General features: G+C 66.3%; 52 protein-coding genes and 1 tRNA gene (1 of these 53 cut by a window edge). 24 read left to right on the plus strand and 29 right to left on the minus strand.

Annotated elements, in window-relative coordinates:
* The first annotated feature begins 634 nt into the window (after positions 1-634).
* Together VQ042_RS13835 and VQ042_RS13840 are read left to right on the plus strand one after the other, a co-directional pair.
* Positions 635-1,396: an SDR family NAD(P)-dependent oxidoreductase gene (locus VQ042_RS13835; RefSeq protein ID WP_331820208.1), complete on the plus strand. Its 762-nt coding sequence runs from the start codon at positions 635-637 to the stop codon at positions 1,394-1,396.
* Between the two features lie 174 nt (positions 1,397-1,570).
* The gene (locus VQ042_RS13840) at positions 1,571-2,437 is read left to right on the plus strand and encodes a DMT family transporter (protein ID WP_331820209.1); all 867 of its coding nucleotides are present in this window, start codon (positions 1,571-1,573) and stop codon (positions 2,435-2,437) included.
* 28 nt (positions 2,438-2,465) lie between these two features.
* On the opposite strand, the gene VQ042_RS13845 is transcribed toward VQ042_RS13840, so the two are convergent.
* Both VQ042_RS13845 and VQ042_RS13850 read right to left on the minus strand, forming a co-directional pair.
* The gene (locus VQ042_RS13845) at positions 2,466-3,038 is read right to left on the minus strand and encodes a TadE/TadG family type IV pilus assembly protein (RefSeq protein ID WP_331820211.1); all 573 of its coding nucleotides are present in this window, start codon (positions 3,036-3,038) and stop codon (positions 2,466-2,468) included.
* Positions 3,039-3,045: 7 nt separating this feature from the next.
* Entirely contained in the window at positions 3,046-3,615 is a 570-nt protein-coding gene (locus VQ042_RS13850; RefSeq protein ID WP_331820213.1) for a TadE/TadG family type IV pilus assembly protein, read from the minus strand.
* Positions 3,616-3,813: 198 nt separating this feature from the next.
* Here VQ042_RS13850 and VQ042_RS13855 point away from each other — a divergent pair, with 198 nt between their 5' ends.
* Positions 3,814-4,623: a 3'(2'),5'-bisphosphate nucleotidase CysQ family protein gene (locus VQ042_RS13855; protein ID WP_331820215.1), complete on the plus strand. Its 810-nt coding sequence runs from the start codon at positions 3,814-3,816 to the stop codon at positions 4,621-4,623.
* Positions 4,624-4,668: 45 nt separating this feature from the next.
* Here the strand turns inward: VQ042_RS13855 and VQ042_RS13860 are convergent, their stop codons facing one another.
* Both VQ042_RS13860 and VQ042_RS13865 read right to left on the minus strand, forming a co-directional pair.
* The gene (locus VQ042_RS13860; protein WP_331820217.1) at positions 4,669-6,198 is read right to left on the minus strand and encodes an undecaprenyl-phosphate glucose phosphotransferase; all 1,530 of its coding nucleotides are present in this window, start codon (positions 6,196-6,198) and stop codon (positions 4,669-4,671) included.
* A 302-nt stretch (positions 6,199-6,500) separates the two neighbouring features.
* A complete protein-coding gene (locus tag VQ042_RS13865) occupies positions 6,501-7,058 on the minus strand; it encodes a polysaccharide biosynthesis/export family protein (protein ID WP_331820219.1) in 558 nt (185 codons plus the stop codon).
* A gap of 414 nt (positions 7,059-7,472) precedes the next feature.
* Here VQ042_RS13865 and VQ042_RS13870 point away from each other — a divergent pair, with 414 nt between their 5' ends.
* Positions 7,473-8,102, plus strand: coding sequence for a hypothetical protein (locus VQ042_RS13870; RefSeq protein WP_331820221.1), 630 nt, complete (start codon positions 7,473-7,475; stop codon positions 8,100-8,102).
* 9 nt (positions 8,103-8,111) lie between these two features.
* Here VQ042_RS13870 and VQ042_RS13875 read toward each other — a convergent pair whose 3' ends face one another.
* The gene (locus tag VQ042_RS13875) at positions 8,112-8,336 is read right to left on the minus strand and encodes a DUF2842 domain-containing protein (RefSeq protein WP_331820222.1); all 225 of its coding nucleotides are present in this window, start codon (positions 8,334-8,336) and stop codon (positions 8,112-8,114) included.
* Positions 8,337-8,513: 177 nt separating this feature from the next.
* Between VQ042_RS13875 and VQ042_RS13880 the strand changes: the two genes are divergently transcribed.
* A complete protein-coding gene (locus VQ042_RS13880) occupies positions 8,514-9,602 on the plus strand; it encodes a COX15/CtaA family protein (RefSeq protein WP_442880087.1) in 1,089 nt (362 codons plus the stop codon).
* 104 nt (positions 9,603-9,706) lie between these two features.
* Entirely contained in the window at positions 9,707-11,077 is a 1,371-nt protein-coding gene (locus VQ042_RS13885; protein WP_331820226.1) for an HD-GYP domain-containing protein, read from the plus strand.
* Positions 11,078-11,102: 25 nt separating this feature from the next.
* On the opposite strand, the gene argC is transcribed toward VQ042_RS13885, so the two are convergent.
* From argC to VQ042_RS13915, 6 genes are all read right to left on the minus strand, one after another.
* Positions 11,103-12,158 (minus strand): N-acetyl-gamma-glutamyl-phosphate reductase, encoded by a 1,056-nt coding sequence (argC, locus tag VQ042_RS13890; protein ID WP_331820228.1) that lies wholly within the window; start codon positions 12,156-12,158, stop codon positions 11,103-11,105.
* Between the two features lie 122 nt (positions 12,159-12,280).
* Complete coding sequence (locus tag VQ042_RS13895; protein ID WP_331820230.1) at positions 12,281-13,423, minus strand: DegT/DnrJ/EryC1/StrS family aminotransferase; 1,143 nt, start codon at positions 13,421-13,423, stop codon at positions 12,281-12,283.
* 183 nt (positions 13,424-13,606) lie between these two features.
* Positions 13,607-14,569 (minus strand): agmatinase, encoded by a 963-nt coding sequence (gene speB, locus VQ042_RS13900; RefSeq protein WP_331820232.1) that lies wholly within the window; start codon positions 14,567-14,569, stop codon positions 13,607-13,609.
* Positions 14,570-14,741: 172 nt separating this feature from the next.
* The gene (rpsI, locus tag VQ042_RS13905; RefSeq protein ID WP_331820235.1) at positions 14,742-15,218 is read right to left on the minus strand and encodes a 30S ribosomal protein S9; all 477 of its coding nucleotides are present in this window, start codon (positions 15,216-15,218) and stop codon (positions 14,742-14,744) included.
* Positions 15,218-15,682, minus strand: a complete 465-nt coding sequence (gene rplM, locus VQ042_RS13910; RefSeq protein ID WP_331820237.1) for a 50S ribosomal protein L13 — start codon at positions 15,680-15,682, stop codon at positions 15,218-15,220. Before rplM ends, rpsI begins: the two co-directional genes overlap by 1 nt.
* Before the next feature lie 211 nt (positions 15,683-15,893).
* On the minus strand, positions 15,894-16,307 hold the full coding sequence (locus VQ042_RS13915; RefSeq protein ID WP_331820239.1) for a PaaI family thioesterase: 414 nt from the start codon (positions 16,305-16,307) through the stop codon (positions 15,894-15,896).
* Positions 16,308-16,521: 214 nt separating this feature from the next.
* Here VQ042_RS13915 and VQ042_RS13920 point away from each other — a divergent pair, with 214 nt between their 5' ends.
* Together VQ042_RS13920 and VQ042_RS13925 are read left to right on the plus strand one after the other, a co-directional pair.
* Entirely contained in the window at positions 16,522-17,340 is an 819-nt protein-coding gene (locus VQ042_RS13920) for an enoyl-CoA hydratase (RefSeq protein WP_331820241.1), read from the plus strand.
* Positions 17,337-17,867 (plus strand): CoA-binding protein, encoded by a 531-nt coding sequence (locus VQ042_RS13925; protein ID WP_331820243.1) that lies wholly within the window; start codon positions 17,337-17,339, stop codon positions 17,865-17,867. The genes VQ042_RS13920 and VQ042_RS13925 overlap by 4 nt, the downstream gene beginning before the upstream one ends.
* Before the next feature lie 32 nt (positions 17,868-17,899).
* Here VQ042_RS13925 and VQ042_RS13930 read toward each other — a convergent pair whose 3' ends face one another.
* Together VQ042_RS13930 and VQ042_RS13935 are read right to left on the minus strand one after the other, a co-directional pair.
* A complete protein-coding gene (locus VQ042_RS13930; protein ID WP_331820245.1) occupies positions 17,900-19,648 on the minus strand; it encodes a sensor domain-containing diguanylate cyclase in 1,749 nt (582 codons plus the stop codon).
* Between the two features lie 330 nt (positions 19,649-19,978).
* Positions 19,979-21,085 carry a Gfo/Idh/MocA family protein gene (locus VQ042_RS13935; protein ID WP_331820247.1) on the minus strand — a complete coding sequence of 369 codons (1,107 nt, stop codon included), beginning with the start codon at positions 21,083-21,085 and terminating at the stop codon, positions 19,979-19,981.
* Positions 21,086-21,283: 198 nt separating this feature from the next.
* On the opposite strand from VQ042_RS13935, the gene VQ042_RS13940 reads away from it, so the two are divergent.
* Both VQ042_RS13940 and VQ042_RS13945 read left to right on the plus strand, forming a co-directional pair.
* Positions 21,284-22,561, plus strand: coding sequence for an O-acetylhomoserine aminocarboxypropyltransferase (locus VQ042_RS13940; protein ID WP_331820250.1), 1,278 nt, complete (start codon positions 21,284-21,286; stop codon positions 22,559-22,561).
* Positions 22,562-22,696: 135 nt separating this feature from the next.
* Positions 22,697-23,044 carry a cupin domain-containing protein gene (locus VQ042_RS13945; protein WP_331820252.1) on the plus strand — a complete coding sequence of 116 codons (348 nt, stop codon included), beginning with the start codon at positions 22,697-22,699 and terminating at the stop codon, positions 23,042-23,044.
* 138 nt (positions 23,045-23,182) lie between these two features.
* Here VQ042_RS13945 and VQ042_RS13950 read toward each other — a convergent pair whose 3' ends face one another.
* Entirely contained in the window at positions 23,183-23,905 is a 723-nt protein-coding gene (locus tag VQ042_RS13950) for a hypothetical protein (protein ID WP_331820254.1), read from the minus strand.
* Positions 23,906-24,161: 256 nt separating this feature from the next.
* Positions 24,162-25,169 carry an SOUL family heme-binding protein gene (locus tag VQ042_RS13955; RefSeq protein ID WP_331820256.1) on the minus strand — a complete coding sequence of 336 codons (1,008 nt, stop codon included), beginning with the start codon at positions 25,167-25,169 and terminating at the stop codon, positions 24,162-24,164.
* Positions 25,170-25,610: 441 nt separating this feature from the next.
* On the opposite strand from VQ042_RS13955, the gene VQ042_RS13960 reads away from it, so the two are divergent.
* Entirely contained in the window at positions 25,611-26,087 is a 477-nt protein-coding gene (locus VQ042_RS13960; RefSeq protein WP_331820258.1) for an SRPBCC family protein, read from the plus strand.
* A gap of 123 nt (positions 26,088-26,210) precedes the next feature.
* On the opposite strand, the gene VQ042_RS13965 is transcribed toward VQ042_RS13960, so the two are convergent.
* Positions 26,211-27,107, minus strand: coding sequence for a LysR family transcriptional regulator (locus VQ042_RS13965; RefSeq protein ID WP_024351295.1), 897 nt, complete (start codon positions 27,105-27,107; stop codon positions 26,211-26,213).
* Between the two features lie 57 nt (positions 27,108-27,164).
* Entirely contained in the window at positions 27,165-28,136 is a 972-nt protein-coding gene (gene trxB, locus VQ042_RS13970) for a thioredoxin-disulfide reductase (RefSeq protein WP_331820265.1), read from the minus strand.
* A gap of 271 nt (positions 28,137-28,407) precedes the next feature.
* Here trxB and VQ042_RS13975 point away from each other — a divergent pair, with 271 nt between their 5' ends.
* Complete coding sequence (locus tag VQ042_RS13975; protein WP_331820267.1) at positions 28,408-29,793, plus strand: TrkH family potassium uptake protein; 1,386 nt, start codon at positions 28,408-28,410, stop codon at positions 29,791-29,793.
* A gap of 13 nt (positions 29,794-29,806) precedes the next feature.
* A complete protein-coding gene (locus VQ042_RS13980) occupies positions 29,807-30,622 on the plus strand; it encodes a glycosyltransferase family 25 protein (RefSeq protein WP_331820269.1) in 816 nt (271 codons plus the stop codon).
* Here VQ042_RS13980 and VQ042_RS13985 read toward each other — a convergent pair whose 3' ends face one another.
* From VQ042_RS13985 to carA, 5 genes are all read right to left on the minus strand, one after another.
* The gene (locus VQ042_RS13985) at positions 30,623-31,669 is read right to left on the minus strand and encodes a glycosyltransferase family 4 protein (RefSeq protein ID WP_331820271.1); all 1,047 of its coding nucleotides are present in this window, start codon (positions 31,667-31,669) and stop codon (positions 30,623-30,625) included.
* 202 nt (positions 31,670-31,871) lie between these two features.
* A complete protein-coding gene (greA, locus tag VQ042_RS13990; RefSeq protein ID WP_331820273.1) occupies positions 31,872-32,345 on the minus strand; it encodes a transcription elongation factor GreA in 474 nt (157 codons plus the stop codon).
* A 189-nt stretch (positions 32,346-32,534) separates the two neighbouring features.
* On the minus strand, positions 32,535-35,960 hold the full coding sequence (gene carB / locus VQ042_RS13995) for a carbamoyl-phosphate synthase large subunit (RefSeq protein WP_331820276.1): 3,426 nt from the start codon (positions 35,958-35,960) through the stop codon (positions 32,535-32,537).
* 217 nt (positions 35,961-36,177) lie between these two features.
* A complete protein-coding gene (locus VQ042_RS14000) occupies positions 36,178-36,438 on the minus strand; it encodes a helix-turn-helix domain-containing protein (protein WP_331820278.1) in 261 nt (86 codons plus the stop codon).
* 226 nt (positions 36,439-36,664) lie between these two features.
* Positions 36,665-37,852: a glutamine-hydrolyzing carbamoyl-phosphate synthase small subunit gene (gene carA, locus VQ042_RS14005; protein ID WP_331820280.1), complete on the minus strand. Its 1,188-nt coding sequence runs from the start codon at positions 37,850-37,852 to the stop codon at positions 36,665-36,667.
* Positions 37,853-38,259: 407 nt separating this feature from the next.
* Between carA and VQ042_RS14010 the strand changes: the two genes are divergently transcribed.
* Positions 38,260-38,709, plus strand: a complete 450-nt coding sequence (locus VQ042_RS14010; RefSeq protein WP_331820315.1) for a GatB/YqeY domain-containing protein — start codon at positions 38,260-38,262, stop codon at positions 38,707-38,709.
* Positions 38,710-38,738: 29 nt separating this feature from the next.
* On the opposite strand, the gene VQ042_RS14015 is transcribed toward VQ042_RS14010, so the two are convergent.
* Positions 38,739-39,458 (minus strand): LrgB family protein, encoded by a 720-nt coding sequence (locus VQ042_RS14015; protein WP_331820282.1) that lies wholly within the window; start codon positions 39,456-39,458, stop codon positions 38,739-38,741.
* Positions 39,451-39,807 carry a CidA/LrgA family protein gene (locus VQ042_RS14020; RefSeq protein ID WP_331820284.1) on the minus strand — a complete coding sequence of 119 codons (357 nt, stop codon included), beginning with the start codon at positions 39,805-39,807 and terminating at the stop codon, positions 39,451-39,453. Before VQ042_RS14020 ends, VQ042_RS14015 begins: the two co-directional genes overlap by 8 nt.
* Positions 39,808-39,965: 158 nt before the next feature.
* On the opposite strand from VQ042_RS14020, the gene dnaG reads away from it, so the two are divergent.
* From dnaG to VQ042_RS14055, 7 genes are all read left to right on the plus strand, one after another.
* The gene (gene dnaG / locus VQ042_RS14025) at positions 39,966-41,933 is read left to right on the plus strand and encodes a DNA primase (protein ID WP_331820286.1); all 1,968 of its coding nucleotides are present in this window, start codon (positions 39,966-39,968) and stop codon (positions 41,931-41,933) included.
* 306 nt (positions 41,934-42,239) lie between these two features.
* Positions 42,240-44,240 (plus strand): RNA polymerase sigma factor RpoD, encoded by a 2,001-nt coding sequence (gene rpoD / locus VQ042_RS14030; RefSeq protein ID WP_331820288.1) that lies wholly within the window; start codon positions 42,240-42,242, stop codon positions 44,238-44,240.
* Between the two features lie 361 nt (positions 44,241-44,601).
* A complete protein-coding gene (locus VQ042_RS14035; RefSeq protein ID WP_331820291.1) occupies positions 44,602-44,895 on the plus strand; it encodes an HlyU family transcriptional regulator in 294 nt (97 codons plus the stop codon).
* Between the two features lie 93 nt (positions 44,896-44,988).
* Positions 44,989-45,858: an SDR family oxidoreductase gene (locus VQ042_RS14040; protein WP_331820293.1), complete on the plus strand. Its 870-nt coding sequence runs from the start codon at positions 44,989-44,991 to the stop codon at positions 45,856-45,858.
* Between the two features lie 32 nt (positions 45,859-45,890).
* Complete coding sequence (locus VQ042_RS14045; protein WP_331820295.1) at positions 45,891-46,298, plus strand: ketosteroid isomerase-related protein; 408 nt, start codon at positions 45,891-45,893, stop codon at positions 46,296-46,298.
* Entirely contained in the window at positions 46,295-46,918 is a 624-nt protein-coding gene (locus VQ042_RS14050) for a GNAT family N-acetyltransferase (RefSeq protein WP_331820297.1), read from the plus strand. Before VQ042_RS14045 ends, VQ042_RS14050 begins: the two co-directional genes overlap by 4 nt.
* 187 nt (positions 46,919-47,105) lie before the next feature.
* On the plus strand, positions 47,106-47,456 hold the full coding sequence (locus VQ042_RS14055) for a hypothetical protein (RefSeq protein ID WP_331820299.1): 351 nt from the start codon (positions 47,106-47,108) through the stop codon (positions 47,454-47,456).
* Positions 47,457-47,565: 109 nt separating this feature from the next.
* On the opposite strand, the gene VQ042_RS14060 is transcribed toward VQ042_RS14055, so the two are convergent.
* On the minus strand, positions 47,566-48,318 hold the full coding sequence (locus tag VQ042_RS14060; RefSeq protein ID WP_331820301.1) for an SIMPL domain-containing protein: 753 nt from the start codon (positions 48,316-48,318) through the stop codon (positions 47,566-47,568).
* Positions 48,319-48,548: 230 nt separating this feature from the next.
* On the opposite strand from VQ042_RS14060, the gene VQ042_RS14065 reads away from it, so the two are divergent.
* Both VQ042_RS14065 and VQ042_RS14070 read left to right on the plus strand, forming a co-directional pair.
* Positions 48,549-48,625 (plus strand) — tRNA-Ile (locus VQ042_RS14065).
* 85 nt (positions 48,626-48,710) lie between these two features.
* On the plus strand, positions 48,711-50,465 hold the full coding sequence (locus tag VQ042_RS14070) for a DUF6538 domain-containing protein (protein WP_331820303.1): 1,755 nt from the start codon (positions 48,711-48,713) through the stop codon (positions 50,463-50,465).
* Between the two features lie 92 nt (positions 50,466-50,557).
* Here the strand turns inward: VQ042_RS14070 and VQ042_RS14075 are convergent, their stop codons facing one another.
* From VQ042_RS14075 to VQ042_RS14090, 4 genes are all read right to left on the minus strand, one after another.
* Positions 50,558-52,483, minus strand: a complete 1,926-nt coding sequence (locus VQ042_RS14075; RefSeq protein WP_331820305.1) for an AAA family ATPase — start codon at positions 52,481-52,483, stop codon at positions 50,558-50,560.
* Between the two features lie 474 nt (positions 52,484-52,957).
* Entirely contained in the window at positions 52,958-53,218 is a 261-nt protein-coding gene (locus VQ042_RS14080) for a hypothetical protein (protein WP_331820307.1), read from the minus strand.
* A gap of 176 nt (positions 53,219-53,394) precedes the next feature.
* Positions 53,395-54,450: a hypothetical protein gene (locus tag VQ042_RS14085; RefSeq protein ID WP_331820309.1), complete on the minus strand. Its 1,056-nt coding sequence runs from the start codon at positions 54,448-54,450 to the stop codon at positions 53,395-53,397.
* 128 nt (positions 54,451-54,578) lie between these two features.
* Positions 54,579-55,208, minus strand: a complete 630-nt coding sequence (locus tag VQ042_RS14090) for a hypothetical protein (RefSeq protein WP_331820311.1) — start codon at positions 55,206-55,208, stop codon at positions 54,579-54,581.
* A gap of 1,181 nt (positions 55,209-56,389) precedes the next feature.
* Between VQ042_RS14090 and VQ042_RS14095 the strand changes: the two genes are divergently transcribed.
* Positions 56,390-56,530, plus strand: the 5' portion of a protein-coding gene (locus VQ042_RS14095; protein ID WP_331820313.1) for a hypothetical protein. 429 nt of this gene lie beyond the right edge of the window; the window shows 141 of its 570 coding nt (coding positions 1-141); it begins with the start codon at positions 56,390-56,392; the stop codon falls past the right edge of the window.

Consider the following 56,530-nt stretch of genomic DNA (forward strand, 5'->3'; position numbering starts at 1 on the left):
CAGAGACCCCGGGAAGGACTCACAGCGCCTCAGGCGAATGACCGCAGCATGGGACGACGAGTTCCTTGCAAGCCTCGTCAGACCCTGAGCTCATTCACCCGATTCCCCTGGGTATGCAACAGGTCTAAAGTCTAGCGAGCACTGCATCATTCGTGTGCGGCTACGGGATCGGGGTTTTTTCGGGCTCGCGCGCGGTCCGGAAATCTGGCGATATCGTCGCGATGCTTGCTGTCCGGCAGGCTTCAGGACCATGTCTGGAGTTATGAACACGCGGATGGAAGATCGCCCGCCGGGGCCGCCCTGTTGGCCGGGCATTTGACCGAAGTCATTGCCTGTCGCTCGATCCCGCCCCTAAGAAGGGGAAAAGGGAAAGAGACCATGGCACGCACGCGCCGCCCCGGCCAGCGGGGGGATGGCCGACTTTCATCAGGCGAAATACGACGTCTTCCGCATCCTGCAGCGCAGCGAGCGGCAGGTGCGGGCGCTGATGCAGCCGACGGGTGGGCGCGGCGTCTGAGCCGAGGCTCGCCCGTCCATCCCCGGCATGCTACCAGCCGCTGATATCCCATCAAACAGAGCGTTTCTTGTCCGGCCTTCAAGACGCATGACGCTCCGGAATGCGAAGGAACTACCCATGCGCTTTGCCAGCTATCCCAGTCTCGAAAATGCCAGCGTCGTCGTCACCGGCGGCGCGTCCGGCATCGGCGCCGACATGGTCCGTGCCTTCGCCGAACAGGGCGCGAGGGTCGGCTTCGTCGATATCGACCGCGAGACCGGTGCGGCCCTGGCGGGCGAAATGTCCGGGGCCGGACGGCAGGTGCGCTTCGAGGGTTGCGACCTGCGCGACATTGATGATCTCAAGCGCGCCTTCGCGGCGCTCGCCGAAGCAAACGGACCCGCGGCCATCCTCGTCAACAATGCCGCGCGCGACGATCGCCACGGCTGGGAGGACGTGACGCCGGACTATTTCGACGAGCGCATCGCCACAAATCTGCGTCACATGTTCTTCGCCATCCAGGCCGCCGCGCCCGGCATGATCGCGGCCGGCAAGGGCTCGATCATCAACATGGGGTCGAATTCCTGGTGGGAGGCGTCCGGTAACATGCCCGCCTACACCACCGCCAAGGCGGCCGTGCACGGCATGACCCGCTCCTTCGCGCGCGACCTCGGCGAGCACCGCATCCGGGTCAACACGGTGGTCCCGGGCTGGATCATGACCGAACGCCAGAAGCAGCTCTGGGCCAATCCCGAGGCGCTGGACCGGCACAAGGCGCGCCAGTGCCTGCCGGACCTGATCGAGCCGGTCTATGTCGCCCGGATGGTGCTGTTCCTGGCCTCCGACGACGCAGCCATGTGCACCGCCAACAACTACATGGTCGAAGCCGGATCGATCTGATCACGCGCCCGCTGGAGCCCGGCCCGCGTGCCGCCTGATGGTGCGCGGGATGCGGGCAGCATCGCGCCAGTGCGCCGAAGTCGAAAAATGCGCGGGTCCGGCCATCGCCGGGCTCGCTTTCGCGGCCGGGGCGGGGCAGAAGCGGTCCATGCATGATGTGAGCCGCGACCTTTCATGACCAAGCCCAGCGGCGTTCTGGCCGGGATCCTGCTGACGATCCTCTCCGGCTTCCTGCTGGCGACCATGGACACCTTCGGCAAGCATCTCACCGGGGAACTGCCGGTCATCGAGATCGTCTGGGCGCGGTATTTCTTCCACACCGTTCTGATGACGGCCTGGCTGGCCAGGACCCGCGGCCGCAGCTTCCTGCACAGCCGGCGGCCGGGCCTGCAGCTGGCGCGGGGCGCGGCGCTGCTCTGCGCGACGACGCTGATGTACATCTCCTTCGCGCATGTGCCGCTGGCCGACGCGACGGCGGTGCAGTTCTTCGCCCCGGTGCTCGTCACAGTCCTGTCGGTGATCTTCCTGGGCGAGCGGATCGGCGTGCCGCGGATCGCGGCCGTGCTCGCCGGCTTCGTCGGCGTGCTCCTGATCGTGCGGCCGGGATTTGCCGATACCAGCCCGTATCTGCTGCTGCCGCTGCTCTCGGCGGTGATCCTGTCGGGCTATTTCCTGATGACGCGGGCGCTGTCGAGCCCCGAGGAAAACGCGGCGACGCTGTTCAACACGACCGCCGTCGGCGCCGTGCTCCTGACGCTCGTCGTTCCCTTCGTCTGGGAGACGCCGACATGGACCAGCTTTACGATGATGGTGACGATCGGCACGCTCGGGGCGCTCGGCCATTTCTGTATCGTGCAGGGCTTTTCCTACGCCTCGGCCTCAGCGCTGTCGCCGTTTCTCTACGCCCAGGTGTTCTTCGCCAGCATCTACAGCGTGACGCTGCTCGGCGATCCGCTCAGCCTGAACTTCATCCTCGGAGCCGCGATCCTGATCGCCAGCGGCCTGACCATCTGGTGGCGTGAGAACCGCGCCCGGCGCTGAACGCCGACAGCATCAGGGTCGTCCGGCGTCAGGAATTGTCCCAGACGATGCTTTTGCTGATGCGCGGCCGGAAGGTGTATTCCTTGGTCATCTTCGTGCCGCCGAAGAACCCACCATAATCCATGACCGGATTGTAGGGGTAGCTGACGGTGACCACCACGAGATAGGTCGCGGCGTCGAAGACGAGCTCGGGCGGCACGGTGTAGGGGTCGCCGGGATTCAGCGCCGGGCCGGTATTGGCGCGCGACCAGTCGACCGTGCCCTTGCCCGTGGCGTCGACGCTGACCGTGGTGACGATCATGGTCAGCCCTTCGGTGGGGAAGGGGACCATGATCGCCGCCGAGATGTCGTAGATGTTCTGGAGCCCGATGCTGGTCATCGTGCGGTTGCGGGCGACGAGATTGCCGACCGTCTCGGCCGTCGATTCCACCTTGCGGCTCGCCTCCAGCGCCTTGGATGCCTCGAAGCCGCCGAGATAGATCAGCAGCAGCCCCGGCAGGATGATGGCGAATTCCAGCGCGGCGACGCCACGGCGGTTCGCCCAGAAGGCGGAAAGACGTTCGCGTGTGCGGCGAAACGGGACGGCGAGCTGTGCGATCATCGGTCCCTCAGCTGCAATTGGCGTTGCTGTTCAGGCGATCCCCGAAGGGCTCGTTCATGAAGGCGGCGATGGAGAACATGACGCTGTTGCCGTCGGTATCGGCGGCCAGCTTGTGCAGGAAGGACGCCGTCCAGGGCCATTCGTAATAGGCGCGCAGCACGGTGATGGCGTTGGCCGCGCCAGGATCGAAGCAGAAACTGCTGTCGTCCACCCGCTTCAGCTTCATCGGCACGTCCGTCGGAATGTCGGCGAAGGCCGGGATGGTGCGCAGGTCGAGCTTCAGCTTGTCGCAGGTCAGAAGGAAATCGACCTTGCCGCAGATCTTCTCGCGGAACACCGCTTCCTTGATGTCGGCCTGCTGGATCTGGCCGGTGAAGACCTCGCGGGCGACGTCATCGACGGCGGTGTCGAGGAGGATGCCGGCGGCGGAGATCACGAAGGTCTCCACGATCGCGAAGATCAGCATGAAGAGCGGCGCCGCGACCATCGCGAATTCGACCGCGGTGGCGCCGGACCGGTCGCGCCCGAAGGACCTGCGCTGGTTGTTCTGCGTCTTGATGACGGATCGAAGCGGCACGGTGATCTGGTGTCCCCGAAATGGTTCGCGAGACACGATCATCGGGCACGGGAGTTACTTTTCTCTCAGGAAAGTCACGTCAAACTGCGCGATCGGCGGTCAGGGTTAGCAAAACGTGACTTTCGGGGAGACCGGAAAGCGCTTGCGGCCGGGCCGGCAACCGGATTAGCCCGAAGCGGCAACTGACGGGAGTGAGCGATGAGCGAGGACAAGATCGACACGGCGCTGATGGTGGAGGCCGTGCGGGCCGGCATGGCGGCCATCCTCGCGCAGTCCGGACGCGGCGTCGACTTCAAGTCGGACCGATCCCCGGTCACCGAGGCCGACAAGGTTGCCGAACGGGCGATCGTCGCGGTGATCGCGCGGGACTGTGCGCTGCCGATCGTGGCGGAGGAAGCCTTTTCGGCCGGAGAAGTCCCCGCGGTCGGCCGGCGTTTCCTCCTGGTCGATCCGCTCGACGGCACCAAGAGCTACATCGCCGGCACGCCGGACTACACGGTCAATGTCGCCGTGATCGAGGAGGGGGTGCCGGTCTTCGGCTGCGTCGGCATTCCCGAGAGCGGGACGATCTACCATGGCGGGGCAGGTACGCCCGCCGTGGTGGAGCGCGACGGCCGCACCGTAGCGCTGGCCTGCCGCAGGGCCGGGCCGGCACTCGATGTCGTTGCCAGCCGCAACCACCTCGACGACGCGACCCGCGCCTATATCGACCGCCTCGACGTGGCGGCGCGCAAGTCCATCGGGTCGTCGCTGAAATTCTGCCTGCTGGCCGAGGCGCAGGCCGATCTTTATCCGCGCTTCGGCCGCACCATGCAGTGGGACACGGCGGCCGGCGATGCGGTGCTGCGCGCGGCCGGCGGCATGACCGTGACGCTGGACGGCACGCCGCTGGCCTATGGCCGCACCCAGGCGCCGGACGAGGATGTCTTCGGCAATCCGTATTTCATCGCGGTCGGCGATCGGGAGTTGCTGCGCCGGCCGGGGATCGTGCCGCAGCCGGTGCCTTGAATATCGGCCCGACCATGGGACTCGCCATCCGGACCGCACGACGTCCTAATAGGCCGATTTCGTCCGCATGAGGCTGAAGGGCGTCATGGCGAGGATGTAGAGGTCGAGCAGCAGCGACCAGTTCTCGATGTAATAGAGGTCGTGCTCGAACCGCTTCTTCAGCTTGTTGGGCTCGTCGATCTCGCCGCGCCAGCCCTTGATCTGCGCCCAACCGGTGATTCCCGGCTTGACCTTGTGGCGGCCGAAATAGCCGTCGACGATCGCCACGAAGGTCTCGTTGCCGCTGGAGATGGCGTGGACGGCATGCGGCCGCGGCCCGACCAGTGACAGGTCACCGCGCAGGACGTTGAACAGCTGCGGCAGTTCGTCGAGTGAGGTCTTGCGGATGAAGCGCCCGACGCGGGTCACCCGCTTGTCATACCGGGTGACGATCTGGCGGGCCAGCGGATCGGACATCTCGGCATAGAGCGAGCGGAACTTGAACACCTCGACGATGTGGTTGTTGAAGCCGTGCCGTTTCTGGCGAAAGATCACGGGACCCTTGGAATCCAGCTTCACGGCGAGGGCGGTCAGAAGGAAGACCGGCGAAAGCAGGATGATCGCGAGGCTGGCGAAGATCACGTCGAAGACCCGCTTGGCGATCCAGTCCCAGTCCGCCAGCGGCCGGTCGAACACGTCGATCAGCGGCACGTCGCCGACAAAGGAATAGGTCCGCGGGCGAAACCGCAGTTCAGCCGAGTGGGCCGACAGGCGGATGTCCAGCGGCAGCACCCACAGGCGCTTGAGCAGGGACAGGACTCGCTGTTCGGCCGACAGCGGCAGGGTGACGATGAGCATGTCGATGCGGGTACGGCGGGCGAACTCGATCAGTTCCCGGATGTTGCCGAGCTTGGGATAGCCGGCGACGATGGGCGGCGAGCGGCGGTCGTCGCGGTCGTCGAAGATGCCGCAGATGCGGATGTCGCTGTCGGGCTGGCCTTCCAGCTTGCGGATCAGGCTTTCCGCACCGCGACCGCCGCCGACGATGATGGCGCGGCGCTCCATGCGGCCGTTCCGCAGCCAGCGTCGGATCTTGGCGCGCAGGGCCAGGCGTCCGATGGCCAGGAGCAGCGCGCCGCCGACGAACCAGCTGCCCATCCAGACGCGGGAATAGGCGGCGTCGTTGTAGAGGAAGAACAGGCCAACCGTGAGAAGGCAGAGCGTCAGGCTCCAGGCCACGACGATGCGCCAGAGTTCGGCGGCCCGCCCCTTGAGCACCGAGAGCTCGTAGCCGTCGGCGAGATTGATCGCGACGACGCCGAGGGCCGAGCCGACCAGCGTCAGGACGAGATAGGATTCCCACAGATTGGTCGTGATGCCGACATAGCTCACGAAGACCGTGAGACCCACCAGCGTCAGCAGCACGAACTCCACGCTGCGCCAGATGCCGGAGAGCATGCGAGGCGTGATGAAGTCGCCCTTGTACTGTGCCGCAGCCCTGGCCGCGAAGGCGTTGAGCTCGACCGGTCCCTCGGGCTCGGGGAATTGGACGATCGTTTCGTCGTTGAACGGCAGACCGTAATCGATCTTCGCCATGTCGGGTTGGCTCCCATTCCGCCAGCGGTTCGGGCCGCGACCGCGGCGGGTCGACGGCCCACGCGATCCCGTTGTGGGGTCGCGGATGGTCTCTTCGGGCGGACAGGATGGGCGCAAAGGGCTAAGATATGCTTGAGCCAGGGCAGGCAATTGGCGGCGAGGGGCGGGGACGCAATACCTGATCCCGCTTCTCGCGTCGAAGCCGGCGGACCGGCTTCGCATGTGTGACCCGCTGCCGGCGACGGCGGGCAGCCTGGCTGGACAACCGCGCGCCTACGTCGCGACGGCGCAGCCGGTCCGTGTCAGAACCAGCGCTCCCGGACATAGACCGTGTCGCCGGGAAGAATGGGGTCGGAGACGAGCACCCGGCCGGACACGATGCGCTTTCCGACCTGGCGGGTGATGTCGACGGTGCCCTGCTCGGCACGCGGGCTGAAGCCGCCGGCGACCGCGATCGCCTTCTGCACCGTCATGCCGGGGAAATAGGCGTACTGGCCGCCCGTTGCGACCTCGCCCATGATGAAGAAAGGCCGGTAGGTCTCGACCTGTGCGGTGACGTCCGGATCGTTGAGATAACCATTTCGCAGCCGGTCGGCGATCTCGCCCTCGATCTGGGTGGTGGTGCGACCGCGGGCCGGGATCGATCCGACCAGCGGGAAGGCGACGTAGCCGGCCTTGTCCACGGGATAGGCGCCGGTCAGGCCGGCCTGTTCGAAGACGGTGACGCGCAGGACGTCGCCGCTGTCCATCCGGTAGGGCTGGTTCAGCATGGCATGGAAGGCTGGCGACACGGGCTTGTACGCCGCACACCCGGGCAGGCTGATCGCTATCGCTATGATGAAGGCCAGTCTCGGCTTCATGGCTTGAATTCCCGTGGCAGTCCGGCGGACTTGGCATGGCGCCGTCATGACCTTGTTGTTAGACCGTTAGGGTTAATCGACCGTAAAAAGCCCGACTGGCGGAAGGCGTCCGGCGGGATGGGGTGCTGAGCCGTCCCTTAACGGCACGGTTACCGGGCAATGGCAGGTTGCTTGCAAAGCTCACGCATCCGGAGTGCGCATGTCGTCCTGCCTCGAACCGATCCCGTCCCGGCTGCGCCGCGCGGCGACTGCCCTGCACCGGCTGCCGGCCCATGCCCCCGGGAGAGCAGGGCGATGATGGCGGGAAGCCTCCACGCGCTGGGTTCGTCCTTGAGCGGTCTCTTCGCCGGAGGGCGAGGGCGCCCGGCCCGCCGGTTCCCTGAGAGGGACGTCCCTTCCCCCAGAGCGAGTGCCATGGACATGGCGGACGACAGCCCTGCAGACACCGCGGACGACGAAGGCGGCCAGCTCGAACAGGTGGTGACGGCGCGCGAACTGGTCATGGCTCTGCACCGCAGTGCCATCGCCCGGCTGGTGATGCTGTCGGCCGATGCCGACACGGGCTGCTTCGGTGGGGTGGAACTGGCCCGCGCCATCGCCCGGACCGGCCTGTCCTGCATCCTTATCGATCTTTCCGGCGACGAACGGATCGCGGCAGAAACAGGCATTGCGCCGGACAGTCCCGGTCTGCGCGAATTCTCGGACAGCCGGGTGCCGTTCGCCGACATCATCCACCGCGACAGTCGCGGCGACTGCCATGTCGTGCCCTCGAACGGCGCCGCGCCGTCGCCGGACTCGCCCGACATCGCACTGCTGCTGGCGGCCTGCGCCGAGGCCTATGACTGCACGATCGTCCAGCTCGGCGCGGGCTCGCGGGCCGAGCTGGCGTCGCTGCTCGACGAGGAGACCGCGATCGTGGTGGCGGGGCTGGCTAGCAGCCGCAGCGGCTACGAGACGATCGGCAGGGAACTGCGCGCGCTGGGCGTCGACGACCTGATCTTCATGCAATGCGCCGCGGGCCGGCGCGGGTCGCGCGGGGCCTGAGCCGTCGGGTCAGCCGCCCGGCGGGCCGTTGCGCGGGAGGCGTTCCATCCAGGCGATGATGAACATTGCCGGCACGATCCAGAGGATGCCGGTGAAGAAGAAATAGGCCAGGTGCATCCAGCCGCTGGCGGTCGGCAGGTACACCGTCGCCACGGCCGTCGCGACGACGGCGTAGACGATGACCAGAACGACCAGGACGATCGCACCGATGAGCTTTCTGGTTCGGACCGACATGGCGCGCCTTTCGCGGTTGGTGCGGCGGTGGCCGGCGGGTGAGGGCCGTGCCGTCACCCATAAACCGGTCCTTGCCGTCCCCGACGTCTAGTTCGGCTGCGCCGGCAATGCCAGCCTCGCCCCTGCGACTTTCGCGCGCTTGATTGCGTGCGACTTTCGGTGCACATGGCACGCGACATGACGACGATCTTCCAGTCCGCCGCCGGCCATGAGGCCCGATCCCCGCGTCTTCGCGATCGCGCCGCGATCCGCTGGTGGCTCTACGTCACGGCTTTGCTGATCTTCGCGCTGGTCATCGTCGGCGGCGCCACGCGGCTGACGGACTCGGGCCTGTCGATCACCGAATGGAAGCCCATCCACGGCATCGTCCCGCCGCTCTCGGCCGCCGAGTGGCAGGAGGAATTCCAGCTCTACCAGCGCATTCCCCAGTATCAGCAGCTCAATCTCGGGATGAGCCTCGACGAGTTCAAGACGATCTTCTGGTGGGAATGGGCGCATCGCTTTCTGGCCCGCGCCATCGGCTTCGTCTTCGCGATGCCGCTCGCCGTCTTCTGGCTGAGCGGACGGATCGAGCCGTTCCTGAAGCCCCGGCTTGTCGCCATCCTGGCCCTCGGCGGACTGCAGGGCGCCGTCGGCTGGTGGATGGTCGCCTCGGGCCTGACCGAGCGCACCGACGTCAGCCAGTACCGGCTGGCGACCCATCTGACGATTGCCTGCGTGATCTTCGCCGCCATCTTGTGGGTGGCCCGAGGACTGGCGTCCGAACGCCACGACATGCCGCCCTCGGGCGGCTCGGCGGGCGTTGCGGGGCTGATCGCGCTGCTGTCGCTGGCGCAGATCTATCTGGGCGGGCTGGTCGCCGGCCTGAATGCCGGCCTGACCTTCAACACCTGGCCGCTGATGGACGGGATGCTGGTTCCGGATGGCCTGCTCGTCATGGAGCCGGCCTGGGTGAACTTCTTCGAGAACGTCATGACGGTGCAGTTCACGCACCGGATCGGCGCCTATGTGCTGTTCGCCGTGGTCGCGATCCATGCCTTCGCATCGATGCTGCAGGCGCCTGGAAGCGTGCACACCAGGCGCGCGCTGCTGCTCTTCGCCGCGGTCCTCGTGCAGGCCATGATCGGCATCACCACGCTGCTCCTGGCTGTGCCCATCACCTGGGCGCTCGCCCATCAGGCCGGCGGCATCCTCGTCCTGGGGCTTGCGGTCATCCATGCGCGGGCGCTGACAGGCGAATATCGCGCGCCGGCGCCGGCGGCCTGACACGCCACCACGATTGCGTCATCGCCGGTTTTGGCGCTCGCTGAGCTATCATTCGTTAACCCGCGCCTGCGAGTGTTCCGCACGGGAAGCGGGCCGAGGCGGACATGCAGGCAATGACGGGACGTGATGCGCGGCAGGGCGTGACGAAGGCCGAACTCGTCAGCGCCCTCAGCTATGCGCTCGATCTCACCGAAGGCCAGCCCGAGGGCCATGCTCTTCGCTGCTGCTGGATCGGCATGATGGTCGGCCGCGAGATCGGCCTGCCGGAACGGGCTCTGGCCGACCTCTATTACACCCTGCTTCTCAAGGACATCGGCTGCAGCAGCAATGCCGCGCGGATCTGCCAGCTCTTCCTGACCGACGACATCGCCTTCAAGCGCGACATCAAGATCGTCAGCGACAGCCTTCCGCAGGTTCTGCATTTCATGCTCAAGCACACCGGCCTGAAGGCCGGCCTCGCCGAACGCTTCCGGGCGATGGTGGGGGCGATGGCGCGCGGCGATTCCATCTCCCGCGAACTGATCGAGACCCGCTGTCACCGCGGCGCCGACATCGTCCGGCAGATGCGCTTTCCCGAGGCGGTGGCCACCGGCATCCTCGACCTCGATGAGCACTGGAACGGCAAGGGCCAGCCCCGCGGCCTGAAGGGCGAGGTGATCTGCATCTACAGCCGCATCGCGCTGGTGGCGCAAGTGGTCGACGTGTTCCACACCAGCGCCGATTCCGGCTTTGCGATCCGCGAGGTGACCCAGCGCAGCGGCAGCTGGTTCGATCCGGCGCTGATCGCGGCCTTCGAGCGCGTGGCCGCCGATCCCGCCTTCTGGGCGACGCTGAATTCGCCCGATCTGGCCGCAACAGTGATCCGTCTGGCGCCGAACAACAATGCCGAGATCGCTGACGAGGACTTCCTGGACAGCCTGGCCGAGGCCTTCGCCCAGGTTGTCGATTCCAAGAGCCCCTATACGGGCGGTCACAGCGAACGCGTCGCGCTGTTCACCGACATGATCGCCGAGCGGCTGGGGCTGGCCGACGACCACCGCCGCGTCCTCAAGCGCGTGGCCCTGCTCCACGACATCGGCAAGCTCAGCGTCTCGAACCAGATCCTCGACAAGCCCGGCAAGCTGGACGCCGAGGAATGGGCGGTGATCAAGGCCCATCCGGGCTTCAGCGAGGCGATCCTGTCGCGCATCGACATCTTCGCCGACATGGCGCGGATCGCCGGGGCCCATCATGAACGGCTGGACGGGCGCGGCTATCCGAACGGGTTGTCGGGCGACGCGATCTGCTTCGACACGCGGATCATCACGGCGGCCGACATCTTCGACGCGCTGACCGCCGAGCGGCCCTACCGCGCGGCGATGCCCGTCTCCAAGGCACTGGCGATCATGCGCGACGATGTCGGCACGGCGATCGACCCGGCCTGCTTTGCGGCGCTGGAGGCGGCGATCGAGAGCCTCGACCGGGCCGCCGCCTGAGGCGACGCGGCCGCCCTGTTCCGTCTCAGGGGAACAGCGGCAGCTGGGCGATGCCGGTGGTTTCCTCGATCCCGTAGGCGACATTGAAGTTCTGGATCGCCTGGCCGGCCGATCCCTTCACCAGATTGTCGAGGGTGGAGATCACGATGGCGCGGCCGGGAATGCGATCGGGCACGACATTGATCACCACATAGTTCGAGCCGCGGACCATCTGGGTCTGGGGCAGGACGTCCGCATCCGGGATGGTGATGAACGGGTCATCGCGATAGGTTGCGATCAGATGCTCGCGCAGATCGGCCGCGCTCGTCCCGGCGGCCAGCCGCACATAGCTGGTGCACAATTCGCCGCGGCTCATGGGGATCAGATGCGGGGTGAAGTTCACCCGCAGATCCGCGATGCCGGCCGCCCGGCCGATCTCCTGCTCGATCTCGGCCGAATGCCGGTGCTTGCCCACCGCATAGGGCGACAGCCCTTCGCCGGCCTCGCAGAACAGCGTGTTCTCCTTCAGGCCGCGCCCGGCGCCGGACACGCCCGACTTGGCGTCGATGACGATGTCGGTGGCGTCGATCAAGGATGCGCTGGTCAGCGGCACCAGCGACAGGAGCGCGGCGGTCGGATAGCAGCCCGGGCAGGCGATCAGCCGGGCGTCGCGGATGGCCTCGCGGTTGAGCTCGGTCAGGCCGTAGACGGCCTCGCCCTGCAGTTCGGTCGCGACATGGTCGAGCCCGTACCATTCCTTGTAGGCGGCCGGGTCGCGCAGCCGAAAATCGGCCGACATGTCGATTATCTTCGTCCTGGGATAGGTCTCGAAGATCTCCCTGGTGATCGCCTGGGTCGTGCCGTGCGGCAACCCGCAGAACACTGCGTCGACCTCGCTCCAGGGCGCTTCCTCGATCGTCACCAGATCCGGCAGGTCGATATGGGACAGGTGGCGGAAGACCTGCCGCATCGGCTTGCCGGCATGGCTGTTCGCCGTCAGGACGGCGATCTCCATGTTCGGATGGCGGGCGGCGAGGCGGACGAGATCCGCGCCCGTATAGCCCGAGGCTCCGAGCACACCAATCCTGATCCTGTCGGCCATTGCCGTCTCCTCGCACTCGCATGGATCTGGGGCCCCGTGCCGCTCCGGCGCGGGCCCGTCGTGCTGCCGGGGTTTATCGCAATCTGGCGCGACGTCCAGACCAGGACGCCGAGGAACGCCTGCTAGGCGTCGAGCGCCGCCGCCACCGCCGCGACGATGCGGTCCTGCGTGGGCTCGTCCAGATAGGCGTGCATCGGCAGGCTGATCACGTCGCGCGACAGGGCGTCCGAGACCGGCAGTTCGCCGCCGGCCACGGGGAAGTGGCCATAGGCGGTCTGCTTGTGCAGGGGCCTGGGATAATAGATCGCCGTCGGCACTCCGGCCTCCCGCAGGCTGGCGGCGAAAACGCCCCGGTCGGTGCCCTCGGGCAGGCGGATGGTGTACTGCGCCCAGGTCGAGACCGCGTCGCGCAGGAGCTTCTGCGGCGTCACGATGCCGGCGAGCTTTTCGGAATAGCGGGCGGCGATGCGGTGGCGCGCGGCGATCTCGTCGGGGAAGATCGCCAGCTTCTCCATCAGGATGGCGGCCTGCAGCGTGTCCATGCGGGCGTTCATGCCGATCCGCACATTGTCGTACTTGTCTTCGATGTTCTGGCCATGGACCCGCAGCGACGCCATGATCTCGTGGAGCTCGGCGTCGTCGGTCTGAACCGCGCCGCCATCGCCGTAGCAGCCCAGCGGCTTGGCCGGGAAGAAGCTGGTCGACACGACATGCGACCAGCGGCTCGACATCTCGCCGTCGATCGTGCCGCCATAACCCTGGGCGGCGTCGGAAATCAGCTTCAGCCCGTGCGCGTCGGCGATGCGGCGCAGCGCCGGATAGTCGGCCGGCTGGCCGAACAGGTCGACTGCGATGATCGCCCGCGGCGTCAGCCCGTCGCTTGTCGCGACCTCGGCGATCGCCGCTTCGAGGCGGGCGGGGTCAATGTTGAAGGTCTCGGCGTCGACCTCGACGAAATATGGCGTCGCGCCCAGCCAGGCGACCACTTCCGCGGTCGCGGCGAAGGTGAAGCTCGGGCAGAAGACCACGTCGCCCGGCTTGATGCCCCAGGCCATCAGCGGCAGCGCGAGCGCGTCCGTGCCCGAGGCACAGGACAGCGTGTGCGTCGTCCTGCCGAATGCGCCGAGGGCCGCCTCGAACTCGCGGATTTCCGGTCCCAGGATGAAAGCGCCGTGGTCCAGAACGGTCGCGATACGGCGATCGACCTTGTCGCGGATCCGGTCACGCTGGGTGGCGAGGTCGATAAAGGGGATGGTCTGAGTCATGGGGCTCGTCTGGGATCGGATGAAATGGCCGCATCGGGCGATGACGTGGTGATCGAAAAGCCGTCGCCAGGCCACTCAAGATTGATGTCAGTCGCTTACGGAGCGTCGTTTCAGCGGCTTAGCCGCGATTGCTGATTCAAGGTGACAATGCGTTGAATCACTGTCTGAAGTCCTAGGCGCGCGTCATCCGCCGTGTTTCTGCGCCAGCAGCCCGAGGACGTACATGGCGATGGTCGCGCCGGCGACGGCAGTCATGTCGGCGTGGTCGTAGGGCGGCGAGACTTCGACCACATCGGCACCGACCAGCCTGAGGTCCGCCAGACGTCGCAGCACCGCCAGCATCTTGGCGCTGGACGGGCCGCCGGCGACCGGCGTGCCGGTGCCCGGCGCGAAGGCGACGTCGAGACAGTCGATGTCGAAGCTGAGATAGGTGGCCGCGCCGGCCGTGCGCGTCAGGATCGCCTCGGCGATGGCCGCACTGGTCATGTCCTCGACCGCCTCGCCGTCGATGATGGCCGCGCCGCAATCTTCAGGCGCATGGGTGCGGATGCCGACCTGGATCGAGGTGGCCGGATCGATGAGGCCGGCATCGACCGCTGCCTTGACGAAGGAGCCGTGATCGACGCGGGGATTGCCGTCGCCCCCGGTGGCGACCGGCCAGGTATCCTGATGGGCGTCGAACTGGACCAGCGACAGCTTGCCGTGGCGCACGACATGGGCCTGGAGCAGCGGGAAGGTGATCGAATGGTCGCCGCCCAGGGTCAGGAGGAAGCCGGTCTTGGCCAGGATGTCGGCCGCCTCGGCGCGAATGGTCGCATGGGCGGTTTCCGGCAGCCGGTAGTCGAGCAGGCAGTCGCCATAATCGACGACGCGCATGGTCTCGAAGAGATCCCGGGCGAAGGGAAACTGCGGGTCGTTGTCGAAGATGGCCGAGGCGCGGCGCAGGGCCTGCGGGCCGAAGCGCGTGCCCGGACGGTTGGATACTGAGGCGTCGAAGGGCACGCCCCAAACGGTCACGTCGGTGCCGTCCACCGCCTTGGTCAGGCGCCGCCGCATGAAGGAGAGGACGCCGGCATAGGTCGGGTCGCCCGCAGCGCCGGTGGCGCTGCGGGCGGTGAAGGCATGGTCGATGGACGTGCTGGGCATGATCACTTCCGCGAGGAGCATCGAGATTGCGGCAGGCGATTGGCGGCCGAGGAGGGCGCCGCTCCGATGCGCCAGGCCGGCCTGTGGTGCCCACATAAGCAAAAAGCCGCCGGGCGACCACCCGGCGGCTTCGATCTTTGCGCGGGGGCGGCGGCCGAGGCCGCCGCGCCGATCAGCGCTTGGAGAACTGGAAGGACCGGCGGGCCTTGGCCTTGCCGTACTTCTTGCGCTCGACCGTACGCGAGTCGCGCGTCAGGAAGCCGCCCTTCTTGAGAACCGCGCGCAGGCCGGGCTCGTAATAGGTCAGCGCCTTGGAGATGCCGTGGCGAACCGCACCGGCCTGGCCGGACAGGCCACCGCCGGCCACCGTGGCGACGACGTCGAACTGGCCGTCACGGGCTGACGCGACGATCGGCTGACGCAGCACCATCTGCAGGACCGGACGGGCGAAATAGGCCGTGAAGTCGCGGTCGTTGACCGTGATCTTGCCGGTGCCGGGCTTCACCCAGACGCGGGCCACCGCATCCTTGCGCTTGCCGGTGGCATAGGCGCGACCGAACTGGTCGAGCTTCTGCACATGCACCGGCGCTTCCGGCTGTGCGGCGACGTCGGCCGTGCCGAGTTCTTCGAGCGAAGAGAGCTGGGACATTATGCGGCCCTCGAATTCTTGGAGTTCATGGCCCGGACGTCGAGCGTCTCGGGGGACTGCGCCTCGTGCGGGTGCTCGGCACCGGCGTAGACGCGGAGATTCTTGAGCTGGCGACGGCCGAGCGGGCCGCGGGGCAGCATGCGCTCGATGGCCTTCTCGACGACGCGCTCCGGGAAGCGGCCCTCGAGGATGTGGCGCGCCTTGCGCTCCTTGATGCCGCCGGCATAACCGGTGTGCCAGTAATACGTCTTGTTTTCGTATTTCTTGCCGGTCAGGACGATCTTGTCGGCATTGACGATGATGATGTTGTCGCCATCATCGACATGCGGCGTGAAGGTGGGCTTGTGCTTGCCGCGAAGGCGAAGCGCGACGATCGAGGCGAGGCGACCCACGACGAGCCCTTCGGCGTCGATCAGGATCCACTTCTTCTCCACCGTCTCGGTCTTTTGCGAGAAGGTTTTCATGTTCTGCCCTTGGGTGTGCGTGAGCATCGTAGCCGGCCGCGATGGCCGCCGATCTTGGAAAGGCGGCGCTTGCCCGCTCTTCGTGGTGCGGGACATACGGGCCAGCGGCGCATCTGTCAACGCCAAAACGCATTCCGACTGCCGCCGCCAGCCCTTGTCTTGCAGGGGATCGGGCGGTCAAGGTATCATGATACCGCGTCGTTTCGCGCCCTCAGCGCGGCGGAATCGAATAGGTGGCGACGGCATGGGCGACCAGCGCTGCGTCGGCCGCGTTCGACAGGGAGATGTCGACGACGGCCAGCCGCTTGCCGAGCTTGAGAAGCCGGGCATCGGCGAGGATGCCGCCGGGCTCGGGCTTACGCAGGAAGTTAATCGACAGATTGGTGGTGACGGCGAGGGCTACCGGCCCGATATGGCCGAGGATGGCGACATAGGCAGCCACGTCGGCGAGGGCGAAGAGGCTAGGTCCCGACACGGTGCCGCCCGGCCGCAGATGCCGGTCGCCGGCGTCGAGGCGCATCGTCACCGCGCCGGGGCGGACATCCACGATCGAAAAGCCGCCGTCGCGTCCGCCGAGCTGCGGAAAGTTGGTGTCGAGAAAGCCCTCGAGCTCGGCCCTGGTCATGATCGGCTGCACGCGCGTCCCCCCGGTTCTTCCCGGGCACCGGCCGGACCGCCCGGTGCCACCGGATTTGTCCTAGCTTCGGGATCGGCGAAAGGCCAGTCTGGCTGACGATCGCGTGGGTCGACGAGGTCGGAACACGCTACGATCTTGCGGTGGGGCGGGCGTTTCTGTTCAAGGTGGCCCGAACCCTTCTTCATCCGAGTGGAACCGAGCCATGGCAGACATCTTCGAACTCGCCGATGCGGGCCAGCATCCCGTCGAGGTCCAGCGCGCGACCGGCCTGACCCGGATCGTCCTGTCCAGCCCGCCGGCCAACGCCCTGTCCATGGCGATGATGGACGCGATCCAGGCCGCGCTCGCCGATGCGGCGGCCGACCGGGACAACCGCGTCGTCGTCATTGCCGGCGCGGGCAAGGTCTTCTCGGCCGGACACGATCTGAAGGAGCTGACCGCCCATCGCGGCGATGCCGATCGCGGCCGGGCCTTCTTCGACGCGACGATGCGCAAATGCGCGCAGCTGATGCAGGCCATCGTGCGCCATCCGTGCCCGGTGATCGCCGAGGTGAACGGCCTGGCCACGGCAGCAGGCTGCCAGCTCGTGGCCTCCTGCGACCTGGCCATCGCGTCGGAGGAAGCCCAGTTCTGCACGCCGGGCGTCAATATCGGGCTGTTCTGCTCGACGCCCATGGTCGCGCTGTCGCGCAATCTCAGTCGCAAGCACGCCATGGAGATGCTGCTCACCGGCGAGACCATCGACGCGCGCTCGGCCCGCGAGTTCGGCCTGGTCAACCGCGTCGTGCCGCCGGAATATCTCGGCACCATCGTCGGCAAATACGCCACCACCATCGCCTCCAAATCCGCGATGACGGTGAAGATCGGCAAGGAGGCCTTCTACCGGCAGGCGGAGATGGGCCTGTCGGAGGCCTATGAATATGCCGCCTCGGTGATGACCGAAAACATGCTGGCGAAGGACGCCGAGGAGGGGATCGGCGCCTTCCTGGAGAAGCGCAAGCCCGAATGGACGCACGAATGAGCGCGGCCCCGCTTCGCTACGAAGACGCGACCATCCGCGAGATCCTGACGAACGTGAAGACCATCGCGATGGTCGGGGCGAGCCCCAAGGAGAACCGGCCATCCTATTTCGTCCTGAAATATCTGCTGGCCAAGGATTTTCGCGTCATCCCGGTCAATCCGGGCCTCGCCGGCCAGGAGATCCTCGGGCAGACGGTGCATGCCGATCTGGCGAGCATCCCCGAGCCGGTCGACATGGTCGACATCTTCCGCGCCTCCGACGCCGTGCCGGGGATCGTCGACCAGGCGCTGGCCCTGGACCCCAAGCCGAAGGTAATCTGGACCCAGCTCGGCGTGCGCCATGACGGGGCGGCCGAAAGGGCCGAGGCGGCGGGCCTTGCAGTGATCATGGACCGCTGCCCGAAGATCGAGTTCGCGCGGCTGTCCGGCGAGATCAGCTGGAACGGCGTCAATTCACGGGTGATCTCGTCGAGGAAGCCGACCCGCGGGCAGGGCTACCAGAGCCTCGGGCTCGGCCCCAAGCGCTAGAGCGCCGGGGCGGGCGGCCGGGACGACGCCTCTCAGGCCGCCTTGTCGACCACCTCGAGCCCCTGCGACACGGTCAGCATGTTGCGGCCATTGGATTTCGAGCTGTAGAGCGCGAGATCGGCCCGGTGCAGCACGTCCTCGACATCCCGGTCGCCCGGCGACACCAGGGTCGCGCCGACGCTGACCGTCACGCTGACGGGGCCGGCCTCCGTGTCCAGGACGGTGGCCTGCACGGCGTTGCGCATCCGCTCCGCCCAGGCCGCCAGCGACGTCTCGTCGATCTCGCGCAGCAGGACGACGAATTCCTCGCCCCCGAAGCGGGCGACGCGATCGGTCTGGCGGGCCGCCTCGGCCAGAACCCTGGCGACCGAGCGGATCACGTCGTCGCCGATGGCATGACCATGGGCGTCGTTGACGCGCTTGAAATGGTCGATGTCGATCATCAGGATCGCGAAGCGGCTGTCGTAGCGGCGGAAGAAGGACAGGACGTCCTTGGCGTCGCCGAGGAAGCTGCGCCGGTTCATCAGGCCGGTCATCGGGTCGGTGTCGGCCAGTTGCCGCAAGTTCCGCACGGTCTCCTGATGTTCGCGCGTCTTGATCGTGTAGGCCTGCTCGGACCGCTCCATCAGGCCGCGGACTTCCGTTGCATCGCTTTCGGCCGAATCCACCCGTCGCATCAGCGAACGCAGCGAACTGGAGAGCCGCAGGATGTCGGAGGAACCGCGCTGGCGATCGAAGACGGCGGTTCCTCCGACCTGGCGACCCAGCCGATCGGCGTCCGCGGCGAGGCGCGTCAGGGGGTTCGTCACGCGCCCTGCGATCAGGAAGGCGGCTGCAATGCCGGCTGCCGCGGCGATCAGGCCGATGAGGATGACGACGAGCGTGACGCGGTTCGCATCCGCCAGGACGACCGACATGGGACGCTTGGCGACAACGATCCAGCCGAGACCCGGATAGGCCTCGTAGCCCCTGGTGGCGACGGCCGAGGCGAGATAGGTCGCCTCGCCCTCGCCGCCGACGAAGGTCTGCCGGACGAGGCGCGCGCGATCCGGCGACAGCACCGGCTGCCCGAATTCGGCCCCGAGAATGGCGGTGCCGTCCGATGCGGTCACCCACAGATCGGTCTGCAGGTTCGGATCCATGCCGTTCAGCAGGTAGCTGCGGACCGACTGGGCCCACGACCAGCTCAGATGCGCGCCGAGCACGCCCTTGACGTATCCCGCTTCGTCGCGCACCGGCGCTGCCACATCGACGAACCGGAAGGGCTCGCCGTCGACCGAGGGGCCGAGAATGTCGGCCAGCAGCTTGGCTTCGTGCAGGTCGAGGGCCGATGTCGCCTGCGTCCCGGCGGCGAACCAGGGGCGCTCGGCCACCGAGGCGCCCTCGAGCGTGCGGCCCGTGGACGCGAGGACCTCGCCGTCGAGCGAGGCGTAGCCGATCCAGGCATAGCGCGGCAGCGTCGCCTGCAACTGGTCGACGAGCCGCCGGATGCCGTCCCGGTCGCCGTCCCAGCTGTCGTTCAGCGTGGCGAGCGACGCGAAATTGCCGATCTCGCGGAAGCGCTCGAACATCTCCTGGTCGAGACGGTCCGCCATCGACTGGGCGAGGTCGTGCATCTCGGCATTCGCCGTGTCGACTGCCCGGTCACGGATGAGGTATGCGGTCGCCATGGTCATCGCCGCAACCACCAGGATGGAGAGCAGGGCAGTCAGCAAGGCCGACTGCTGCTTCATGCTCATCTGGTCACGCAAGCGGTTCGTCGCAGACAGGATCTTGCGCATGGCCGTTCTCTCCTCCACCCGGCGCGGCATCTGGCAGCCTTGCACTGACGGCTGCCGTTCGTCGGTGGGTCACCAATACGGCATGGATCTGAACGAAAGGTTCGGTCGGGGCATTTTCCGGCAACCGAACCCCAATGATGTCTTGGGGTTACCGCCATCCGTGCGGTTTTCGAGCGCGCAAGGGCGGCCGGGTTGCAGATGCCAAGGGAACTGGCGCGCCGGGGCGCGCGCCGTATCGCCAGAAGGCTGCAGACGGGCAGGGGCGGCACTAAAGGTCGCCCGGCCGCCTGCAGTTGCATGGTCACCGGGCCCCGTCAAGCGAGGGAAGCGCTAGTCCATCGGGACGTCGGTGTTGACGAATTCCGGCACGTCGGCCAGCGGCAGGGCCCGCGCCTGGTCCGTGTCGATCCGGCGCGTGCGCGACCGGGGTGCAAGGTCCTGGGGCGCGCCCGTGGCGATGGACCGGTCGATCGCATCGAGGACGATCATGTCCAGGACGCCTTCCTCGCCATCGGGCTCGGGCTGGCGGTCGTTGAGGATGCAGTCGGAGAAATAATCGGTCTCGCCGCCGAAATGATCGACCACCGGGGCCTTGCGCTCCTGCGTCTCGCCGTCCCCGATGAGGCGGAAGTCGATCGAGGTGCCCTCGCCAAAGCCGAAGGCCGGATATGCCTCGATGATGCCCTCGCTGCCGACCACATGCAGCCGGTCGATGCTCTCGGCCGAATAGCTGACGGTGAAGCTGGCGCTGCGTCCTTCCGGGAAGGTGAGGATGACGCTCACCGTGTCGTCGCAGCCCAGGTCACGCTCGGGCACCCGCGACGCGAGGGCCATGACGCGGATGGGCTCGGCCTCGAAGAAATTGCGCACCGCATTGATCGGGTAGGTGCCCATGTCGGGCACGGGGCCGGCCCAGTAGCCATTCAGGGCGCGGTGGTTTCCGGGCTTGACCATCTGCGAGAAGGTCGCGGTGAAGAAGCGGGGCGTGCCGATCTCGCCGGCGCGGATCGCCTCGACGATGGCCAGCGTGCCCGGTTCGCAGTGCAGGCGGTAGGCCACCATCAGCTTGGCGCCGGAGGCCCTGGCGGCGGCCTCGATGGCTTCGGCGTCGGCCAGGCTCGCCGCCATGGGCTTTTCCAGAAGCACGTGGATGCCGGCCTTCAGGGCGGGTTCGGCGAATTCGCGATGCCGGAAGTTCGGCGTGGCCACGTAGACGGCATCGATTTCGCCACTGGTCAGCAGCGCGTCGTATTCGTCGTAATCATAGCCCTTGATGCCGTAGAGTTCGCCCAGGCCACGGGCCTTTTCGGGGTCGCCGGTGACGATCGCCGTCATGACCGAGTTCGACGTCTGGCCGACGCCCGGCATGAAGGCGCCCTGCGAGATCCAGCCGCCGCCGACGACGGCGTAGCGGATCTGTCCGTTGGAATTCGGCATGCGTGATGTTCCCTGATGGTTCGTTCGATCCTGGCAGAATGGCCCGCAGGGCGCGCCGGTTGCATCGCAATGCTGCGACATTTGAGAAATGCGCGCCGGCTTCTCGCGGCACCGGGCGAGCCATGCTAGAGCGGGCCGAGCACCGGGGAACCCGTCGAAGGGCGTCCGGGACGGCATCACGGATGGGGAGAGAGACAGATGAGCGGACCGAATTTCGAGACACTGGCGATCCACGCGGGCGCGCAGCCGGACCCGGCGACGGGCGCGCGCGCGACGCCGATCTACCAGACCACGTCCTTCGTCTTCGAGGATGTCGATCACGCCGCGTCGCTGTTCGGGCTCCAGCAGTTCGGCAATATCTACACTCGCATCATGAACCCGACCCAGGCCGTGCTGGAAGAGCGCGTCGCAGCGCTCGAGGGCGGCACCGCGGCACTGGCCGTGGCGTCCGGCCATGCCGCGCAGCTGATCATCTTCCAGGCGATGATGCAGCCGGGCGACGAGTTCGTCGCGTCGCGGAAGCTCTATGGCGGATCGATCAACCAGTTCGGCCATGCCTTCAAGTCGTTCGGCTGGAAGGTGAACTGGGCCGACCCCGACGATCTGGCGAGCTTCGAGGCGGCGGTCACCGACAAGACCAAGGCGATCTTCATCGAATCGATCGCCAATCCCGGCGGCATCGTCGTCGACATCGCCGGCATCGCGGCGATTGCCCAGAAGCACGGCATCCCCCTGATCGTCGACAACACCATGGCGACGCCGTATCTGTGCCGGCCGATCGAGCACGGCGCCGACATCGTTGTCCATTCGCTAACCAAGTTCATGGGTGGCCACGGCAATTCCATGGGCGGCGCCATCGTCGACGCCGGCACCTTCGACTGGTCGGCGACCGACCGCTATCCGATGCTGTCGCAGCCGCGGCCCGAATATAACGGCATCGTGCTGCACGAGACCTTCGGCAATTTCGCCTTCGCCATCGCCTGCCGCGTCCTCGGCCTGCGCGACCTGGGACCGGCGATCTCGCCCTTCAACGCCTTCATGCTCCTGACCGGCATCGAGACGCTGCCGCTGCGCATGCAGCGCCACTGCGACAATGCCAAGGCCGTGGCTGCCCATCTGCAGACCCACGAGAAGGTCGGCTGGGTCTCCTATTCGGGGCTGCCGGATCATCCCAACCACGCGATGATGCAGAAATACTCGCCCAACGGCGCCGGCGCCGTCTTCACCTTCGGCCTGAAGGGTGGCTTCGAGGCCGGCGTCACCTTCGTGGAGGCGCTGGAGCTGTTCTCGCATCTGGCCAATATCGGCGACACCCGCTCGCTGGTGATCCACCCTGCCTCCACCACCCACAAGCAGCTCGCCGACGACCAGCGGATCGCCGCCGGCGCCGGCCCGGACGTGGTGCGCCTGTCGATCGGCATCGAGAACGTCGCCGACATCATCGCCGATCTCGACCAGGCGCTCGCCAAGGTCTGAGCCGGCCACGGGGCACGCTCTGAACCGACGCAACGAAAGGCCGGCCGCCCGCGCGACCGGCCTTTTTCGCGCACCGCGGGAACGCCTCGCGCCGCCGGTGATTTCTGGCCGTCGCAAACGACGAAGGAAACCGACATGACCGAGCATTTCGTCCGCTTCGACAAGGCGCTGGTGCCCGTCGAGACGGGAGCGCCGGACCGCGAGAAGATCCGCAGCGGCCGCCCGAGCAACAAGACCTGGAACATCGAGGACGACGGCCAGGGCCTGTATGCCGGCATTTGGGAATCCTCCGCCGGGGAGTGGGACATCGACTATGACGAGTGGGAGTTCTTCCACATCCTGGAAGGCGTCTCGGTGCTGACCGAGGATGGCGGCGAGCCGATCAAGCTGGTCGCCGGCGACAGCTTCGTCATCCGGCCGGGCTTCAAGGGCCGCTGGAAGGTCGTCGAGCCCACGAAGAAGCATTATGTCATCAAGATCTGATCGGGCCGCAGGCAAAGTCGCGAGAGGCTGCGCGCCGCGCCGCCGGGCCTGCCATCACCATCGATCTACAACGCAGTAAGGCCGGACATCGCCGTCCGGCCTTACTGTGCAATGTCGCGCCCTGGCCGGTCTGCCGGGTCAGCAGGACCTGCCCAGATGCACCTGCTGCCAGCCGGAGCGACCCTCGCGCACCTTCACCCGGCGATGCACCGTGTCGTATTCGGCGGGAATGGTCCGGGCGACCGAGCGCGCCGGCTCCAGGACGACCGTCTCGCGGATGGTGTCGTAGCGCGCCGGAATCAGATGCTCGCGGGTGCGGGCCGGTTCGACCTCCACCCGGACATGCTCGACACCGTATTCGGCGGGAATCGTCTCGGTCCAGCTCTCGCCGGGATCGACGATGACCTTTCGGTACTGGGTGGCATAGCGCGCCGGCACCACGACGCGGCAATAGACCCGGTGACCATTGATGACGCGCCATTCCCAGCGCTCGGTGGCCGGATGCACGAGGACGGTTTCCGCCACCTTGCGGTACACCGGCGGCGAGGACCGGTGGACGGTCCGGGCGGGGCGAAGGAGAACCTGGCGCGCGACGGTCTCGTAGCGGGCGGGCACGATGCTGCGCTCGATGCGCTCCGGCTCGACCAGGACCCGCCGCTTCTCGTAGCCATAGACTGGCGGCACGGTCTCGTAGATCGTCTCGGCCGGCCGCACCATCACGGTCTCGGCGACCGAGGCATATTCCGCCGGCTCATGGACCGGCTGGTAGCAGGACACGGCGCGGGCACCGCCCGCCATGGTCGGCGAGATGGCGAAGAGCAGGCTGCTCCCGGCCGTCAGCAAAGCAACAAGTCGCTTCATCCTCATCCACTCCGGACAATCGTTTCCATGAGAGGAGTGAAGACGAAGGCGGATGGATAGGCAATGAATATCAGTAAAGATTGGGTTGAAAGCCAATCTCTAGTTAATGATTAAAATTGTCTGTATCGGACGCAGACAGCGAAAAGCCCGCGCGAGGCGGGCTTTTCGACATGTCGGGTAGTTTCGGGGTCGGCGTCTTCCCGACGATCTTCCCCAACGTTGCCGGGGAGATCGCGCGGGTGGAACGGTCCGGATGCTAGCGCATGATCTCGATGAGGATCTCGTTGCGCTTCATGAAGCCGGGCGTCCAAGGCGGATTGTAGAAGGCGTATTCCGGATCGCCCTTCTGGGTGAGGTTGTTGTCCGCCAGATAATTGTACAGCTTCATCAGCTGCTTGCTGGCCAGCGTGGCGTTGAAATTGCCCGCGAACGAGATCGCTACGATGCGGCGCGCCGGCACTTCCTTCAGCGTGATGCCGGTATTCGTCGGCTCGGGCAGGCTGGCCCGCGTGTATTTCTTCGGCATGACGAACCGCACGGCCCAGCCCTTGGTGTGGCCGGCGCCTTCGGCGAGCTGCTGCAGCACCGGGCTGGTCATGGCGATCTTTTTGCCCGAGCGGCTCTTGGCGGCGATGTAGTCGTAAAGCGTCTCGAAGCCGCTGCGGCGGGCCTTCTCGTGATAGCCGCTCTTGATCGTCTCGGCGACGATCATGCCGTCATAGTCGCGGATCTGGATCTCGCCGTCGTCACGCACGACGTCGTAATCGGGCTCCTCGGTATGCTCCTGCACCTTCTTGGTGACGAAATAGGCGGCGCCGACCACCGCGACGGCACCACCGACTACGAGCAGCGCGGTGAGTTCCGGCCGGGCGCGCAGGCTGTCGATCACCCGCTCGGAATCGCTGCGCCGCATGGCGCGGGGCAGGCGGACACCGGCGAGATAATGCCGGGCGTCGTCGAAATAGCCGCGGACGTCATGGGCGCCGTGCTCGGCGGTGTCGCGCAGCGAGCGCGCGTGCCGGCGTGCTTCGTCCGTGCTCGGCAGGCTCCAGGCCGTGGCGAATTCCGGCAGGTAGCGGGCGAGGCCGGTCGGCTCGGAATGGAACGGATTGGCGCGGTCGAACGAGCGGCGGAAGCGCTCGGCGCGCGTCGGGCGCGGCCGGACAGTCTCGACCGCGCGCTCCTCGATTTCCGTCAGACGGTCGCCGATATCGCTCAGCGCGTCGGACAGGCGGTCGTAGGCGGTGGGCTTGTCGCGAAACATGAATGTGACTCCTAAGGTCGAAATTTTCTGCGCCGTCTTGCCACGGTGCGGGCGAACAGCCCGTCAGCGGTCGTAAGATCGCGCCCCGCACCCGTAACGTTACCGGGCAACATTGGTTGCGGGTGCGAACCGCTTTGCGTGGCGATTGCCCGCAATGCGCGGGTTGTGCGGATTCGACCGGGCCGATGCAACCTTCCGGTATCGACCACGTTTCAACGACATCAGGTTTTCATGGCCTGATACTCCAGCCAAATTTCGGGCGGCCTCAGAGCCGCCCATTTTTTTGCCTGTGCGTCGCAGACCGGCGCACGGACGCCGGCGGGTGCGCGCCGTTTCGGCGGGCGAGGCGGCGTCGGCCCTTCCTGTCGCAGCCGTCTGGCTTAGCTTCGTGGCGGGCACGACAATGACGTCCGGCGCAGTCGGGCGCGGAGGAGACGACACATGCAGAAACTGATCTGGGGACTGGCCGCGGCGACTATGATGTTGGCGGCACCCGCCCATGCGGTGGAGGTCGGCAAGACGATGGAGACCGAGGCCGAGCCCGCCGCGGTGTGGGCGGCGGTCGGCGATTTCTGCGGCATCGGCGAGTGGCATCCGGCCGTGACCCGATGCGAGCAGAGCGAGGAGGGCGGCAAGACCCGCCGCACCCTGACGCTGGGCGACGGCGCGACCCTGGTGGAGGAGCTGGTATCGCGCGACGACGCGGCCATGACCTACACCTACCGCATCATCGAGGGGCCGCTGCCGGTCGAGAACTACAAATCGACGATCACGGTGACAGCGGCCGGCAAGGGCTCGACGATCAGCTGGAACGGCACCTTCGACGCCAAGGGCGCGACGGATGCGGAAGCCGGCGAGGTGGTCGGCGGCATCTATGATGCGGGCCTTCAGGGCATCGCCGAGAAGGCCGGGATGTAGTTCGCTCGCAGGAGCCGGCTCCGGCCGGTTCCCGCATCCCCGGCACGGGGTGTCGCCGCTCCGTCCCGGTCCGCGCCACGGGAACGGCGGCCCAGACACCGCGAAAGCGGATAGTTCAGCCGGTCAGAAGGCCCAGGTCCGCGCCTTCGAGATCAGGAAGTCGCGGAAGACCTTGAGCTTGGCGGCGTTACGCATCTGCTCGGGGTAGCAGAGATAGGTGTCGAAGGTCGGCATCTCCATCTCCGGCAGCACCTGCACCAGCTTCACCCGCTTGTCGATCATGTAGTCCGGCAGCAGTGCGAGGCCGATGCCGCTTTCGATGGCCGAGCGGATCGCCATCAGATTGTTGATCTGCAGGATCGGGCTGCGGCTCTTGCCGTCGGGCAGGCCCACGGTCTCCAGCGTGTTCAGGTTGCGCAGGTAGTTCGGGGCCGGTTCGCCGAAGGTGATGATCCGGTGATTGTCCAGATCCTCGACCGTCTCGGGCGTGCCGAACCGGTTGAGATAGGCCGGCGACGCATAGACGTGCAGATGCACGGTGAACAGGCGGCGCTGGATCAGATCGGGCTGCTGCGGCTGGCGCAGGCGGATCGCCGCATCCGCCTTGCGCATGGTGAGGTCGATTTCCTCATTGTCGAAGACGAGCTGCAGTTCGAGATCCGGATAAAGCTCGAGGAACTCCTTGGCGCGCTCGGTGAGCCAGCCCGAGCCGAGGCCCACCGTCGTCGTGACCCGCAGCTTGCCGGTCGGCTTCTCGCGGGTCTCGGTCAGCTGCATGCGCACCTGTTCGAGGCGCTTGAGCACGTCGCTGGCCGTATGGAACAGCAATTCGCCCTGTTCCGAAAGCACCAGGCCGCGGGCATGGCGATGGAAGAGGGGGGTGCCCACCTCCTGCTCCAGGGCCGCGACCTGCCGGCTGATCGCCGACTGGCTGAGATTCAGGACGTCCGCCGCGTGGGTGAACGACCCGGCCTCGGCGGCGGCATGAAAGATCCGCAGTTTGTCCCAGTCGAGAGCCATAGGTCGTTATCCCCGGACGGCCTGAGGCCCGGCAGGCATCGTGCCTGCCCGTACCAACTACTCGGCAGCCTGCTGCGTGCCTTGGGCGGCCTGCGCAGCGAGCCATTTTTCTGCTTCGAGCGCCGCCATGCAGCCCAGTCCGGCGGCGGTCACCGCCTGGCGGTAGACGTCGTCGGCGACGTCGCCCGCCGCGAAGACGCCGGGAACCGAGGTCTGCGTCGTGCCGGGCTCGACCCACAGATAGCCGGACGGCTTCTGCTTCAGCTGGCCGACGAACAGTTCGACCGCCGGCGCATGGCCGATGGCGACGAAGACGCCGTCCGTCGCAAGCTCGGACAACTCGCCGGTCAGGCGGTTGCGCAGCCTGACGCCGTTGACCGACTTCATCGGCTTGGTGACGCCGAGGATCTCGTCGATCTCGGTGTTCCAGACGATGTCGATATTGGCGGCCTTGAAGATGCGCTCCTGCAGGATGCGCTCGGCGCGGAACTCGTCGCGGCGATGCACGATCGTCACCGACCTGGCGATATGGGACAGATACAACGCCTCCTCGACGGCGGTGTTGCCGCCGCCGACCACGACCACGTCCTTGCCGCGATAGAAGAAGCCGTCGCAGGTGGCGCAGGCCGAGACGCCGAAGCCCTGGAACAGGTCCTCGCTCGGCAGGCCGAGCCATTTGGCCTGGGCGCCTGTGGCGATGATGAGCGCGTCGCAGGTGTAGATCGTGCCGGAATCGCCGGTCAGGCGGAACGGGCGCACGGCGAGGTCGGCCTCGACGATCAGGTCGCTCGCCATCTCGGCGCCGACATTGAGCGCCTGCGCCTTCATCTGCTCCATCATCCAGGGACCCTGGACCGGGTCGGCAAAGCCGGGATAGTTCTCGACATCGGTGGTGATGGTGAGCTGGCCGCCCTCCTGGAGCCCAGCGACGAGCAGCGGCTTCATTATGGCACGCGCGGCATAGATGGCGGCGGTGTAGCCGGCCGGACCGGAGCCGACGATCAGGATTTCCGCATGGCGTTGGGTCATATTGGCCTCGCTGGATTGGCGTCCGGCAAATGGCGACGCCCGCCCGCCCGTTCAATAGACGAGGGGATGCGGCCCTGCAACACGAACGGCCCGCTCGCGACCCGCTCGCGCCGTCAATCCCCCGCCCGATTGCCGAGGCAGCGCCGAGGGGGTATGAGACCGCCTCACGCGAGGCCTTCGCGTCCCCGAAGATGCCACGTCCCGGAGCCATTCCATTTTCAGGACCATCGCGTACGTCACCTCGAATTTCGGGCTGGGTCTTGCGGCCGCGATGCTCATTCCCGCGCTCGTCGACCTTGCCGACGAGAACGACGACTGGCGGGTCTTCGTGGGCTGCAGCCTGCTGGTGGGAATGGTCTGCATCCTGCTGGCCGCGGCGACCCGCGGGGAGCGGCCGAAATTCACCCAGCGGCTCGGCTTCCAGCTGGTCACCAGCGTGTGGCTCTTCGCCACCCTGATCGGCGCGCTGCCGATCTACATCTCGTCCGTCAACGTCACCTTCGCCGGCGCGATCTTCGAATCCATGTCCGGCCTGACGACGACCGGCTCGACGGTGATCTCCGGTCTCGACGCGCTGCCGCGCGGCCTGCTGATGTGGCGCTCGCTGCTGCAATGGCTCGGCGGCATCGGCATCATCGGCATGGTGCTTCTGGTGCTGCCGTCGCTGCGCGCCGGCGGCCTGGCGCTGTTCCACATGGAGAGCTCCGACAAGTCGGACAAGGTGCTGCCGCGGGTGAACCAGCTGACAGGCGGCCTGATCGCCGCCTATGCCGTGCTCACCGTCATGTGCACCGTCGCCTACACCTCGCTCGGCATGAGCTTCTTCGACGCCATCAACCACGCCATGACCACGATGGCGACGGGCGGCTACTCCACCCATGACAGCTCGATGGGCTATTTCGAGAACAACGGCATCCTCGTCGCCGCGACGGTGTTCATGATCCTGGGGGCACTCCCATTCGTCATCTACATCCGCGCCTTCCTGCCGCGGCGCTTCCAGCTGTGGCGCGATCCGCAGATCGCCGTCTTCCTGGTGACCTGCCTGGTCCTGAGCCTGGCCATCGCGGTGACGCGGCGGATCATCAACGACACGCCCTTCGGCGAGGCGCTGATCTCGTCGACCTTCAACCTGGTCTCGGTGATCACCACGACCGGCTATGCGTCCGAGGACTACACGCTGTGGTCCAACGCCGCGATCGGCCTGTTCTTCCTGGCGACCTTCTTGGGTGGCTGCGCCGGGTCAACCTCCGGTGGCATCAAGGCGAACCGCCTCGTCATCCTCTATCGTCTCGTGCGCTCCAGCTTTCGCCGGCTGGTGCGCCCGCATGCCATCATCCGGCTGAAATACGGCAATGACGACATCTCGTCGGATACGATCCAGACCGTGACGATTTTCTTCTTCCTGTTCTTCGGGACGCTGCTGCTGGGCACTGTCCTGCTGACGATGTTCGGGCTCGACCTGATCACCGCCTTCTCCGGTGCCCTGACTGCAATTGCCAATGTCGGCCCCGGTTTCGGGCAGATCATCGGGCCTGCCGGCAATTTCGCCTCGCTGCCCGACCCGGCGCTGTGGACGCTGTCTGGGATGATGCTGCTCGGCCGCCTGGAATTGGTGACGGTCCTCATCCTGCTCTTTCCGTCGGTCTGGACCGACTGAGGGAGGGGAAGCATTGGCTAGCAGAGCACCTGACGTCGTCTACATCAACCTCGATCGCGCGGTCGACCGTCGCGCCCTGATGGAGCGCCAGGGCGCATTGCGCGGTGTCGCCCTGACGCGGTTTCCCGCGCGCGATGCCGAGAGCATCGACGAGGCGACCGTCCATGACCTGTCGCATCGGTGGGAGCGGCCGATCACGGGCCCCGAACTGGCGCTGTTCCTGTCCCACAGGACGCTTTGGGAGCGTGCGGCGGCTTCGCGTGACGGCATCGTCATTCTGGAGGATGATGCCGTGCTGTCGCCGCGCTTTGCGGCGGTGATCGCCAATCTGCCGACAGGCTTCGATCTGATCAATCTGGAATGCTATGGGCGGCGCAAGTTCATGACCCGCCATTCGGTTCGCACCGATGCGCCGGCCCGCTTCACCGCGGTCGCGCGGGACAAGTCCGGCACCGCTGCCTATTACTGCAGTCCTGCCGGCGGACGGAAGCTGGCGGACCTTGCCTGCAAGCTCGCGGCGCCGTCCGACGCCTTCATCTTCGCCGTCGCGGATCTGCGCACCGCCCAGGTAGAGCCGGCGGTCGCTGTGCAGGTGCATGTCCTGGCCGGGCGCGGCATCGACGCCGGCATACGCACGACCACGTCCATACATCAGCCGCGCAAGCGGCTGGGCTTGGCGCTTCGCCACTGGCCGTTCCATGCCCGACGGCTGCGCACCCAGCTCAATCTGCTGCCGCTGCATGTGCGCCGCCTGAACGACGTTGCCTTCCGGGCACCGGAACTGGACGAGGACGAGTTTCGCGCGATCTTGCCGATCCGCTTCGACTGATCAGTCCGCCCAGAGGGTGTCGTAGATCGCGGCAATCTCCGCCGCCTCGCGCTCCAGCGCGAAATGGACCCGCACATGGGCCAGAGCCGCCGCGGCGGTCGCTGCACGCAACGGCGCATCCGCCAGATAGGGTCGGATTGCCGCCCCCAAGGCGTCGGCGTCGCCGGCCGGCACGACGCGGCCGGTCACCCCCTCCACGACGAGCTCGGCGAAGGCGCCGGCATCGCTGGTCACCACCGGCGTGCCGCTGGCCATCGCTTCCAGCGGGGTCAGCCCGAAACCCTCGTTGCGGGGCGGCGCGACATACAGGTCGAAGTGCCGGAACCACGGCGCGATGTCCGGCACCTCGCCGGCGAAGAGAATGCGCGCCTCCAGCCCCGCAGCGGTGATCCTGCCGCGAAGCGCGCGTTCGAAGGCAGCGTGTTCGGGTGTCGTTCGACCGGTGATGACAGCCGTCCAGTCGCCATGGTCGGGCAGCACCGCCAGAAGGGCGTCGACGAAGAGATCCGTTCCCTTCTGGTGTCGGATCCGCCCGCAGCAACCGATGACCAGCCGGCCGGCCAGACGATCGGCCAACTCGCCAGCCGGCAGTTCACCGTCCGGCCGAAAGCGTTCCAGATCGACGCCGTGCATCACGACCCGCGCTGGCACGTCCAGATAGGAGGCGCTCCGGCTGCTTGTGGCGATCACCGCATCCATCCGGCGGATCAGGAAGCGTGTCCAGCGCGTGTGGCGGCGCTGGGCGGCGGAGGTGAAGAGCAGCTTGAGCGGCATCCGCAGGACGTCGCGCAGGACAATGCCGGCGAGCATCTCGACGTTGCGCCGCGCATGCCAGATGCGGTGCCGGCGGCGCGCGGGACGGCTCCAGAGTGCCAGGAGTGCCGAATAGGGCAGGCGGGGAACGTCCCGCGGCAGGACGTCCGGCCCCATCGTCGCGATGCCGATGGTCCGGGCCTGCAGCGGCAGGAGCTGGATGATCGTCGAGGTAACGCCGGAGAGCCGCCGCTTGAAGTTCGGGGCGATGACCTCGACGTCGCGGATGTTCATGTCTGCCGCTCTCTTGCCCTTTGATGGCATGGGGGCCGGCATGTGGCCGGCCTGCGAGAGCAGGATCGCCTGCTGCCGCCGTCACTGCCTGGGGCAGGATGGAACATGGCCGGCGGTCCTTCACGCCGGCCATCGGGGTTTGCGTCCGCCTGCGGTCACCGGGCCTTGCGGCGCGGTGGGAACAGGCCGGCGGAACCCGAGATCAGGCCCAGCGCACCTCGAGGATCTCGTAGGAGCGTGCGCCGCCGGGCGCCGAGACCTCGATCGTGTCGCCCTCGGTCTTGCCGATCAGCGCGCGCGCGATGGGCGAGGAGATCGAGATCCGACCCTTCTTCACGTCGGCCTCCTGGTCGCCGACGATCTGGTACACCTTCTCCTCCTCGGTATCCTCGTCGACCAGCTTCACGGTCGCGCCGAACTTGATCGTATCGCCCGACATCTTGGTCACGTCGATGACCTCGGCGCGCGCCGTCAGGTCCTCGAGCTCAGAGATCCGGCCCTCGTTGAGGCTCTGGGACTCCTTGGCGGCATGGTATTCGGCGTTTTCCGACAGGTCGCCATGGGCGCGCGCCTCGGAAATCGCCGCGATGATCCGCGGACGCTCCTCCTGCTGGCGACGACGAAGCTCCTCGCGCAGAGCGTCGTATCCGTGGTTCGTCATCGGGACCTTTTCCATGGCCTCCACCTTTCCGATGCCCGGTCCTGCCGCGGCATCTGCATTCTTCTTGGATTGCCGGGTGGCGGTGACGCCAACCGGAGCACAATAACAAAACCGGTCCCAGACGGCCGAGGCCATCGGAACCAGCTAGACTTCAGATTGAAGGACGCCTCGGCGCCAGAGCGTCGGGCGCCGTTTCAATCAGGCTCAGACAAAGTACGATTGCAACGGCCGAACTTCAAGATTGCCCTTGCGCAGCGCCGCGATCGCCTCGGCCGCCGCCACCATGCCGGCCAGCGTGGTGTAGTAGGGCACCTTGTGGATCAGGGCCGCGCGGCGCAGCGAGCGGGAATCCGACAGGGCCTTGGCGCCCTCGGTCGTGTTCAGCACGAGCTGCACCTGCCGGTTGCGCAGGGCGTCCTCGATATGGGGACGGCCCTCCAGCACCTTGTTGATCTTCTCGGCCTCGATGCCGCGATCGGCCAGGAAGCGGTGGGTACCGCCGGTGGCGATAATCTTGAAGCCCATCTCGTAGAGCCGGCGCACCGGCGCCAGGCTGCGCTCCTTGTCGGCTTCCTTCACCGAGACGAAGACCGTGCCCTCCTGGGGCAGGTCGACGCCGGCGCCCAGCTGCGACTTCGCGAAGGCGACCGCGTAGTCGTAGTCGAGCCCCATCACCTCGCCGGTGGAGCGCATCTCCGGGCCGAGCAGCGTGTCGACGCCCGGGAAGCGGGCGAATGGGAAGACGGCCTCCTTGACCGCGATGTGCTTCAGGGTCCGCGGGTCCGGCGCGCCGCCATAGGCGGCGAAGGCCGCGTCCAGCGTCTCGCCGGCCATGATCCGGGCCGCGACCTTGGCGATCGGCGCGCCGATCGTCTTCGCGACGAAGGGCACGGTGCGCGAAGCGCGCGGGTTCACTTCGAGGACGTAGACCTCGTCGTCCTTGATCGCGAACTGCACGTTCATCAGGCCGCCGACCTTGAGCGCCAGCGCCATTTCGCGGGTCTGGCGGACGAGTTCGTCGGTGATCGCCGTCGACAGCGAATGGACCGGCAGCGAACAGGCCGAATCGCCCGAATGGATGCCGGCTTCCTCGATATGCTCCATGATCCCGGCGACATAAGTGGACGTGCCGTCGCTGAGGCAGTCCACATCCACCTCGATGGCGTCGGACAGGTAGGAATCGATCAGCACCGGCGACTTGCCCGAGACGACCACGGCCGTGTGCATGTAGCGCTCGAACTGCGCCTCGTTGCGCACGATCTCCATGGCCCGGCCGCCCAGCACGTAGGACGGGCGCACCACGACCGGGTAGCCGATGCGCGCGACGATGTCGCGAGCCTCGTCCACCGAGCGGGCGATGCCGTTGCGCGGCTGGCGCAGGCCGAGATCGTTGAGCAGGCGCTGGAAGCGGTCGCGATCCTCGGCCAGGTCGATGGCGTCCGGCGACGTGCCCAGGATCGGGATACCGGCCTTCTCCAGCGCCTCGGCGAGCTTCAGCGGGGTCTGGCCGCCGAACTGCACGATGACGCCGTGCAGCGTGCCGGCGGTCTGCTCGGCCTTCAGGACCTCCAGCACGTCCTCGGCCGTCAGCGGCTCGAAATACAGCCGGTCGGAGGTGTCGTAGTCGGTCGACACGGTCTCCGGGTTGCAATTGATCATGATGGCTTCATAGCCGGCGTCCTGCAGGGCAAAGGCCGCATGGCAGCAGCAATAGTCGAACTCGATGCCCTGGCCGATCCGGTTCGGGCCGCCGCCCAGGATAACCACCTTTTTGGCATCGGTGACGGCCGCCTCGGAGCGGACTTCGCCGGCAAAGGGGCGCTCGTAGGTCGAGTACATGTAGGGCGTCGGCGAGGCGAACTCGGCGGCGCAGGTGTCGATCCGCTTGTAGACCGGCCGGACGTCGAGCCTGTCGCGCAGCGCCGAGACGTCGACCTCCTCGCCGCCGATCAGCTTGGCCAGCCGCGCGTCGGAGAAGCCGACCGACTTCAGGAAGCGCAGATTATCGGCGTCGTCGGGCAGGCCGAAGGTCCGCACCTTTTCTTCCAGGTCGATGATCGCCTTGATCCGGGCGATGAACCAGGGGTCGATCTTGCAGGACTGGTGCACCTGCTCGGGGCTGGTGCCCATGCGCAGGGCCTGGGCGACCATCAGCAGCCGGTCCGGCGTCGGCGTGCCGAGCGCTGCACGGATGGCGTTCTTGTCGTCGCCTTCGCCGATGCCCGGGATCTCGATCTCGTCGAGGCCGTCGAGCCCGGTCTCCAGGCCGCGCAACGCCTTCTGGAGCGATTCCTCGAAGGTCCGGCCGATCGCCATGACCTCGCCGACGGATTTCATCGCCGTGGTCAGGATCGGCTCGGAACCCGGGAACTTCTCGAAGGCAAAGCGCGGGATCTTGGTCACGACATAGTCGATCGACGGCTCGAAGGAAGCCGGCGTCGCGCCGTCGGTGATGTCGTTCTCGAGTTCGTCGAGCGTGTAGCCGACGGCGAGCTTGGCGGCGACCTTGGCGATCGGGAAACCGGTCGCCTTGGAGGCAAGGGCCGAGGAGCGCGACACGCGCGGGTTCATCTCGATGACCACGAGGCGGCCGGTCTGCGGATCGACGGCGAACTGCACGTTTGAGCCGCCGGTCTCGACCCCGATCTCGCGCAGCACCGCGATCGAGGCGTTGCGCATGATCTGGTATTCCTTGTCGGTCAGCGTCAGCGCTGGCGCGACGGTGATCGAATCGCCCGTGTGGACGCCCATCGGGTCGATGTTCTCGATCGAGCAGACGATGATGCAATTGTCCGCCTTGTCGCGGACGACCTCCATCTCGTACTCCTTCCAGCCGAGCACGCTTTCCTCGATCAGCACCTCGGTGGTGGGGGAGGCATCGAGGCCGCCTTCGACGATCTCGAAGAATTCCGAGCGGTTGTAGGCGATGCCGCCGCCGGTGCCGCCAAGCGTGAAGGACGGCCGGATGATCGCCGGCAGGCCGACATCTTCCAGCGCCTCGGCGGCCGCAGCCAGCGCCCGCGTCATGTAGCGCTGCTTGCGGTCGGGCTCGCCCACCAGCCACTCGTGCTCCAGCGCGGCCAGGGCGGCGTCCTGCTCGGCTTCGTCGGTGATGGTGGCCTTGATCTCGGCGCGGCGCTTGTCATGGACGCTGCGGTCGGCCGACTTGGCGTCCGTCGCGTTGGCCAGGAGCGAGCGCGGTGTCTCGAGGCCGATCTTGGCCATGGCCTCGCGGAACAGGGCGCGGTCCTCGGCCTTGTCGATGGCGTCTGCGTCGGCGCCGATCATCTCGACCGCGTATTTCTCCAGGACGCCCATGCGGCGCAGCGACAGAGCCGTGTTGAGCGCCGTCTGACCGCCCATGGTCGGCAGCAGGGCGTCCGGTCGCTCCTTGGCGATGATCTTGGCCACCACTTCGGGCGTGATCGGCTCGATATAGGTCGCGTGTGCCAGATCCGGATCGGTCATGATCGTCGCCGGATTGGAGTTGACCAGGATGATCCGGTAGCCCTCTGCCTTCAGCGCCTTGCAGGCCTGCGTGCCGGAATAGTCGAACTCGCATGCCTGGCCGATGATGATCGGGCCGGCGCCGATGATGAGGATGGACTTGATATCGGTACGCTTTGGCATGGCGAGGCTTCGTCCGGTCGTTATGTTGCGCGCCAAAAGCCCGGCTGCACGATGTGACGGCCGGTCGCTTCAGGTTCTGTCGAGGCTGAGGCCGGCTTATAGGCAAGCGGCGGGCGCGGCGAAAGGGCGAAGTGTCGCAAAACTTGTGCGCGGGGCGATCGGCGGCCCGGCGGACGCCGCGGGAGGCGCGCTTTCCCGGGCCGGACCGGCGCGCCGATCACGCGTCGGGGCGGGGATTCCTGGCGGCGAGAAGCTCGGAGGCGGTGCGTGGCAGGCCGCGGCCGTCATAGGTCTCGATGCCGAGCGACAGCGCCAGGCAGGACAGTTCGACGGTCTTGGGAATCTCGACATTCTTCCCGTCGCGATTGCCCTTCTCGTAATACTGGATGACCCGCTTCTTGAGGCCGAGCTTTTCGGCGGCGTCTTTCTGTTTCAGGCCGAGCGCCTTGCGCCAGGTCCGAAAGGCGTCAGGGTTCATGGGGCCTCCTGTCGGCAAAACGTCGCGTCTCCGTCCGCCGGCGACAAGCGCCGAAACGGTCAACTGGTGCCGATTCTATCGCGTTCTGCTAACCGGGAACAGAGGGCGGTGCGGGAGACCCGATGCAGGCCTAACATCCCTCTCCGCAACGCGCCGGCCACTCGTGACGGCGGCGCCGGATCGCTCCGACTCCGCCCTTCGCGTTCCGCCTTGAACCGCTGCCGTTTCAGGCCGCGGCCTTGCGGCCCTTGTGCTCGTCGATCATCTGGAAGAACCGCTCGAACAGGTAATGCGAATCCTGCGGGCCGGGCGAGGCCTCGGGATGGTGCTGGACCGAAAAGACCGGCTTGCCGGAGAGGCGCAGGCCGCAATTGGAGCCGTCGAACAGCGAGCGGTGGGTTTCCTCCACGCCCTCGGGCAGCGAATTGGCGGCGACCGCGAAACCGTGATTCATCGAGACGATCTCGACCTTGCCGGTGGTGAAGTCCTTGACCGGATGATTGGCGCCGTGATGGCCCTGATGCATCTTCTCGGTCTGGCCGCCCAGCGCCAGCGCCAGCATCTGGTGGCCGAGGCAGATGCCGAAGACCGGCACGTCCTTCTCGATCAGCGCCTTGATGGTCGGCACGGCGTAGTCGCCGGTGGCGGCCGGGTCGCCCGGGCCGTTGGACAGGAACACGCCGTCGGGGTCGTGGGACAGGATATCCTCGGCGCTCGCCGTCGGCGGCACCAGGATCACCCGCGCACCCTGGCCGGCCATCAGCCGCAGGATGTTGCGCTTGGTGCCGTAATCGATGGCGACGATGGTGTAGCGCGGCTCGGACTGCGGCGCATAACCGGCGTTCCACACCCAGGGCTTCTCGTCCCAGATGACGCCTTCGCCGCTGGCCACGTCCTTGGCGAGGTCGAGGCCGACGAGGCCGCTCCATGCCGCCGCGCGGGCCTTCAGGGCGTCGATGTCGAAATTGCCCTCCGGGTCATGGGCGATCACCGCGTTGGCGGCGCCCTTTTCGCGGATCAGCGCGGTGAGGGCGCGGGTGTCGACGCCCGACAGGGCGATGACGCCGCGTTCCTTCAGCCAGGCGTCGAGATGGCCGGAGGAGCGGTAATTGGAGGGCGTGGTGATGTCCGCGCGGAAGATCGCGCCGACGGCGCCGGTGGCATTGGCCGGGACCAGATCCTCCTGGTCCTCGTCATTGGCGCCGACATTGCCGATATGCGGGAAGGTGAAGGTGACGATCTGGCGGGCATAGGAGGGATCGGTGAGGATCTCCTGATAGCCGGTGAGGGCGGTGTTGAAGCACACCTCGCCCTCGATGGCGCCGGTCGCGCCGAGGCCGAAGCCGTCGACGACCGTGCCGTCCGCCAACACCAGAACTGCGGTCGGCTTGCGGGGGGTCCAGCCTTCGGTCATGGGGCGCCTCTTTCGTCTGTGGGTCTGCGCCGGGCCGGCATGAGGGCCGCGGCATCGCAACGGCAGGCCTGTGGTCGGCGCCGGCATCTGACCCGCGATATCTGCCGAGATGACGATCGTTGCAAGGGACCTTGCGGAATCTCCCGAGAATTTCTACATGCGCGCCACGCTGCACGACGAAGGCCGGACAGGCTCCGCGCAGATTGCCACTTGCCACGATGACCGGGATGCAGACGACGGCCGCAAGGCCGGGCGAATTCGGGCGGGCCATGAACGGTCCTGAACCGAAGCTGGAATGGATCACTGAACCCGGCTTTACCTTTTCATCCGATAGGTATGGATTAGGCGCGAATTGGTGGCATTCGTCGATCATGCAGACTGTTCACGAACCGAAAGATAACAAACCCATGCGCGAGCATCTTGCGGACGCCCTGAAATCCGCGATGAACGGCCCTGACAAGACCCGCTGTTCCACGCTGCGGCTGATCCACGCCGCCATCAAGGATCGCGACGTCGCCAACCGGACCGCCGGGCGCGACCCGGTGAGCGACGACGAGATGCAGCAGATCCTGTTGAAGATGATCAAGCAGCGGGTCGAATCGGCCAAGACCTTCGACGAGACCGGCCAACCGGCGCTCGCAGATCAGGAACGCCGGGAAATCGCGGTGATTCGCGAATTGCTGCCGCCGCAGCTCGATTCGGGCGAGATGGAACAGGCCTGCCGCGAAGTCGTCGAGGACACCGATGCCCGTGGATTGCGCGACGTCGGTCGCTGCATGAACGCGCTCAAGGAGCGCTATCCGGGCAAGCTCGACATCGGCAAGGCTTCGACCGTGGTGAAGAGCCTGCTGCGCTGAGGCGCGGCCCGTCCGGGCGAAACCTCCCGCTAGAACAGAAACGTCCAGAGCAGCGGCAGGATGATCGCCGTTGCCAGGGCGTTGAGGCCCATGGCCAGGCCGGAAAAGGCGCCGGCGACCTCGCTTTCCTGCAGGGCCCTCGCCGTGCCGATGCCGTGCGAGGCCGTGCCCATGGCAAAGCCCCGCGCGGCCTGGTCGCGAATCCCCATGAGATCCAAGAGCACCGGCCCGAGCGCGGCGCCTAGAATCCCCGTTGCGATGACGAAGACGGCGGTCAGCGAGGGCAGGCCGCCCAGCTTCTCGGCGATGCCCATGGCGACCGGCGCCGTCACCGATTTCGGCGCCAGCGAGATCAGGCTCACCGCGTCGGCCCGCAGCAGAAGGCCGAGCCCGATCGCCGAGGCGATGGCGGTGAGGGAACCGGTGAAGAGGCTTGCCGCGATCGCCGCGGCGCTGCCCCGCACCTTGTCGAACTGCCGGTAGAGCGGGATCGCCAGCGCCACCGTGGCCGGCCCCAGCAGGAAATGGATGAACTGCGCCCCCTCGAAGTAAGTCGGGTAGCTGGTCCCGGTTAGCGTCAGCACCGCGACCACGGCAGCCACGGTGAGGAACACCGGATTGAGAAGGGCGGTGGAGCCGGCGCGACGATACAGCCAGTTCGCGCCCTGATAGGCGACCAGCGTCATGGTCAGGAAGAGCAGCGGGCTGGCGGCGAGATAAACCCAGACGTCGATGAGGGTGTCACCCATGGCGCGCCGCCTTCCGGCCGGGACCGAAGCGGTTCATCAGGAAGGCCGTGACGGCAATGGTCAGCAATGTGGACACGACGAGCGTCGCGCCGATCGACAGGGCTTCGCCCTCCAGCCGGCCCACATGCATCATGATCCCTGCACCGGCCGGCACGAACAGGAGCGACAGATTGGCCAGAAGGCCGTCGCCGACCTTGCCGAGCTGTTCCGGCACGGATCCCCTGGCGAGCAGCGCGACGAACAAGAGCGCCATGCCGATTACCGGGCCGGGCAGGGGCAGGCCGGTCGCGACGGTGATCGCTTCGCCGATGAGCTGGCACAGGAAGATGGCTGTCAGGGCTTGCAGCACGGGGCACCTCTCAAACGTGACCCGACAAGCTATCACCTGCGCCGGACGGATTTCGCAAGCCTGGCGCTCTCCCTGACGGACCTCCCGCGGGATGATCCTTGCCGCTCTTCGACGAGAGTCGATGACAAGCCCGGCTCAAACGCTGTATCAGGCTGACCATGCGCTTCTCGCCCGCCTTTCTCGACGACATCCGCGACCGGATCCCGATCTCGGACGTGATCGGCCGGCGCGTAACCTGGGACCGGCGCAAGTCGCAGCCCGGCCGCGGCGATCACTGGGCCTGCTGCCCGTTTCACGGCGAGAAGACGCCGTCCTTCCACTGCGAGGATACCAAGGGCCGCTACCATTGCTTCGGCTGCGGCGTGTCGGGCGACCATTTCCGCTTCCTGACCGAACTGGAGGGCCTGTCCTTTCCCGAGGCGGTGGAGCGGCTGGCGGCGGAGGCCGGCGTGCCGATACCGGCGCGCGATCCCCAGGCCGAGCAGCGCGAGGCGGCCAGGGCAACGATCGTCGACGCCATGCGCCATGCCGACAGCTTCTTCCAGGCCATGCTGCAGGAGCCCGAGGGCGCCAAGGCGCGGGCCTATTTGCGCGACCGCGGCCTCACCCCGCATACCCAGAAGCAGTTCGGCCTCGGCTATGCGCCCATGTCGCGCAACCGGCTGAAGGAATATCTGGCGTCGAAGGGCGTCGGGCGCAGCGAGATCGAGGCGGCGGGGCTGGTGGTCCACGGCGAGGGGATCGCGGTCTCCTACGACCGCTTCCGTGACCGCATCATGTTCCCGATCGTCGACCTGCACGACAAGCCGATCGCCTTTGGCGGCCGGGCGATGTCGGCGGAGGCGCAGGCGAAATATCTGAACTCGCCCGAGACCGAGATCTTCCACAAGGGCCAGGTCCTCTACAATCTCGCCCGCGCCCGGCGGGCGGCCAAGGCCGCCGGCACGCTGATCGTGGTCGAGGGCTACATGGACGTGATCGCCCTGGGCCAGGCCGGCTTTGAGAATGTCGTGGCGCCGCTGGGAACGGCGCTGACCGAGCGCCAGCTCGATCTCCTGTGGCGCTCGACCGGCGAGCCGATCCTGTGCTTCGACGGCGACGCAGCGGGACTGAAGGCGGCGCATCGCTCCGCCGAACTAGCGCTGCCGGCGCTGAAGCCCGGCCGGTCGCTGCGCTTTGCCCTGATGCCGCCGGGCAAGGATCCTGACGACCTTGTGCGCGAGGGCGGACCGAACGCGTTCCGCCAGATCCAGGACGCGGCGCGCCCGCTCGCCGATCTTCTGTGGATGCGCGAGACCGCCGGCGGCGACTTCGACACCCCCGAGCGTCGGGCCGATCTGGAATATCGCGTCAAGGCGCTGCTGCGCCAGGTCGGCGACGAGAGCGTGCGTCGGCATTACCTGCAGGATGTCGAGGCGCGGCTGCGGGCGTTCTTCGGCGGGAGCAACACGTCCGGCGGCTACGGCAATCGCCGGGGCGGCGGCGGCGGCGGAGGGGGGGGGCGTGGCCGCAGCGACGGCGGCAGTGCGGGCCAGCGCCGCGGCGGCGCGCCCGGCGGACGTCGCTCGGCCATATCGGACCGGCTCGCGCGCTCGAGCCTGATGGCGCCGCGGCAAGGGCCGCAGCCGACGCTCCGCGAGATCGCCATCGTGCTGGGCTTCGTCAATCACCCGGCGCTGATCCACGAGGAGTTCGACTATTTCGCCGATCTGGACCTGCCGACTGGCGATCTCGACCGGCTGCGCTCCTGCGTCCTCGACGCCTATGCCGAACGCCCCCCCGTCGATCGCGACGCGCTGCTCGCCGAACTCGAGGCACGCGACGCGCGCGCGATCTTCGAAGCCTACGAGACCAAGGCTCGCATGGTGCGGCTGTGGCCGTTCCTGTCGGAGGCGGCTCCCGAGGATGCCCGCCAGGCCGTGCGCCAGGCGCTGCACCTGCATCACCGCTCGCGCGCGCTCGCCACGGAATTGAAGCACGCCGAGGACGCGCTCGGCCGCGAATCCTCGGAAGCGGCCTTCGCGCATCTGATGGAGGTCAAGCGCGAGCTGGAGCGCGTCGACGGCACGGAAGCGCTGATCGAGGGCTTCGGCACCTTGTCCGGGCGACCGGCGAAGGCCATATAGGCAGTTCGCCGGACGCCCTGCAGCCTGGAGCACTGCTTTCGCGTGCAGGGGAGACCATTGCTTTCAAGCACTTGACTCATCATATGGATGTGGTCGTGGGCAATCGTCCGGTTTCCGAGCTTGAAATTGCCGCAACTTGCCCTTCTTGAGGGGCGTCGTCTTGCTTGATCATCGCCGTCTGGCTCGGCGATTCATGGTTAAGCGAAACTTTACGGCTCGCCCCGCATGGTGGCGAGCAGATGACCGCAGCGTCCGCGGTCCGCGACGGCGGACAGCGCGGGGCGCGCGAATTGGAGAATGACACGCATGGCGATCAAGGCCAAGGAAAGCGAGGCACCGATCGAGGAGCGGAACGAGGGTGCTCCCGACGGACCCTTGCTCGACCTGTCGGATGACGCTGTCAAGAAGATGATCAAGGCCGCCAAGAAGCGCGGCTTCGTGACCATGGACAAGCTCAACTCGATGCTGTCGGCGGAGGATGTCACCTCCGAGCAGATCGAGGACATGATGACCATGCTAAATGACATGGGCATCAACGTCGTGGAGAGCGATGAGGAGGGCGAGAACGAGGAATCGTCCGAAACCTCTGATTCGACCGAGGTCGCCGAGACCGGTCGGAACCAGGTCGCGACCACTCAGAAGAAGGAAGCCGGCGACCGCACGGACGATCCCGTGCGGATGTATCTGCGCGAGATGGGCTCGGTGGAGCTTCTGTCCCGCGAGGGCGAGATCGCCATCGCCAAGCGCATCGAGGCCGGCCGCGAGACGATGATCGCGGGCCTCTGCGAGAGCCCGCTGTCCTTCCAGGCTATCATCATCTGGCGCGACGAACTCAACGAAGGCAACATCATGTTGCGCGAGATCGTCGATCTCGAAGCGACCTATGCCGGGCCCGAAGCCAAGACCCCGACGCCGCCCGCCGTGGACGGCGCGGCCAACGGTTCGGTGAGCGGCGTTCCCAACGGCCCGCCCCATTCGTCCGGTGCGCGCCAGCCCGGCGAGGAGGAGGACGAGGAGGACGACGACCTCGAGAACAACCTTTCGCTGGCCGCAATGGAAGCCGAGATCCGGCCGCAGGTCATGGAGACCTTCGACCAGATCGCCGACGCCTATCGCCGGCTGCGCAAGCTTCAGGACCAGCAGGTCGAGAACCGCCTGGCCGCGCAGGGCACCCTGTCGCCGAGCCAGGAGCGCTCTTACAAGAAGCTCAAGGAAGAGCTGATCACCGCGGTCAAGAGCCTGTCGCTGAACCAGAACCGCATCGATGCGCTGGTCGCCCAGCTCTACGACATCAACAAGCGGCTCGTCGGCAACGAGGGCCGGCTGCTGCGTCTCGCCGAGTCCCACGGGGTCAAGCGCGACGAGTTCCTGACCGAATATCAGGGCACCGAACTTGACCCGAACTGGACGCGGCACATCGCCAATCTGTCGGGCAAGGGCTGGTTGAAATTCGTCCAGGCCGAGAAGGAACAGATCAAGGGACTGCGTCAGGAGATCCAGAATCTGGCGACCGAGACCGGTCTCGAGATCACCGAGTTCCGCCGCATCGTCCACATGGTGCAGAAGGGCGAGCGCGAGGCCCGGCAAGCCAAGAAGGAGATGGTCGAGGCCAATCTCCGGCTCGTCATCTCGATCGCCAAGAAATACACCAATCGCGGCCTGCAGTTCCTGGATCTGATCCAGGAGGGCAATATCGGCCTGATGAAGGCCGTCGACAAGTTCGAGTATCGCCGCGGCTACAAGTTCTCGACCTATGCCACGTGGTGGATCCGGCAGGCGATCACCCGCTCGATCGCCGACCAGGCCCGCACGATCCGCATCCCGGTGCACATGATCGAGACGATCAACAAGATCGTCCGCACCTCGCGCCAGATGCTGCACGAGATCGGCCGCGAGCCGACCCCGGAGGAACTCGCCGAGAAGCTGGCGATGCCGCTGGAGAAGGTCCGCAAGGTCCTGAAGATCGCCAAGGAGCCGATCTCCCTCGAAACGCCGGTCGGCGACGAGGAGGATTCGCATCTCGGCGACTTCATCGAGGACAAGAACGCCATCCTGCCGATCGACGCCGCGATCCAGGGCAATCTGCGCGAGACGACGACGCGGGTGCTGGCATCGCTCACGCCGCGCGAGGAGCGCGTGCTGCGCATGCGCTTCGGCATCGGCATGAACACGGACCACACGCTGGAAGAGGTCGGCCAGCAGTTCTCGGTCACCCGCGAGCGCATCCGCCAGATCGAGGCCAAGGCGCTGCGCAAGCTCAAGCACCCGAGCCGCTCACGCAAGCTGCGCTCCTTCCTCGACAGCTGATCATCCCCGGCGCGCCGGTCCCGGACAATCCGGACCGGCGCGCCGTTTTCGCTTTCGGCGGCCGGACCAGCGCAGGCTTGGCCGCTCGGCGCCTGGACACAGCTGCCGCTCGCCATTGCAGGCCGCCAGCCGTGCCGCTGGCCAAGAGTGCCCCTCCCAAGCTGCCCGCACTCCCTCGCACGCCGCCGCCGCCGTNATTGCAGGCCGCCAGCCGTGCCGCTGGCCAAGAGTGCCCCTCCCAAGCTGCCCGCACTCCCTCGCACGCCGCCGCCGCCGTCTCCTACGGGGCTTGCCGAACGCACCAGGCCGCTATCTCCTGTTGCCGACGGCGCATCCGCGCCCGCAGCCACGAAGGAGCGCCATGTCCTTTCTCAAGAAGCTGTTCGGCAGCAGCTCCCCCGCGGCTGCGCCAAAAGAGCCTCGGGTGGCGGCGGAAGAGACCTATGAAGGGTTTCACATCGCCGCCACGCCGATCGCCGAGGGCGGACAGTTCCGCCTCTGCGCCACTATCACCCGGACGGTCGACGGCGCAGTGCGATCGCACCGGCTGGTCCGTGCCGACCTGTTCCCGAGCGAGGCGGAAGCCGCGCGCTTCTCGCTGATGAAGGGCCGGCAGGTCGTCAACGAGCAGGGCGATGCGATGTTCGCCGGCTAGGCAGGCAGCGCGCGGGAACGCCCGGCGCCGCGGTCGACACGTGGCGACGAGTATGGTGATGTTCCGCCGGTCGGGCGAACGGGGAGGCCAGTCGTGACACTTCGAAACAAGACCATCTTCATGTCCGGCGGGTCGCGCGGCATCGGCCTGGCCATCGCCCTGAAGGCGGCGGCCGATGGTGCCAATGTCGTGGTGGCGGCCAAGACCGACACGCCGCATCCCAAGCTGCCGGGCACGATCCACACCGCGGTCGCCGAGATCGCGGCGGCGGGGGGCAAGGGACTGGCGGTCGTATGCGACATTCGCGACGAGGATCAGGTCGAAGCCGCGGTCGACAAGGCGGTCGCCGAATTCGGCGGCATCGACATCTGCATCAACAACGCTTCCGCCATCCAGCTCACCGGGACGCTCGACACGCCGATGAAGCGCTACGACCTGATGAACGGGGTCAATGCGCGCGGCACCTTCCTGGTCTCCAAGACCTGCATTCCGCATCTGAAGCGCGCGGCCAACCCGCACATCCTCAACCTGTCGCCGCCGCTCGACATGGACGCCAAATGGTTCCGCAACAATGTCGCATACACCATGGCGAAGTTCGGCATGTCCATGTGCACGCTCGGCATGGCCGAGGAGTTCCGCCGCGACGGCATCGCGGTGAACTCGCTCTGGCCGCTGACCGCGATCGACACGGCGGCCGTGCGCAACGTGCTGGGCGGCGACCAGATGGCGCGGATGAGCCGCTCGCCGCAGATCGTCGCCGATGCGGCCCATGCGCTCCTGACGCGGCCGTCGCGCGAATGCACCGGCAATTTCTTCATCGACGAGGTGCTGCTTCGCGATGCGGGCGTCACCGATTTCTCGGTCTACGGGCCGGAGGGCGGCGACGACCCGGTGGCCGATTTCTTCGTGCCGGACGCGGTGATCGACGCCCTGCCCACCAAGCTGCAGCGGCTGCTCGGTTGAGCCGGCCACGACAACCCAACGGAGCTCTTCCCATGAACGACAATGCGGCGCTGATCGAGCGCTATCTCGCGGCCTTCAATGCCAGCGACTGGAGCACCATGCTCGACTGCCTGCACGAGGACGTCGCCCATGACCTGAACGAGGGCGGGCGCGAGATCGGCCGGGCGGCGTTCCGCCACTTTCTGGCGATGATGGCGCGCCATTATCGCGAGACCCTGGCCGACATCGTCATCATGACCGTCGACAATGCCGGCCGCGCCGCCGCCGAATACACGGTCCGCGGCGAATATCTGGCGACCGCCGACGGCCTGCCCGAGGCCAAAGGCCAGCGCTATGCGGTGCCCGCCGGCCAGTTCTTCGAGATCGACGACGGCAAGATCACGCGGGTGACCACCTATTACAATCTGCAGGCCTGGATCGCGGCCGTCGAGGCGGGATGAGCCGGGACGACACGAACGCGCTGGCCATCGAGACGCTGCAGGGGTCGGCGGCACAGGCCGTGCTCGACGAGCTCGCGGGGCTGCGCATCGCGGTGTTCCGGGCCTTTCCCTATCTCTACGAGGGCCATGCGGATTACGAGCGGCGCTATCTGGCCACCTATGCCGCCTCGCCCGGCGCGGTGATCGTCGCGGCCCGGGCCGGCAATGGCCGCCTCGTGGGCGCTGCGACCGGCGCGCCGCTGGGCGACCACCAGCCGCAGCTGTCCGACGGGTTCCGTGCCCACGGCTACGACCCGGCCGGCGTGTTCTATCTCGGCGAATCGGTGCTGCTTCCCGAATGGCGGGGCAGGGGCGTCGGCCACCATTTCTTCGACGGGCGCGAGTCTGCGGCAGTGGCGCAGGGACATGCCGTGACGGCCTTCTGTGCCGTCATCCGCCCCGCCGATCATCCTTCGCGGCCGCAGGGCTACCGGCCGCTCGACGGCTTCTGGCGCAAGCGCGGCTATCGCCCGGTGCCGGGGCTGACCGCGACCATGTCCTGGCGCGACATCGCCGATGCCGGCGAGACGGACAAGACGATGCAGTTCTGGGTGCGTTCCCTGCCGGCAGACGCCCGCTGAACCATCGATGAACGGCCGGTTCCGGCAGCGTTCAGTCCGCCGATCCTATGGTCGGGTCACTCCTCGCCGATCGGACGGGGAGGCGATCGCAGACTTCGCAACAGGGCCCGGCCCGAAACGGGGACGCGATCGAACTTCGGCCAATGCGGTCCCCGAGCCTGCGGGACCGCCCAGAGGAGACACCCCGATGTTCCAGTCATTCGCCCGCTCGATCTGTGTCGTTGCCGCGCTTGCCGCCGGCGGCATTGCCACGACCACCGCCCCGGCGGCCGCCGACGGCCTGCGCTTCGGCATCACCATCGGCTCGGGCCATGGGGCACAGCCGGTGCGCCATGTCCGCCGCGGTCACTACGACCGCGTTGCCTGTTCGCCGCGGCGCGCCGTGCGCAAGGCGCGCAACATGGGCATCCACCGCGCCCACATTCGCCGTGCCAACCGTCGCGCCGTGGTCGTGGCCGGTCGCTCGCGCGGTCATCCGGCGGTCGTTCGCTTCGCCCGCGATCGCGGCTGCCCGGTGATCAGCTTCCGTCGCCGCTGAGGCTGACGTGTCGGCCCCCCGCGCCTTGGCTGATGCCGACGCGGGGGTCGCCGTCTTTCAAGGACAGGCCTGCCTCCGATGCATGCGCCCCCACCCTTGCTTAATGGCGTCAGTCGGCGATCGCGAAGACCATCCGCACGCTGGCGCTGAAGCTGTTTTCGCCGGCCTCGACGGGAACACTTGGCGCCGCTTCCGCCGCCATCATCTTCATCGAACGCGCCATCGGCTGCGGCGGCATCTCGCCAGCGCTCTCGCTGATCTCGCGCACGGCCCCGAGCGTGACGCCCGCGGCCTCCGCCAGGATCGTCGCGGTGGCCATCGCGTCGGCCACGGCCTCGCGCCGGGCGGCGTTGCGCGTGTCCTGCGGGTCGGCGACGTCGAAGCTGATCTCCCCGCCCTGGTTCACGCCGAGCGTCACCGCCCGGTCGAGAATCTCGCCCAGCCGGGCGATGTCGCGCACCCGCACCGTCAGGCTGTTGCGCACCTCGTAGGCGACGAGCTCCGGCGGCTTCTGCGTGCCGTCGCCGTTGTTGTCGTAGCGATATTGCGGCGCGATCGAAAAGCCGGAGGTCTGCAGGTCGCGGTCCGCGATGTCGAGGGCGCGGATGCCGGCCGTCACCTCGCGCATCGCGGCATTAGCCGCGTCGAGGGCCTCGCGCGCGGTCTCGGCCGAGCGCAGGACGGTGAAGTTCGTCATGGCGATGTCGGGCGCGGCCCGGGCCTCGCCGGTTCCGGTGACAACGATCGTGCGTTCGGGCGCCGTCCGGGACGCGGCCTGGGGCGAGGGCGCTTGGGCAAGGGCGGCCGCCGGCGCGGCGACGAGGAAGAGGGTAGCGATCAGGGGACTGAAGCGGCGATTCATGAAAGACGGCTCTCCGTTGTTGGAAGGTGACAGGGAGCGCTCTTGTGTGGTCGCATTGCGGCATCGCCGCGAAAACGTTGCAGCCGGTGTCCGCGGCAGGCGCCATCGCCCCGTCTGGCGGGAAGGCCGATCGCCGACGCCGGCTTCTCCGGGGATCCCGCCGCCGCGCGCCGTTCCGCCCGCGTCTTCGCTTGAGCGGCGCCAGCCTTTGCGCTACGCCCCGTTATGGCGGGCCTGTAGCTCAATTGGTCAGAGCCGGCGGCTCATAACCGCTTGGTTGCAGGTTCGAGTCCTGCCGGGCCCACCATTTTCCAGTCAAGTGATTGCAATACTTGCCAGTTTGCGCGAATTCGGACTCGACAGAGGCCGAACTGCATAACATCGTGCATAACATGGAAGATGATTCGGTGCTCCTGCCCAGCTACGTCACCTCGCGAAACGGGGTCTTCCAATACGTCCGCCGTGTGCCCGACGATGTCGCGGACGTCTTTGCCGGCGCCCGGATTCAGCGATCCCTTAAGACGCGTCTTCCCAGCGAAGCACGCCAGCGGGCAGCGCAGCTCGATGCCGATACCGAACAGCAATTCGCCGAGGCGCGTCGGCGCAAGGGGGTCGCGGTTACGCTTCTGTCGACGTCCGGCTGGACCTGGAACGACTGGCAAAACGTTATTGAATGGCTGAAGGCGTCGTGGCTCTGGCAAGACCAGGCAACCCGGCTTCGCAATGCAACGGGTGCCCACTTCTCCGCCGAGGCAACGGGGATGCCCTTGTGGTTGGACGCTGGGGACATTCGGAAAAAGCTCGACCTCAGAAAGCGTCTTCTTGGCTTCACGGTCTCGCAATATGCTGCGGATCGGAGTGCTGCCCTCAACGCAGCTCTTGCTCCGATTTCCATCGCAGTGCCGATAGCGGAGCCAACCCGAGTCGACTTCATGGCTGTCTGTCTCAAGAGCGAAATCGAGGCCCTGGAGATCATGTTTCGCCGCGAAGCTGGCGAGGCAATCGACTATCCTCATCCCGACACCGTAGCGGGGCCATGGCGTGCGCAGGAATCGATGACCAGCGATGAGCCGCCGCAAAGGGAAAACGCCACATCACAGGCACAGACGATTGCCGAGCCGACTGGGCCGCAAGGCGCCGATCAGGCAGGGCGGGCTCTGAGCGCCTGCATTGATGAGTGGAAGAAAGAGCGGGTTCGCCTGAAGAAGAAGGTGGACGACCACCTTGTCAACGATATGCGGAACACGGTCGGTTGGTTCAGCCGCTTTTCCAAGGTCCGTGACGTGAAAGACGTGCGACGACACCACATCATCGCGTTCCGCGATCACCTTCTCGACGCCGGCAGATACAAGACGGCCACGATCAACAAAAAAGTCGGCTTCCTGACGACCTTGATGTCACTTGCCGCACAAAAGGGATGGGTCGACAGGACGATTGATGGCGGCATCTACATCGACATTCCGGGCAACGAGGATCGCCGGGAACCGTACTCCGCGGAAGAACTCGCCCTGCTGTTCGCAGGACCCATCTTCACCCAGAGAGCGTTCTCCAAAGCTGTGAAGGCCGGTGGCGATCTGCAGTTCTGGTTGCCGCTGATTTCCTGTTGTCACGGCATGATTTCCTCCGAGATCATGCAACTCGGTCCGGACACGATCGAAAAACACCCAGAATCCGACGTCTGGTGCTTCCGCGTGACGAACGCCGGCGGACGGACGATCAAGGCCTATTCGCGCGAGCGCTACGTGCCGATCCGAACAGAGTTTCTCGAACTCGGCATCCTGGATCTGGTCGACGAGGCAAGACGGCAGGAATGGGCGACAATCTGGCCAGCCTTGGCAACCACGGGGCGAAGTGTCGTGCAGGTATCGAACTACTTTTCCGCCCATTGGACGAGCTACGCGCGCAGACAGTTGGGATCCGTGCCCGCCGAAAAATCGCTTTACTCTTTCCGGCACGCTTTCAAGGATGAACTGGACCGGATGACGACGCCGATCGAAGTGAAGCAGGCGTTGCTCGGACACTCGGATGTGGGCACGACGGGTCGCTACGGACGAAAACGGAAGCCGAGAGCGGTACAGATCGAACAATTGGCATCGGTGATCGACGCGATGCAATGGCCGTTCCTGGGTGAACTGACGAAGCCATAGGAAAGGCACACTGCCAGTCGATCTCGGGATCGTTTCCGCCCCGGGGCCCCGGCGGTATCCGTGGCTTGCCGTCGCCGTCCCTCTTCGATGCACTATGCTCCCGTTGGCGCCATCGAGCGCCAGAATTTCGCAAGTGCCGATTTGCCGAGAACACGCTTTTCGAGCGCCAGTTCAGCAAGTGCCTCGATCGCACGCCGATGCCGCATAGCAGCGAGGAGGGCGTCGGCATACGCCATCCGCAACCGGCGTTCGACCGTGCGTTCGTCGGTCGTCTCAGTAACCGCGATCCGGCTACCCAGCCCCAGCCGCCCTTCCATCAGAATCGCGAGTCCGGTAGCGCTGCCGAGGTCCGAGGATTGCGCACCTCCGGCTCCTGCAGAGACTGCCCCAAGCACGACCTCCTCAGCGGCTCGGCCGGCGAGAAGAATTGCAAGCCGCGCGTTAAAGTCCGGGAGAAGAAGCTCGGTGTCCAGCCGATCATGCGAAACGCTTCCTCCGGTCGCTGTGACGATCGACAGACTGTTCGGCACGCTGCCGCGGGACAAGATTGCCACTGCGTGCCCCGCCTCGTGAACGGCGATTCGGCGCTGGACGAGCTCGGGCCGGTCCTCTGGCGGCAGGGCCACTGCGAGAAGATCCGCGCCTGTTGCCGTCCGACCTTCGCATCGCGCGCGCTGGCGAGCATCGCGAGCGATGCGCGCAGCGTCGGCCCCGGATGTTGAACCCGCCAGCGTGACGGCGGCTGGCTGAATTTCGGCCTCCGGGATGTCGGGCAAATGATGCGACAGAATTCGCGCAAGGTCGTTCTCGTCCGGCAATCCAATAAAGAACTTTCTGTCCAGTCGACCGGACCGGACAAGCGCAGGGTCCAGTCCCCTGTCGTCGTTGCAGGCGGCGATCACGATGACACCTTCGCGCCGCGACGTGCCATCCAGAGACTCGAGCAGCGCGTTGATGATCGACCGCCACCAGTCATCGTGCCGTCCCGTACTGCCACGAGCTTGAAGAGTATCGATCTCGTCGATGAAGATGACAGAGGGCGCATTGGCCGACGCTTCGGCGAAGATCCGGCTCATTTCTTTCAGGACAGTACCGAGATGACCCTCGCCCGCACTCTGCCATCCGGCGTACGACGTCGGAAAGAACTGCAAGCCTGTGGATCGTGCAAGTGCGCTAGCGAAGAGTGTCTTGCCAGTTCCTGGGGGCCCGACAAGCAGCGCGCCACCATCGACATCACCCCACGTTAAGCGCCCCGCACGATAATCGCAGAGAGTTTCGACCAGCCGGCGGCCCCACAGTCCGGCGGCGCCGTATCCATGCAGATCTTCCAGACGCGGGCCGCCGGGATCGTCGTTGGTCCGACCATGTATGGCGACAAGGAACTGCAGCGCCTCCGACAAGGTCGTCGAGCGGCGAATAGCAAGATCGATCCAGCTGGGCTCGATTGTTGAAGCTGGAATGTCATCGGGCCATACGAACGACGAACCTGGAAACGAGTGCGCCATCATCGCTTCGATATCATCCACGAGGATCCTCGCGAGATCCAGTTCCATATCCGCGATTACCAGCGCAGCCGGATCGAGCTCTTCGCCCGGGGCCAGCGCGACAACAGTGATGCCGTTGGCCAGCATCGAAAGAACATGTTGCGTCCGCTCGCGCCGGCTCTTTCGCTGCCATGCCCGGCGTGCAATCTCGTCCGAGGGCACATGATGGTGTTGAACCCCGTACAGCATGAAGTCAGTTCGGACGGTGCTGTTCATTGCCATGCAGACGGCGTCGAACGCAGACTCACGCCACTCGGACGATGCAACGTGAGCGATGACGAACACCGGCTTCCGAGCTTCAAGCCGATGGACAAGAGCGTCGGGAATTGCATCGCCGATGCGATTGTACAGAAGCCGGGTTGAGGGCGACATGGCTGCGACGCGGTCTGCAATCTCGCCGTCGAGACGCGCCTTTTCGTCGTCTGCGTCAACCACGCATGGATTGCAGTCCGGCTGAAGTTTCAGGCCGGACAACTTTCTCCTTTTCACAGGCATTACGCCACCTCCCGAATGCTCGGCGAGAAGCGCTTCTCAGGGCGCTGACCGCGGCAAACCCCATTCTCCGGATCGTCCATGGATTTCTCCTTGTTTGCATGCGCGAGTGTCAGTGGAAGCGAGGACGCGGGTTAGGTCTTCGCCTGAGGACGGTTTCAGAGGGCCATGGTGTCAGTTACGTCCGGCCCACAGTCCGGTGTCTGCAATCAGCAGACCGCTACCTCATGGCAGGCACGGTACGCATGCGGGTAGCCGGCGAGGTCGCCCGGCAATTCGCCTGGTTGATGGATCCAGCATGAATGTCGGTAAGGCGATCGGGGGCGCGCCGGGGCATTTCGGCCGGCGTCGGCCCACCGGCACTGGAGGATCGCGCCAGACCCTCCAGTGCCGCGACATCGGGAAACTCAGGACCGGAACGGGTGACCGGCGCATCATACGGAGACCGCGGCACCGTCATTCTCCCGATGTCCGCGGCGGGGTCCCTTCCGCGCGTAAGGCAAGCCATCGCAGCGCCATCTTGGCGGTCGCATCTCCTCCGCCCGCACGCCAGGTCAGGTTCTCCTTCAGCCGGCGAAGCGCCGTCTTGCCCATCGGTCGCCTTCCGAGCCGCAAAGCCGCTCCGACAAGCGTCGCGGTATCGACGTGCAGCAGCGTCGCGGGGGACGCATCCAGAGAGTTGGTGAATGAATGGGGGGCGTCGGGCATCCGTGACATTGGGCACTCCTTCCATTGTCGCTGGAATTCTTGTCTTTGTCGTTCGTCGGCTCGCCAGCTACCGGCTCGTGATTGCCAGTGCGCACGGCAATGGCGATCTCGTCCGTCAGTTGGTTTGATTGCGACAAGCGATCGCCCGCCGAATAATCTGCAGCGGGTGATCGCCCGAAGCCGGTTCAGAAAAGCCGTTGCCTCGCACCGGACAGCGGACGGTTGCAACGAGGGACGCCGGCGATGCGCCTTAGTTCGGCAGGCCCGACGAGGCGGGTCAAATCGAGGGGAAGCGGCACCGCATTATCGGCCCGCAAGCCAGCGTGGACCTCCTCGGAAGGGTCACGCCACTCGACCGGAACGGCCTGCTTCTCCCCCCAGCGGCCGTCTTTTTCCCCATTGCGGGCGGCCGGGATACCGACGATCCCGGACAAGGCAGGCATGAGCGCGCCCATCAGCTTCTCCCGGATCCGCCCATCAAGACCGTCAAGATACCTGACGATCGGAACCCCGAAGAAGGCATCGAGCTTGTCCGGGCCGACGGTCATCGTTTCGCTGTAACCGCCGTTCCCGTACCGATCGATCACGCCACATGAAACTGTCGAGATTCGGTAATTGTCTGCTTCCAGCGCGCGCCGTGCGGTCAGCCCCGCGATCCGCAAAAGCCGGACTGTCGCTCCACATTTCGGGCTCGACAGCGCAACACTGCCTCGGCGGCACTCGATGATCGTAGCATGTCGAGTATCCTCGTCGATCACCACAAGATCTGCACGATACGACCCGATGGGGTAGCGATCATGTGCGAGCTCGACCGGGGTCGCGGATCTGTTGTTGTCAACGATCTCAGTAGCAGGCCGAGTCAACGGCAGCTGATATTCCCGCAAGACGATCAGACGATCGTCCTGGCCGAGCGCCTTCGCGATAATGTCGGGAATAGCCTGTCCGACTCGGATGATCGTGGAACGGAGGCTGCTGCCCAGAAGCGTCAAATCGCCGAGCGTGGCATCCATTTCGACGGTCTTTGCGGCAGCGATGGCGTTGGCTACGATCGTGGCCGCCAAACGATCGACGTAAGACGTCATCGCGTCCACTTCCACATCGGTCCCAAACCTGAGGGCATCCGGGCTCGAGGGGGCGTCGTCGGCGCAGCGGATCCCAGTGCCAGTACCTGAAGCATGTCGGTTGTTCTTGATGGGTCGATAGCTCCGGGACCGCGCGGCCCGGCTGTTCAGCGAAGGCATGGAAATCTCCTTGCCGGCAGCAAGCCGGCTCAACATGGAAAAGACAGAGAGAAGGGAGCGCGCAGCAAGGATCGAGCGGCCGATGAGGCCGCACGATGTGCTGGGTGCGCGCGACCTGGTCGGCGTGATCAGCCGCGCGGGAAGTGTGGACGTTCGTCCGACTGCCGCCGAACGACGAGGCGGCCGCGCCACTCAGCAACGGAAACCATGCCGATTGCCGCGAGCTTCAGGCAAAGATCACGGTGAACGGTCACATCCGGCGCGATGCAAAGACCTTCTCGCCTGACAAGGACGAACCGGCGCGTGTTCAGACGCTCGACGAGCGCGCGGGAGGCGCTGATCTCCGTGCGGCAGAAGACGGGGCCTACCAGCCCCGAAGGCACGGCGTCGGAAGCGACGGATTCGGACAACCCGGACAAAGAAGGATTTTCCTGCTTCGCCTCGCGCACGGCGGACGCGTTGCTCTCGTTGTCGAGAGCGAGAGCGGCGCGCCGCTCAGTCGCGCACTTCATCTGCGCCTTCAGATCGTCGGGCAGGTCGGGGATGTCGTCGATCCGCACCGCGGGTGCCAGACCGGCGATATACAGCGACCCGTCGATCGCAAATCCCCGCGGTCGCGTGGGACCGAAGGCGATCGGCGACAATGCGTCAGCCGCCGGACCGTCGAAGCTCGGCGGTGCGACGGACGGGGTACCGCCATTATTGTTGGAATTTTCCTTGCACGACGCCGTCGTGCGCGCGAAAAACGCGTCAGCCATGCTGAACTCCTCATCCGAGTCTCAGGTGGTCAGGCTGCTGGGGGAGCTGTAACTCCTCCAGTGGCCGCCTTCGCGGACACTGCGCAGTAGACCAATCTGACCGGCGGCAGAATTGCCACCGATGCTACCAATATACGACGAAAGATGGAATTCGGAAGAGGGGTCGCCGATTAGATCGTGGGATGCTTAATGGAGTATATTTGACTTAAAATGTATAACCTAAGCCTTTAGCGCAAATATCTCCGACCGGATTTGAAACCGCGTCGGCCTTCGGTGCGTAGGATCGCGTTATAACCATGCATCGAAGAACGGGCGGTTAGTTCTCGACGGATTGCTCCTGGTGCACGGTCCCCTGGATCAGATCAGATGCGCATGATGCTCCGCGATTGGAGGTCATCCGATTCCTTCCCAGAGAAGTTCATCAGCTGGCTGGCGGGCTCCCACCGGTGCCTGTGGCTTCCGACCCGGATCCATCCGGCAATGGTGCTGATTGAAGAAAGCGCTGAGACCATCAGCCAACGGACCGGCGGTCGAGACAAAGTTCGATGACGGATCGACCACAGCCCCTCGGACTGGTCGACCACATCGCCGCTGCGTGTCATTCAGTCAATCCCACTCTGCGATATGATCGGCCACCTCGTCCGGGCAGGCGGACATCTGTGCGGCGGCGACACCAGAATTGCGGCCAGGCGGAAGAGAAGCAACCGAGGGGCGGAATGCCCAGCGGCGCCCGAGCTTGACCCGCCAACAACGGGCGGCGCGGCTCTTTCACTGAACGGCGCCGGCTTCGAGCCACCTTCAGCTCCGCATTTCGGCTCGATCCGCACACCAAGATGCGAGGCTACGCTAATGATCCTCAATAGAGGGCGTGTGCTCTGTTGAACCAAGCGCGCCTGTTGCGCATAGGTCACCCCTTGTTTACCGAAGCATGCTTACTTGACGGTGAGAAAACCTGCCCTGTTGACGATCCGGAATTGGCGGTCCGCGTCACGGTGCTTGTCGATCGCCGGCAGTTCAGCTAGGGCAGATTCAAGGCATAGGCGAACGCCACAGTGAACGGTGCGAGTCTTTTTTCGTTCGAGTGGCCAGGCACGGCAGGGCGCGTTCGACAGTGTCACCTGCGCGTCGTCTTGGCAGGCCAGGATAGTATGCTGAAATCTGCATCAAGAGGAGTATCCCACATGAAATCTTGGACAATCATAGCAGCGATCGTTGCCGGCTCGGTATCCGCGGCATCCTCGTCCTCCTGGGCGGACAGTGTCCCCCAGGCGGCAGTCGATTGCGGCTGTGCCTCGGAACTGGCTGTCGCGGCGAACGGCTCG

It is taken from the genome of Aurantimonas sp. A2-1-M11 (assembly GCF_036549475.1).
Taxonomy (GTDB): domain Bacteria; phylum Pseudomonadota; class Alphaproteobacteria; order Rhizobiales; family Rhizobiaceae; genus Aurantimonas.

Excerpts from the sequence above, each read along its gene's own strand:
- VQ042_RS13915 (WP_331820239.1), bottom strand. The coding sequence starts at position 16,307 with ATGACCAGGGCCGAGCTCGAGGGCTTTCTCGACACCAACTTTCCGCAG.
- VQ042_RS14060 (WP_331820301.1), bottom strand. The coding sequence starts at position 48,318 with ATGAATCGCCGCTTCAGTCCCCTGATCGCTACCCTCTTCCTCGTCGCC.
- VQ042_RS14015 (WP_331820282.1), bottom strand. The coding sequence starts at position 39,458 with ATGGGTGACACCCTCATCGACGTCTGGGTTTATCTCGCCGCCAGCCCG.
- VQ042_RS13975 (WP_331820267.1), top strand. The coding sequence starts at position 28,408 with ATGCTCATTCCCGCGCTCGTCGACCTTGCCGACGAGAACGACGACTGG.
- VQ042_RS13930 (WP_331820245.1), bottom strand. The coding sequence starts at position 19,648 with ATGCGCAAGATCCTGTCTGCGACGAACCGCTTGCGTGACCAGATGAGC.
- VQ042_RS13860 (WP_331820217.1), bottom strand. The coding sequence starts at position 6,198 with ATGGCGAAGATCGATTACGGTCTGCCGTTCAACGACGAAACGATCGTC.
- VQ042_RS13870 (WP_331820221.1), top strand. The coding sequence starts at position 7,473 with ATGGACATGGCGGACGACAGCCCTGCAGACACCGCGGACGACGAAGGC.
- argC (WP_331820228.1), bottom strand. The coding sequence starts at position 12,158 with ATGGCCGACAGGATCAGGATTGGTGTGCTCGGAGCCTCGGGCTATACG.
- dnaG (WP_331820286.1), top strand. The coding sequence starts at position 39,966 with ATGCGCTTCTCGCCCGCCTTTCTCGACGACATCCGCGACCGGATCCCG.
- VQ042_RS13940 (WP_331820250.1), top strand. The coding sequence starts at position 21,284 with ATGAGCGGACCGAATTTCGAGACACTGGCGATCCACGCGGGCGCGCAG.
- VQ042_RS13885 (WP_331820226.1), top strand. The coding sequence starts at position 9,707 with ATGCAGGCAATGACGGGACGTGATGCGCGGCAGGGCGTGACGAAGGCC.
- VQ042_RS13865 (WP_331820219.1), bottom strand. The coding sequence starts at position 7,058 with ATGAAGCCGAGACTGGCCTTCATCATAGCGATAGCGATCAGCCTGCCC.
- rpoD (WP_331820288.1), top strand. The coding sequence starts at position 42,240 with ATGGCGATCAAGGCCAAGGAAAGCGAGGCACCGATCGAGGAGCGGAAC.
- VQ042_RS13925 (WP_331820243.1), top strand. The coding sequence starts at position 17,337 with ATGAGCGCGGCCCCGCTTCGCTACGAAGACGCGACCATCCGCGAGATC.
- rplM (WP_331820237.1), bottom strand. The coding sequence starts at position 15,682 with ATGAAAACCTTCTCGCAAAAGACCGAGACGGTGGAGAAGAAGTGGATC.
- VQ042_RS13945 (WP_331820252.1), top strand. The coding sequence starts at position 22,697 with ATGACCGAGCATTTCGTCCGCTTCGACAAGGCGCTGGTGCCCGTCGAG.
- trxB (WP_331820265.1), bottom strand. The coding sequence starts at position 28,136 with ATGACCCAACGCCATGCGGAAATCCTGATCGTCGGCTCCGGTCCGGCC.
- VQ042_RS13955 (WP_331820256.1), bottom strand. The coding sequence starts at position 25,169 with ATGTTTCGCGACAAGCCCACCGCCTACGACCGCCTGTCCGACGCGCTG.
- VQ042_RS13920 (WP_331820241.1), top strand. The coding sequence starts at position 16,522 with ATGGCAGACATCTTCGAACTCGCCGATGCGGGCCAGCATCCCGTCGAG.
- VQ042_RS13965 (WP_024351295.1), bottom strand. The coding sequence starts at position 27,107 with ATGGCTCTCGACTGGGACAAACTGCGGATCTTTCATGCCGCCGCCGAG.
- speB (WP_331820232.1), bottom strand. The coding sequence starts at position 14,569 with ATGCCCAGCACGTCCATCGACCATGCCTTCACCGCCCGCAGCGCCACC.
- VQ042_RS14055 (WP_331820299.1), top strand. The coding sequence starts at position 47,106 with ATGTTCCAGTCATTCGCCCGCTCGATCTGTGTCGTTGCCGCGCTTGCC.
- VQ042_RS13835 (WP_331820208.1), top strand. The coding sequence starts at position 635 with ATGCGCTTTGCCAGCTATCCCAGTCTCGAAAATGCCAGCGTCGTCGTC.
- VQ042_RS13960 (WP_331820258.1), top strand. The coding sequence starts at position 25,611 with ATGCAGAAACTGATCTGGGGACTGGCCGCGGCGACTATGATGTTGGCG.
- carB (WP_331820276.1), bottom strand. The coding sequence starts at position 35,960 with ATGCCAAAGCGTACCGATATCAAGTCCATCCTCATCATCGGCGCCGGC.
- VQ042_RS13880 (WP_442880087.1), top strand. The coding sequence starts at position 8,514 with ATGACGACGATCTTCCAGTCCGCCGCCGGCCATGAGGCCCGATCCCCG.
- rpsI (WP_331820235.1), bottom strand. The coding sequence starts at position 15,218 with ATGTCCCAGCTCTCTTCGCTCGAAGAACTCGGCACGGCCGACGTCGCC.
- VQ042_RS13845 (WP_331820211.1), bottom strand. The coding sequence starts at position 3,038 with ATGATCGCACAGCTCGCCGTCCCGTTTCGCCGCACACGCGAACGTCTT.
- VQ042_RS14010 (WP_331820315.1), top strand. The coding sequence starts at position 38,260 with ATGCGCGAGCATCTTGCGGACGCCCTGAAATCCGCGATGAACGGCCCT.
- VQ042_RS14035 (WP_331820291.1), top strand. The coding sequence starts at position 44,602 with ATGTCCTTTCTCAAGAAGCTGTTCGGCAGCAGCTCCCCCGCGGCTGCG.
- greA (WP_331820273.1), bottom strand. The coding sequence starts at position 32,345 with ATGGAAAAGGTCCCGATGACGAACCACGGATACGACGCTCTGCGCGAG.
- VQ042_RS14080 (WP_331820307.1), bottom strand. The coding sequence starts at position 53,218 with ATGTCACGGATGCCCGACGCCCCCCATTCATTCACCAACTCTCTGGAT.
- VQ042_RS14070 (WP_331820303.1), top strand. The coding sequence starts at position 48,711 with ATGGAAGATGATTCGGTGCTCCTGCCCAGCTACGTCACCTCGCGAAAC.
- VQ042_RS14045 (WP_331820295.1), top strand. The coding sequence starts at position 45,891 with ATGAACGACAATGCGGCGCTGATCGAGCGCTATCTCGCGGCCTTCAAT.
- VQ042_RS13875 (WP_331820222.1), bottom strand. The coding sequence starts at position 8,336 with ATGTCGGTCCGAACCAGAAAGCTCATCGGTGCGATCGTCCTGGTCGTT.
- VQ042_RS14000 (WP_331820278.1), bottom strand. The coding sequence starts at position 36,438 with ATGAACCCTGACGCCTTTCGGACCTGGCGCAAGGCGCTCGGCCTGAAA.
- VQ042_RS13840 (WP_331820209.1), top strand. The coding sequence starts at position 1,571 with ATGACCAAGCCCAGCGGCGTTCTGGCCGGGATCCTGCTGACGATCCTC.
- VQ042_RS14085 (WP_331820309.1), bottom strand. The coding sequence starts at position 54,450 with ATGCCTTCGCTGAACAGCCGGGCCGCGCGGTCCCGGAGCTATCGACCC.
- VQ042_RS13935 (WP_331820247.1), bottom strand. The coding sequence starts at position 21,085 with ATGCCGAATTCCAACGGACAGATCCGCTACGCCGTCGTCGGCGGCGGC.
- VQ042_RS13895 (WP_331820230.1), bottom strand. The coding sequence starts at position 13,423 with ATGACTCAGACCATCCCCTTTATCGACCTCGCCACCCAGCGTGACCGG.
- VQ042_RS14090 (WP_331820311.1), bottom strand. The coding sequence starts at position 55,208 with ATGGCTGACGCGTTTTTCGCGCGCACGACGGCGTCGTGCAAGGAAAAT.
- VQ042_RS13985 (WP_331820271.1), bottom strand. The coding sequence starts at position 31,669 with ATGAACATCCGCGACGTCGAGGTCATCGCCCCGAACTTCAAGCGGCGG.
- carA (WP_331820280.1), bottom strand. The coding sequence starts at position 37,852 with ATGACCGAAGGCTGGACCCCCCGCAAGCCGACCGCAGTTCTGGTGTTG.
- VQ042_RS13950 (WP_331820254.1), bottom strand. The coding sequence starts at position 23,905 with ATGAAGCGACTTGTTGCTTTGCTGACGGCCGGGAGCAGCCTGCTCTTC.
- VQ042_RS13855 (WP_331820215.1), top strand. The coding sequence starts at position 3,814 with ATGAGCGAGGACAAGATCGACACGGCGCTGATGGTGGAGGCCGTGCGG.
- VQ042_RS14050 (WP_331820297.1), top strand. The coding sequence starts at position 46,295 with ATGAGCCGGGACGACACGAACGCGCTGGCCATCGAGACGCTGCAGGGG.